We start from the raw sequence: 43,871 nt of genomic DNA, 5'->3' as shown, positions 1-43,871 counted from the left end.
TCCGCGGCGGTCTGACCGGGACGGTTCCCGTCTTCGACGTCGGCTTGGCGGAGCCAGTTCTGCAGGGTCGCTTCGCTGATACCGAAGTCGGTGGCGATCTGTTTGATGGTGACGCCGCTCTCACGGCGACGAGCGACCGCGACGACATCCTCGCGGAACTCTCTGGGATAGGGACCGGGCAGGATGACATCCTCCCCGTCAGCGCCTCCCGACGCTAACGATCAGTTGTCACCGATCCATTCCTCACGCCCGACCTCTGACAAACGAAGCCGCATCCCACGGAAAAAGCGAAGAAAGATTCGAAGTAAGAACCCCGCTTCTCGATCTACGGATCATATATGATCCACCATACATAATCGATCCGGTCGTGCTAGCGTCAGCGCAGAAGGAGAAAACATGTCTCACGCCGCTCCGCAGCCCTCGGCCATGGCGCCGATGTCCCGCACCGCTCACGTGCTCGAGTCCCTCCGCTGGCAGATCCTCAATGGCACGCTGCACGCGGGGCAGGCCCTCGTCGAGGCCGAGCTCGCCCGCGCGTTCGGCGTCTCGAAGACCCCGGTCCGCGAGGCGCTGAAGACGCTCGCCGGCCTCGGGCTCGTGACGATGAGCGAGTACCGCGGGGCCGTCGTTCGCTCCGTCGACTACGAGATGGCCCGCGCCGTGTTCGAGATCCGCCTCCTTCTCGAACCGCAGGCCGTCGCGATGGCCGTCGCCGCCGGCAACACCGACGTCGCCGCGGCGCGAGCCGCCCTCGAACGCGCCGCCGAGACGGACGACGACGCCGAGCGCAGCCTCATCAACCGCGAGTTCCACCGCCTGACCTACTCCGCGTGCGGCAACCCGCTCCTGGTCACGATGCTCGACGACCTGCGCGACCAGACGGCGCTCATCACTGTGAACGCCTGGCGCTACGGCATCACCTGGATCCACGAGGCCCACGAGCACGAGGCGATCCTCGACGCGATCGAGAGCGGCGACGCCGAGCGCGCCCGCGAGCTCGACGAGAACCACATTCGTTCATTCACCGACGACGTCGTCACACGACTGAAGGAGCACGATGAGTAGTCATACGGCCGCGCTGGAGGGGATCGTCGCGATCCCCATCACGCCGTTCAGCGAAGGGCGCGTCGACGACGACGCGTACCGGATCATCCTCGACAGGATCCTCGACGCGGGAGTGACGACGCTCACGCCGAACGGGAACACCGGCGAGTTCTACGCCCTCACCGCTGAGGAGCGCCGCGCCGTCATGGAGGCCTGCGCCGAGCACACCCGCGGCCGGGCCACGCTCGTCGCCGGGGTCGGCTTCGACACCGCGACCGCGATCGCCGACGCGCGGCACGCGGCCGAACACGGTGCCGAGTTCATCATGATCCACCAGCCCGTACACCCCTACGTGTCGCGCGAGGGGTGGATCCAGTACCACGCCGCGATCGCCGACGCGGTGCCCGAGCTCGGCGTCGTCCTGTATGTGAAGACCCCGCGGGTCGACGGATCCATGATCCGCGAACTCGTCGACCGCAGCCCCAACGTCGCGGGCGTGAAGTACGCGCTGCCGGATCCCGTGCTCTTCGCCGCGGTGCGCGAATCGGCGCCCGAGATCGTGTGGATCGCCGGGCTCGCCGAACCCTACGCGCTGTCGTACTTCGCGCACGGCGCGACCGGCTTCACCTCCGGCCTCGTGAACGTCCTGCCCGAGCTGTCGGTCGCGCTGCTCACGGCGCTTCGCGCAGGAGACTTCGCCGTCGCCCGCGAACTTGAGTCGCGCATCGCCGAGTTCGAGCGCCTGCGCGGCGCCGACGGCAGCGCCGACAACGTCAGCATCGTCAAGGAGGCGCTCGCCCAGCTCGGCGTCGTCGCCCGCGACGTGCGCCCCCCGAGCTCGCCCGTTTCCGAGGCCGCGGCCGCGAGGGTCGGCGCGATCCTCGCCGACTGGGCGCGCGATTTCGACCTCGCGGCGGGAGCTGTGGGAACGGCGGGAGCGGCACGATGAAGATCACCGGATTCGAGGGCTTCCTCACCCGCGTCGGCAACCGGCCGCGCGTGCTCGTCCGCGTCGACACCGACGAGGGCATCTCGGGTTGGGGCGAGGCCTACAACCATGGCCCCGACGAGGCGCTGTTCCCCGTGTTCGAGTACATGTTCGCGCAGATCATGGGCGAGGATCCGCGCCGCGTCGAGCACCTGACGCAGAAGATCACGCGGCTCGCGCGATTCCCCCAGGGCGCCATCGGGCTTGCGGCGCTCTCCGCGATCGACCACGCGCTGTGGGAGATCTCGGCGATCGCGCTGAACGTGCCCGTTTACCAGCTGCTCGGCGGCCGGGTGCGCGACCGCGTGCCCGTCTACTGCGGCCTCTACACGGCCCCCGACGCCGAGGTCGCGCGCGACCAGACGGCCGAGCTCAACGAGACCTACGGCCTCATGGCCTTCAAGCTCAGCCCCTGGCGCGTTGACATCCACGCCCAGCGCTGGGGCCTCGTCGTCAGCCAGATCGCCGACTACTTCGGCGAGGTGCGGGCGGCAGCGGATCCGCGATGGGACTTCGCCTTCGACGCGCACGCGCAGGTCTTCGAACCGTATCGCGCGATCGAACTCGGCAACGCGCTCGCGCCGTACCAGCCGATGTTCTTCGAGGAGCCGATGCGCCCCGAGCACATCCCGTCCTGGCAGCATGTGCGCGCACAGTTGCGCGTGCCGCTCGCGACGGGCGAGAGCCTGTATAGCCCGCACGAGTTCCTCGCGCTCCTGACGGCGGGCGGCGTCGACATCGCGCAGCCCGACATCGCCGTCGTCGGCGGGCTCTCGCAGATGCGGCGCATCGCGACCCTCGCCGAGACCCACAACGTAATGATCGCCCCGCACAACCCGATGGGTCCGCTCGCCACCGCCCACAACCTGCACTTCGCGGCGGCCTGCAGCAACTTCTTCAAGCTCGAATACAAGTTCGACGGCACCACCTGGTGCCCGGATCCGTACCTGCCGGTCGACGGCCATCTCGAGCTTCGCGAGGACCGGCCGGGCTGGGGCGTGACGATCGACGAGGAGGCGCTGCGCGCGTCCGACACGATCGTGTGGAACCGCGCCCTGCACGTGCGCCCCGACGGGTCGTGGGCCTGGGCCTAGGCGGGAACGTCCTCCGGGGTATCCAGCGCCCGCACCTCGAGGCCCGCGGCGGTCGCGAGCGCGGCCAGCGCGCCATCGATCAGCTGCAGGTCGCGCAGCGAGAGCTGGCGCGGGCTGAGGGTGCCTGCGTCGTCGAGATCCTTCGCGACGCGCTCGAAACGCGAGGCGGATCGCGTGTATATGCGCTTCGTGGAATGTTCGCCGAGGCCGCGCATGAGCTCGTTCATGGAAGCGATGAGCACCTGCCCGGCCTCGGCGATCTCGTCGGCCTTCGGCCCCGCCACGACCGCCACGTGCGCGCTGTCGATGAGGAGATCGCGGGCGCACGAGTGCGCCGCGTTCGCGGCGAACCACCACTGCTGCTCGACCCCGCCGAGCGAGCCGGGCACGCGGAGCACGGCGCGCTTGGGCTCCGTCGCGGCTGCGAGGGCCTGGAAGCTCGCGTCCAGGTCGCGCGCCGCGGCCCGAAGCGGGGACTCATATGCCGAGTCGCGAATGCGCAGCATCGCGGGTCCGACGAGCTTCGAGAGCGCCTCGACGAGCTCGCGGGTCGCGACGCGCACGACGCGGCCCGTGCGCAGGGGAAGCACGAAGATCACGGTGACGACCGCCGCGCCCGATCCGACGACCGTCTCGAAGAGGCGCAGTCCCAGCAGCTGCTCGGAGTACTCCGCGAGCTGCACGTAGAGCTGGGCGATGAGGATCGTGAGCGCCGCCGTGAAGAACGCATAGCTGACGCGCATCATGTACATGCCCACGAACAGCGCCGCGAGGATGACGGCGATCGCGACGTAAGGGTGCGGGCCGACGAGGTGCGCGAGCAGCGCGCCGATCACCACGCCGATGACGGTGCCGATCACGCGGAACGCGCCCTTGCGCACCTGCTCGGCGGCGTTGTTGGCGCCCATGAAGGTCACGAAGGCGGCGATCACCGCCCAGGAGAAGCGCTCCTGCGAGACGATCGCGCCCACGACGATCGCGATGATGCCGGCGACCGTCATCTGGATCCCGAGCCGCACCGACGGGTGCAGCCGGGCGGACAGTCGCTGGTGCGAGCCCTCCTCCGAGGCGGTCGCGCTGACCTTCGAGGACCCGGGAAGCCACCCGCCCGCCAGCGTGACGGCGGGCAGGAAGTCGTCGTCCACGCGGCGGTCGCGCCGGCCGAAGCGCTGGCCCGCCAGCACCTGGATGACCTCGGCGTAGTCGCTCACGCTCGTCGCAAAGCGGTGCACCACGACGCGCGCGTCGCCCGAGAGCTCGGAGGAACGGATCCACTCGCGCACGCGCTCACCCGCGGCGGCGGTGCCCTGCGGATCCCGCCGCCGGATCGCGAGGAACGGCTCGCGCGCGAGCGCGAGGCCCTCGTCGGGGATCCCGAGCCGCGTCATCGCGCGGGCGAAGCGCGCCGCGTTCGCGAGCGACAATTCGGCGCCGAAGACGAGGCGGTGCAGTTCCTCGGCGGTCGTGTCGAGGGGCAGGCGCGGGGACTCGGCGAGCTGCGCGTCGATCATGAGCGCCGTCTCGTTGAGGCGGATCAGCTGATCGACCTGGCGTTTGCGGCGCGCGGCCGACTCGGGGTGCTCGAGCAGGTCGACGCTCGCGGCCGCGACGACGTCGGCGCGCCGGAGGAAGGATCGCCGCAGGCGCCGCACGGCCGTCGACCGGCTCGGCAGGAACATCGCGAGATACGCGAGGATCGCGACGGCGCACCCGATCGCGAGCGCACCGGCGATCCAGCCGAGCCCGGAGAGATCCGTGAGCCGGCCCAGGAACATGCCGAGGAAGTCGCCCATGAACAGGCCCTGGCCGATCGTGAACCCGTTCGCGCCGAAGCGGCGCAGAAAGCCGGACGCGCCGAGAATCAGCACCATCACGATGAGCCCCGTCGTGCCGTAGGGCGCGAGGCCGAGGCCGATCGCGATGCCCACGAGGAGCGACGCCGGCAGCAGCACGAGCGCGCCGATCGCCTTGAGCGTCGTGGCGTGCATCGGCCCGACGAAGGTCGAGATCATGCACACCATGGCGCCCGCCATCATGCACATCACCCCGGCGGCGCGGTTGATCGCCTCGGCGCCCGGCGTGCCCTCCGGCACCGTGAGCGGGTGGGCGATCTGCACGTAGATCCACTCGGCGAGCAGCGCGATGCCGACGGAGACCACGGCCTGGGCGGCCGTGCGCAGTCGCGTGAGGCCCGGATCCGAGGCGAGGAAGCGGTTCAGCCACTCTCCCGGGGCGAGGCGTGCGGGGCGGGGAGTCGGCGTGTGCATTCTGGATCCAGTTTAGTGACGCCTCGATCCGCAATACATGGGCGGCACGGCGATACCCTGGCCTCGTGAACATCAGGGGGTACGAACCGCGCGACCTCGAGCACCTCGTCGAGGTGGGTGTGCGCACCGCGGATGTCGGCGGAGATGCCACGGGCATGCTCGACGACGACCGGTTGTGGGCCGAGATCTACCTGTTGCCGTACCTCGATCGGCATCCCGATCTCGCCTTCGTCGCCGAGAACGGCGCCGGTCGTGAGGTCGGATACATCATCGGCACGGACGACACCGACGCCTTCGACGCGTGGTTCGCGCGCACCTGGTGGCCGTCGCGCCGCGCGGCGTACTCCGGATCCGCGAACCCGCGACAGCGGGAGCTCGTCGCCTCCGCCGACGCGCGCAGGGCGGGGTCGGCGTTTGCGAACGCGTATCCCGCGCACCTGCACATCGATCTGCTGCCCGAGACGCAGGGGAAAGGCATGGGGCGGATGCTCATCGCCCGTCTCGCCGACGCGCTCGCGGCGAGGGGTGTGCGCGGCCTGCACGCCGTCGCGTCGGCGGACAACGCCGGTGCGGTCGCGTTCTACCCGCGGCTCGGCTTCGTGGAGCTCGACGCGGATCCGGGGGCGCGGGCGTTCGGGCTCGACCTGACGCACTGAGCATCCGGCACATCACAGCCTTCGTTCATCAAACGGCTCGAAACACGCGTAAAGTCGACCGAGGTCAGGCTTACCTAAGTCGACCCTCCCTCGAACGAAAGACCCCGCCATGCGCCGCGCTCCTCTCGCCCTCGCATCCCTCGCCGTCGTCGCGGCACTCGTCCTCTCCGGCTGCACGAGCACCGACAACGAAACCGCCGACAAGGGCGGCCAGGAGCAGGCCGCCGGAGGCGGCGGCGCCGGCGACAACCAGTCGGGCATCGCGACGGGCCAGGAGGGCTTCCAGAACGTCCGCGAGCTGACGAGCCAGCTCGGCACCGACGCCGAGCCGGGCGAGTTCCCCCGCACGATCAAGAACATCACGGCGAACGAGACGATCGGCGAGACCGAGATTCCCGCGAAGCCCGCCCGCGTCGTGGTGCTCGACTCCGGTGAGCTCGACAACATGATCGCGCTCGGCATCCAGCCCATCGCGTATGCGCACTCCGAGTCGATGACGAGCATGCCCGACTACCTCGACGCGGGCGACGCGGTCGATCTCGGCAGCTACGACGCCCTCGACCTCGAGCAGCTCAAGAACCTCGAGCCCGACCTCATCATCGGCACTTCGCTGCGCATCGACGACGACGGCCTCAAGGCCAAGCTGCAGGACATCGCCCCCACCGTGCTCGCGGTGCGCCCCGGCGTGACCTGGAAGGAGAACTTCTCGCTCTTCGCCGCGGCGGTCGGCGAGGAGGAGAAGGCCGCCGAGATCCTCGCCGACTACGAGGAGCACGTCGCCGAGGTCGGCGCCGACGTCGTCGAGGCGAACGGGGGAGAGGCGCCGAGCATCTCGATGCTGCGCTTCATGGCGGGCCGCATCCGCCTCTACGCCAACGACTCCTTCATCGGCGTGATCCTGCAGGATGCGGGCCTGAAGCGCCCCGAGATGGAAGACATCGACGAGCTCGCCGCGGAGATCTCGCCGGAGGAGGTCACCCTGGCCGCCGGAGACTGGCTGTTCTGGGGCACCTACGGCGAGCCCGACTCGACCGACCAGGCGTCGGTCGTCGACGGCCCGCTCTGGGGCGAGATCCCGGCGGTCAAGAACGGCGGCGTCGTCGAGCAGATCTCGGACGACATCTGGTACCTCGGTCTCGGCACGCTCGGCGCCGAGCTCGTGCTCGACCAGCTGGACGAGTTCGCCGACGCCGCCAAGTGACACAGGCCCTCCAGGCGAGCAAGGGGCGCACGTCGATCGCCTTCGCGGCGACGGCGGCGCTCCTTGTCGCGTCCGTGGTCCTGAGCCTCGCTATCGGCTCGCGCGCTCTCTCGCTCGACGAGATCTGGCGCGGGCTCACGGGATCCGATCCCGTCGCGAGCGCCGTGATCTGGCAGCTGCGCTTCCCGCGCACGCTGCTCGGGCTGCTCGTCGGCGCCGCCCTCGGGGCGGCCGGCGTGCTCGCGCAGGCCGTGACGCGCAACCCGCTCGCGGATCCGGGGCTGCTCGGCATCTCCTCGGGTGCGGCCGTGTCGATCGTCGCCGGAACGGCGTTCCTCGGTATCGGCGGCGGCGCGGGCCGCATGGTGCTCGCCGTCGCGGGCGCCGCGCTCGCCACCCTCATCGTCTTCGCGTTCGCCTCGCGCAGCCCGGAGGGGCTCAGCCCCATCAGCATGACCCTCGCGGGCATGGCCATCACCGCCTGCCTCGGTGCCGTCGTCTCCGCCATCGTCCTCCTCGACGCCGAGTCGATGGACCAGTACCGCTTCTGGCAGGTCGGCGCGCTCAGCCTGCCGGATCCGCGCCTGCTCTGGATCGGCGCGGCGGTCGCCCTCGTCGGCGCGATCGTCGCGGCGGCGATCTCCGGATCCCTCGGCGCCCTCGCCCTCGGCGACGACACCGCGAGCGCCCTCGGGGTGAAGGTCGGCCGCACGCGCGTGCTGGCCGGCGCCGCCGTCGTGCTGCTCTCCGGCATGGCCGTCGCGCTCGCCGGCCCCATCGGCTTCATCGGACTCGTCATCCCGCACGCCGCGCGGGTCTTCGTCGGCAACGACGTGCGCCGCACGCTCGCGCTCTCGGCGCTCCTCGGGCCGCTGCTGCTGACGGTCGCCGACATCATCGGGCGCGTGGTCGTGCGGCCCGCCGAGTTGCAGGTCGGCGTCGTCACGGCCGTGATCGGCACGCCCGTCTTCATCTGGCTGACGCGCCGCATGCGCGCGAGGAAGGGGGCGTGATGCGCATCAGGCCCCGCGCCTCCGTCGCCCGCGCGATCGCCGCCGCCGCGCTCGTGCTCCTCGTCGTCGCCGTCGTCGCGATGAGCGTCGGCGACCGCGCGACGAACCCCGCGGAGCTCGTTCGCGCGCTCTTCGGATCCGGTGAGGAGAACGTCGTCTACGCCGTGCGGGAGGTGCGCCTCCCGCGCGTCGTCCTCGCGGTGGTCGTCGGCGCCGCCTTCGGGATCGCGGGCGGCATCAGCCAGGGCGTGCTGCGCAACCCGCTCGCGAGCCCCGACGTGCTCGGCGTCTCGGCCGGCGCCTCCGTCGCCGCGGTCGGCGTCATGGCGATCGGCGCCCTCGGCGGGCCCATCGGCCTCGTGCCGATCCCCGTCGCGGCGCTCGTCGGTGGCTTCGGCGCGGCCGCCCTGATCGCGGCCCTCGGTTTCGGCGCGGGCTTCCGCGGTCGCTCGCTGCTGCTCGTCGGCATCGCGCTGTCGACCGCGCTGACGGGCATCACGCAGTACCTCCTCACCCGCATGGACGTCGCGGGCGCGCAGAGCGCCGCCTCGTGGCTGACGGGTTCCCTCAATGCACGCGGCTGGGACGACGCGGCTCCCGTGCTCATCGGCGTCGCCGTCGTCGTGCCGATCGTGCTGATCCTCGGCCACAGCGCCCGCGCGCTCATCTTCGAGGACGACCTCACGAGGAACTGGGGGATCAACGGATCCGCCGTGCGCGTCGCGCTGCTCGCCTGCTCGGTCTCGCTCGCGGCCCTCGCCACGAGCGCCGGCGGTCCCATTGGCTTCGTCGCGTTGGTCTCGGGGCAGGTGGCGCGGCGCGCGGCCCGCGTCGCCGACATCCCGCCGATCCTCTCCGGCCTCATCGGCGCGATCATCGTGCTCGTCGCCGACACCGCCTCCCGCACCGTGTTCCCGGTGCAGCTGCCCGTGGGTGTGCTGACGGCGATCGTCGGCGCGCCGTATCTTCTCTACCTGCTGCAGCGACCGCGTCGCGGAAGGGGTGCCCTGTGAGCCTTTACCCGGATTCGCGCCTGAACGGCGAGGGACTTCGCCTCTCGTACGGCGAGCGCAACGTCGTCGAGAACCTCTCGGTCGGCTTCCCCGACGGCAAGGTCACCGTCATCGTGGGCGCGAACGCCTGCGGCAAGTCGACCGCACTACGGGCGTTCTCGCGGCTCATGAAGCCCGAGGGAGGCGTCGTGACGCTCGACGGCAAGTCGATCGCCGACCGCCCGTCGCGCGAGGTCGCGAAGACGCTCGGCCTGCTGCCGCAGTCGCCGATCGCGCCCGAGGGGCTGAGCGTGCGCGATCTCGTCGCGCGCGGCCGCCACCCGCACCAGTCGTGGTGGAAGCAGTGGAGCGACGACGACCGGATCGCCGTCGACGCCGCCCTCGAGGCGACCGGCATGATCGAGCTCGCCGAGCGCGACGTCGACGAGCTCTCGGGCGGTCAGCGCCAGCGGGCGTGGATCGCCATGGCGGTCGCGCAGGAGACCGACCTCCTCCTGCTCGACGAGCCCACGACCTACCTCGACATCGCGCACCAGCTCGACGTGCTCGATCTCGTGGCGCGCCTGAACCGCCAGCACGGCCGCACGATCGTGATGGTGCTGCACGACCTGAACCTCGCGATCCGCTACGCCGACCACATCGTGGCGATGCGCGGCGGCAGGCTCATCGTCGAGGGCCCGCCGAAGGAGATCATCACGCGCGAGTTCCTCGCCGAGGTGTTCGGCGTCGCGGGCGAGGTCGTGATGGATCCGATCATGGGCCACCCCGTCGTGCTCCCGCACTCGACGATCGCGCGCTAGTCCGGCCCGAACCGCGGGGATGGCCCCGAACGGCGGAGAAGCTCGGGGGTTTGCTCCGAAGTTCGGGGCCAGTTCCGCGGCACCGGATCCTCACGGCCGATCCGGGAAGCCCTCCGCGCGAGCCGTCCAGCCCGCCGGGAGCTCGGGCTCGTGGCGGGTGCCGTCGGCGTCGGTCCAGCCGCCGAAGAGCAGCGCCACCGCCATCAGCAGCCCGCCGTTGCCCGGCAGGTAGAGCGGCATGCGGTTGGGCACCTGCAGGTTGTGCCCGTTGGCCAGGTAGACGTTCTTCTGCGCCTCCCGCAGTAGCAGGTCGATCGCGTCGTCCGTGCGGCCCAGGCGCGTCGCGCACATGGACAGCATCGGGAAGTCCCAGCCCCACGCGCTGATCCAGGTCCAGCGCGTCAGGGCGCGCTCGAGCGTCTCCCACATCACGGCGTGGTCGATCAGGCCCGTGTCCGGCACGACGCCGAGCGCCGCGACCATCGAGGGGTGATCGGTGTACGCGGTGCGCGCGGGGCGCTGCACCGCGTCGTACCAGGATCCGTCGTCGTCGCTCGAGACGGTCGCGCGGATCCCGTCCGCGATCTCGTCCCAGAGCGGCACCGGATCCGCACCGCGCCGCAGCCGCCAGGCCTGCGCCGTGCGCAGGGCCCAGCGGACGTAGGCGAGCTCGAACAGCGGATCCCAGGTCTGCTCGGCGCCGTAGATCTCCTGCGCCGGCATGAGCGGCGGCGCGAGGTGCCAGCCGTCGTCCTCCCGCCACGCGAAGGAGGCGAGGAAGGCGGCGGTCTCGTGCACGATCTCGGCGTATTCCTCGAGCACGCGCTCGGGGTCGGGCGCGGTGCGCCACAGCAGCTCGGCGAAGTGGATCGGATGCGGCTGCTGCCAGACGAGCAGCGGGCCGATCTCGTTGGGGCTCTCGATTGCCTCGGGCCCGACGTGCTTCGGCCAGCGCGCGCCTTCGAAGCCCTGGGAGGCTGCGATCTCGCGGGCCACCGGCAGCGCGCGGTGGTACCAGCGGAAGCTGTTCTCGAGCATCTCGGGCCGTCCCCAGGCGGCGAAGTGCGCCGCATGCCACCAGTGCATCTCGAGGTGGAAGGTGCCGCCCCAGCTGTTGCAGACGAGGCCCGTCTCCTGCGGGGGAGTGCTGCCCGACGAATTGATGATGGTCTGATACTGCGAGAGCACGACGCGGCGCTCGAGCTCGGCGGCCCGCGGGTCGGAGCTGCCGGAGAGGTCGAGGGCGGCGCCCGACCGCCAGGTGCGCTCCCACCCCTCCGCGGCGCGCTCCAGGATCCGCGCGGCCGGTAGCGGCGCCGCATCGAAGGCGTCGGGCGCGAACTCGACCGCGAGGGCGATCTCGGATCCGTCGGCGCGCGCGATCCACGCGTGCGGCCCGGAGCGCTCGATCCGGGGCGCCCCCGTGAGGCGGGCGCGGTAGCGGGTCTCGTCGAGGGTGCGGGCGATCTCGACGCCGCCAGGGATGTCCGCCGGATCCGAGGAGTGCGCGTCGTCGGCGTCCCAGACGGGCGGCGCCTCGAAGCTCTCCTCGACGGTGGGGAAGGCGACCTCGATGCCGAGGCGCCCCTCGGCGAGGAGGGGCGAGGACGCGACGACGCCGAGGGCGTCGCGGCGCGGATCCACGCTCGTGGCGACCGTGACCTCGGCACCGCGCAGCCGGAAGCGCGACCGGACGGTACCCGCCCACAGGTCGAGCCGCTGGTCGATGGCCTCGATCTCGTCGAGTGCGAGCGCCGGTTCCTCGCCCAGCGCGACGAACGCGATGCGGGCGAGGTGCACGCGTTGCGGGTTGGCCCAGTAGTAGTAGCCCGCGGCGCGTCCGGCGGCGCGCGACTGCTCGCGATCCTCCCGGAAGTCGTACGCGGTCGGGTAGAGGGTGGTGCCGCGCGGACCGCTCGCCGGTTCCAGGGTGTCGTCGAGGCTCAGGCCCTCGGGGTTCGGCGCCCAGTGGTAGCACCACTGCGCCTGCGTGCCGAGCGGCATGGCGGCGATCTCGTCGCGGCGCCCCGCCGCGCGCTCGTACTCCTCGGCGAAGGTCTGCAGGCCTGTGACGTCGACCGTGACGGCGAACTCCCCGTTGCCGACGCTGGGCGGGGCCTCGCGGTGGAACTCGCGATAGCGCACCGCGTGCCGGTCGACGAGCCCTCTGCGATCGATCATTCTTCCCTCACCTCATCGTCGAAATGGAAAATCGATTGTTTTTACCTTAGCGGAGCGGCAGAAGAGCTTGCACTCGCCCGCAACATCGCTATTGTGGTCATACCGAGGTGGACGACGCGGTCACCTCCGAGAGCAAAGGTTTGTTCACAATGGACGCTTTCCGCGACGCCACCCGCTCGTCGGTGGGCTTCGGCGCGGCCTACTACGCCGAGTATCAGCCCCACGATCGCCTGGACGAGGACATGCGGCTCATGCGGGAGGCGGGGTTCTCGATCATCCGGGTGGGTGAATCGACCTGGAGCACGTGGGAGCCCGACGACGGCGAGTTCGAGAGCGCGTGGATGCGCCGCGTGCTCGACGCCGCCGCGGAGCACGGCATCGGCGTGATCCTCGGCACCCCGACCTACGCCGCGCCGCCGTGGCTGTTCACCGAGCACCCGGAGATCGCCGCAGAGGGCGCGCGCGGCCAGCGCTTCAGCTGGGGGGCGCGCCAGGAGATCGACCTCGCGAGCCCCGTCTTCCGGGGCTACGCCGAGCGGATCATCCGCCGCATCGTCTCCGAGTTCCGCGACCACCCGGCCGTCGTCGGCTACCAGGTCGACAACGAGCCCGGGCTGATCCTGCTACACAACGATGAGGTCTTCGAGGGCTTCCGGGCCTGGCTCGGCGCCCACTTCGACTCAGCCGCCGAGGCGAACGAGAGGTGGGGCCTCGCCTACTGGTCGCACCGCCTGCGCGATTGGGGCGACCTGTGGCGCCCCGACGGCAACGCCCAGCCGCAGTACGACCTCGCCTGGCGTAGGTATCAGGCAGAGCTCGTCGCCGAGTTCATCGGCTGGCAGGCGGGCATCGTCCGCGAGCTCGCGCGCGAGGACCAGTGGGTCACGACCTGCATCGCCTATGACCGGCCCGCCGCCGACGACCGGCGCATCGGCGAGGCGCTCGACATCGTCTCGGGCAACGCGTACTACCGCATGCAGGACGGCCTCGACCACCCGGCGCCGAGCCGCCCCCAGGGGTGGATGACCGACGGCGTGTGGAGCGTGTTCCTCAGCGCCGACCGCATGTACTCCTCGCACCGCGCCCCCTTCCTCGTCACCGAGACGAACGCCGGCGCCATCAACGCCTCGAACGTGTCGGAACCCGGCTGGGACGGCCAGTGGCGCCAGGCGGCGTGGGCGATGATCTCGCGCGGCGCGCGGCTCATCGAGTACTGGCACTGGCACACGGCCCACTTCGGCACGGAGACCCACTGGGTCGGCGTGCTGCCGCACGACCAGCGACCCGGCCGCGTCTACGACAACATCGCCGCCCTCGGCGCCGAGCTGCGCGAGCTCGGCCCGCGCGTGGCCGCGACCCGGCCCGACGCCCAGGTGGGCTTCCTCTTCTCGACGGACTCGAAGTACGCCCTCGCCTTCGAGCCCGTCTTCCCCGACGAGCCGAAGTCGCCCGCTTCGCGGGGCTACCAGCGGATCCTCGAGGCGTTCTACCGCGGATCCTTCGCGGCGGGCCTGCAGGCGCACGCGCTGCACGACCGCGGCCTGCCGGGCGGCGAGGAGCTCGCCCGCGACTACCCGATGCTCGTCGTCGCGGGCCAGTACGTGATGCCGGACGCGCTCACGGAGACGCTGCTCGCGTACGTCGCGGCGGGCGGCCACCTCGTGATCGGACCGCGCACGGCCTACGGCGACGAGTGGGCCGTGGCCCGCACCGCACCCCAGCCGGCGGGCCTCGCGGATCTCGCGGGCGCGGGCTACCAGGAGTTCTCGACCCTCCGCTCGCCCGTCGGTGTCGCGGGCGACGGGCCGCTGGGCCGCGCCGAGGGGTGGGCGGAATGGCTCGTCGCCGACGATGCCGAGGTGCTCGCCCGCTACGAGCACCCGCACCTGTCGCGCTTCGCCGCCGAGACGACCGCGGCGCGCGGGGCGGGGCGCGTCAGCCTGATCGGCTTCGTGCCCGACGACGAGGCGGCCGCCGCGATCTTCTCGCGCCTGGCCGAGCTCACGGGCCTCGACCGCTTCTCGAGCGAGGCGCCCTCGGTGACCCATGCCTCCAGCACGGGCGAGACCGAGCGGCTGCACGCCTACTTCAACTGGTCGGACGACACCGTGACGCTGCCCTGGCCCGCCGGCCAGGTCGACGCCCGCGGCGCCGCCCGCGCCGAGCTGACGCTGACCGGCCGCGACGTCGCCCTGCTGTGGGAGCCGCTGGCCGCCGACATCGATTCCTGGGAGGAAACGCGATGACGCAGATCAAACCGCTCGAGGGCATGCTCGTCCTCGACTTCAGCCAGTTCCTGGCCGGGCCCGTCGCGGCCACGCGCCTGGCCGACCTGGGGGCGCGGGTGATCAAGATCGAGCGTCCCGGCGAGGGCGACATCGGCCGCACGCTCGCGTTCGCGGGCAGCCGCGCGGGCAGCGACACCGTCTCCTTCCACGCGATGAACCGCGGGAAGGAGAGCGTCGTCGCCGACATGAAGGATCCCGCCGACCGCGCCTTCGTGATGCGGCTCGTCGCGCGGGCCGACGTCGTCATCGAGAACTTCCGCCCCGGCGTCAGCGAGCGTCTCGGCCTCGACTACGCCTCGCTGCGCGAGGTCAACCCGCGCATCGTGCACGGATCCATCACCGGCTACGGCCGCAGCGGGCCGTGGGCGAAACGGCCGGGGCAGGACCTACTGGCGCAGTCGATCGCGGGCCTGCCGTGGCTGAGCCCCGGCGACGCCCCGCAGGCCGTCGGCCTCTCGGTCGCCGACCACCTGGCCTCGTGCCACCTGGCGCACGGCGTGACGGCGATGCTCCTGCGCCGCGAGCGCACGGGCGAGGGCGGCACGGTCGAGACCTCGCTGCTCGAGTCGCTGCTCGACCTCGAGTTCGAGCTGCTCTCGGTCAAGCTCACCGACCCCGCGGCGCTCGGCGAGGGCTTCGGCTCAGATACTGGCGGCGAGCACGGCGCCCATCGTTTCCTCTCGGCCCCTTACGGCATCTACCCGACCGCCGACGGCAACCTGTCGATCGCGATGAACCCAGTCCCGAAGATCGGCGAGCTGCTCGGCATCGCCGAGCTCGCCGAGTACGCGGATCCGCAGAGCTGGTGGGATCACCAGGGCGAGATCGAGGAGCTCATCGCGGCGCGGCTCGCGACGCGGCCCACCGCGGAGTGGCTCGAGATCCTCGACGCGGCCGACGTCTGGTGCGCGCCCGTGCACACGATCGACGAGCTCGTGCGCCACGAGGGTTTCGTCGAGATCGGCATGGTGCAGCGGGTGAGCCGCACGGAGGCTGACGGATCGCGCGTCGAGGTCGACACGATGATGTCGCCGCTGCGGATCGACGGCGCGCGGATCGCCCCCGCGAACGCGCTCGCCGCGCCCCTCCTCGGCGCCGATAGCGCGGCCGTGCGCGCCGAGCTGGGGGAGGGTGTCGCCCGTGTCGCGTGAGCTGAGGGGCATGACCTGGCGGCACGACCGCGGCGAGCGCTCCATCGTCGAGGCCTCGCGCGAGTGGTCGCGCGAGCATCCGGGGGTGACGTTCGCCTGGGAGTCGCGCTCGCTGCTCGACTTCGGCGATCAGCCGCTGGCCGAGCTGGCGGGCGAATACGACCTGCTCGTCATCGATCACCCGCACGTTGCCGAGGCCGCCGCGCAGGGGTTGCTCGCGGCCTTCGAGGCGGCGCCGGATCCGTCCGCCTTCGTGGGGCGCTCGCAGCCCAGCTACGTCTGGGGCGGCGCGTGCTGGGGGCTGGCGATCGACGCGGCGACGCAGGTGAGCCTCCACAGACCCGAGCTGCTGCCGGACGCGCCGAGCGATTGGGAGGGCGCGATCGCGCTCGCCCGCGAGGGCCGCGCGATCTGGGCTGGGAAGCCCGTCGACGCCTTCGCGTCGCTGTTCACGCTCGTCGCGGGCATCTCCGGATCCGATCCCGCCCGCGGCGGCCGGTTCTGCGACGACGGGGTCTTCGAGGAGGCGTGGTCGGTGCTGCGAGACCTCGCGGACGCGGTGCCGGAGCGCTGCTTCGACGCGAACCCCATCGACGTCGCCGAGGAGCTCGCGACGGGCGACGAGTTCTCCTACTGCCCGCTCGCGTACGGGTACACGAACTACTCGCGGGCGGGGTACCGGCCGCACCGGGTCCGCTATCGCGACATCCCGTTCGCTCCGGGCACGCGCGAGCCCCGCGGATCCATGCTGGGCGGCGCGGGCATCACCGTGTCGGCCGGCTCGGCGCACCTCGCCACCGCGCAGGAGTTCGCGCTGTGGGCGGCGCGGCCGGAGGTGCAGACCGGCGTGTATTTCGACGCGGGTGGGCAGCCCGGGCACGCCGCGGCGTGGTCGGATCCGCGCCTCGACGCGCTCACCGACGGCTTCTTCTCGGGCACCGGCGAGTCGATGCGGCAGGCGAGCTTGCGCCCGGGACACCCCGCGTACATGCGCCTGCAGAACGAGGGATCCCGCGAGATCTGGGCCGGGCTGCGGGACAAGAGCGACGGCCAAAGCGTGCGCGCCCGCCTCGATGAGCTGACGGCGCAGATGGAGGAGAGCGCATGAGGGTGCAGAGCCGCTACTTCGAGGACTTCCGGGTGGGGGAGGCGCGCACCTTCCTCGGACGCACTATCACCGAGTCCGACATCGTCATGCACGCGGGCCAGACGGGCGACTTCTTTCCGCACCACATGGACGCCGAGTGGTGCCGCACGCAGAGCTTCGGCCGGCGCATCGCGCACGGCACGCTCATCATCTCGATCGGGGTCGGCATGACGGCCGACGACGTCAACCCGGAGGCCACGAGCTACGGCTACGACCGCATCCGCTTCGTGCGCCCCGTGTTCATCGGCGATACCATCACGGTGCGCGCCGAGGTGACCGCGATGAGCGATCACGCGAAGCGCCCGGGTGAGCTGGGGCGGCTCGACGAGACCGTCACGGTCACGAACCAGCACGGCGAGGTCGTGCTCTCGCTCGTGCACCTGTACGTGATCAACAAGAAGGGCGCCGCATGAGCCTCGACGCGCACCTGCACATCTGGGACCGCACCCGGTCGAGCTACGCCTGGCTCGAGAACGCGCCCGCGGAAATCGCGGGCAGCTTCTCCGTCGACGACGCCTTCGCGGCGCTCGCCCCGCACGGCGTCGAGCGGGCGATCCTCGTCCAGGCCGACGAGACCCTCGACGAGACCGCCTTCCTCCTCGAGACGGCGGCGGCGGATCCGCGGATCGCGGGCGTCGTCGCCTACCTGCCGCTGCACGATCCGGGCGAGTTCGAGCGCGGCTGGGACCTGTTCGGCGGGCACCCCTGCCTCGCCGGCATCCGCAACCTCACGCACGACCGCGACGACGAGGACTGGAACGCCCGGCCCGAGGTGCTCGCCGGCATCGCGGCCGTCGCCGAACGCGGCCTTCCGCTCGATTACGTGGCCGTCACACCCCGCCACCTCGCGCACGTGCCCGCGATCGCGGAGCGCCACCCCGAGCTCACGATCGTCGTCGATCACCTCGCGAAGCCGCCCGTCGGATCCGCGGACGCGTGGGCCGCGTGGCGCGCGGGGGTCGAGCGCGCCGCGCGCCACGAGAACGTCGTCGCCAAGGTGTCGGGGGTGTACGGCGAGGACGCGCCCGGCGCGACGGTCACCGACGCCGTGCGCCTCGCCGTCGACGCCTTCGGCGCCGGGCGCCTCATGTTCGGAAGCGACTGGCCCGTCATCGTGACGGCGGGCGGGCCGGACCGGGCACTGCCGCCCATGCTCGACGCCATCGCGGCGCTCGGCGCGGCGGAGCGCGACGCGATCCTCGGCGGCACCGCCCGGCGCGTGTACGGGGTGGGCGCATGAGCCGCCCGGAGTTCGCCCCGCACGAGGCGTACGCCGTGCCGCTACCCGCCGCGCCGCTGCCGATCGTCATCGTCGGCGCCGGCGGCATCGTGCGCGACGCGCACCTGCCCGCCTACCGCAAGGCGGGCTTCCCGGTCGCGGCGCTCGTCGACCGGATCCCCGGGAAGGCCGAGACGCTCGCCGCGGACTTCGACGTACCCCTCGTCCTCGACAGCCTGGACGATGCCGTCGCCCGCTTCGGCACCGGCGCGGTCTACGACGTGGCGCTGATGTCGGATCAGTTTCCCGCCGCGCTCCGCGCGCTGCCGGAGGGCGCGGCCGTGCTGCTGCAGAAGCCCCTCGGGCTCACGCTCGCCGGGACGGCGGAGCTGCAGCGGATCGTTCGCGAGCGCCGGCTGATCGCCGCCGTCAACACCCAGCTGCGCTTCGCCCCCTACGTCGCCGAGGCCCGCCGGCTGATCGCGGTCGGCGAGATCGGCGAGCTGATCGACATCGAGATCCGCGTGATCGTCGAGACGCACTGGGAACTGTTCCCGTACGTCTTCGCGCTCGAGCGCATGGAGATGCCGCTGCACAGCGTGCACTACGTAGACCTCGTGCGCTCCTTCGTCGGCGACCCGAGCTCGGTCAGCGCCGTGACCGTGCCGCACCCCGGAAAGCCGCTCGCGAGCACCCGCAGCGTGTACATCCTGCACTACGAGGGGCGGCCGCTGCGCGTCACGGTGCTGACGAACCACGACCACGACTTCGGCCCCGAGCACCAGTCGAGCAGCATCGTCTGGCAGGGAACGACGGGTGCGATCCGCGCCCAGATGGGCCTGCTGCTCGACTACCCGCGCGGGGGAACGGACCGCCTGCAGCGGGCCGCACCCGGCGGGCCCTGGGTGGACGTTCCCTTCGCGGGCACCTGGTTCCCGGACGCCTTCATCGGATCCATGGCGACGGTGCAGCGCCGCGCCACCGGCGAGGCCGACAGCATGCCGACCTCGGTCGACGACGTGGCGCGCACGATGGCGGTGCTCGAGGCCGCGCACGAGGCCCAGGCCCGCGGCGGCGTGCCGCTGCCGCGCACCGAACGCTCAACGCCCTGCGAGAGGATCGAGTCATGACCACGCTGAAGGACGTCGCCGAGCACAGCGGGGTGTCGATCTCGATCGCCTCCCGGATCCTCAACGGCGACGCGAGCGTGCGGGCGCGGCAGGAGACGAAGGACCGCGTCGTGCGCTCCGCCGAGCTGCTGCGCTACGTGCCGAACTCCGCGGGCCGCAACCTCCGCCGCTCGCGCACGAACCTCATCGCCCTGGTCGTGCCGGACGTGACGAACGCGACCTTCGCGGGGCTCGCGAGCGCCATCGAGTCCGAGGCGGTCGGGCGCGGCTACCTCATGCTGCTCGGATCCTCGCAGGAGGCGCAGCCCGGCGCCCCCGGTTTCGCGCGCGTGCTCGAGGAGCGCCGCGTCGACGGCGTGATCCTGCAGAAGCACGACGGCGCCGATGCCGAACTCGTCGCGCGCAGCCTGTCGGATCCGCGCCGCGTCGTCTTCGTCAACAGCGGCCCGGTCACCGAGGTCAGCTCCGTCGCCCTGCCCGATCGCGCCGCCGCACGGCTGGCGACCGAGTACCTGCAGCGGCACGGCCACGAATGCATCGGGTTCGTCGGCGGCCTCGCAGGCACGGGCACCGAACGCGAGGAGGGCGTGCGCGAGGCGCTCGCCGCCGCCGGATCCGCGCTCGAGTTCGCGACGCACCTCGGATACACGCTCGCGGCGGGACGCGACGCCGCGCGGATCCTCCTGACCCGCCCGAACCGGCCCACCGCTCTCGTCGTCGCGAACGTCAACGCCGCCTTCGGCGTGCTCCTCGAGGCGCGCGAGCTCGGGATCCGCGTGCCGGACGAGCTGTCGATCATCGCGATCCACGACGTCGAGCACGCGGCGCTCACGGATCCGGGTCTCACGACCGTGCGGATGCCGATGGAGCAGCTGGGGCGCGCCGCCGTCGCCGCACTCGTGCGCCGCATCGACGGCGGCGAGGTCGAGCACCTGACCGTCGAGGGCGACGTCGAGGTCATCGAACGGGGGTCGGTGCGTGAACTTTGACCCCGAGCGGATCCGGACCCCGCACAAGCACCCCGAGCTCGTGATCGCGCCCTCGTTCCGCGAGGGCGACTTCTTCTCGCACGGCGTCGACTGCCCCTTCGTCTTCCACCACGAGGGCCGGCTCGGCATGACGATGATCGGCTGGGACGGCATCGGCTACCAGACCGGGCTGTCGTGGTTCGACGGCGAGGCGTGGTCGTCGCCCGAGCTGGTGTTCGGACGCGACGCGGGTTCGGAGCACCGCCGCTACAACGCCGCCCTCACGAGCATCCTGCGCGACGACGAGCTGAGCGGATCCGGCGAGCTCCTGCCGATCGACGGCTGGTTCTACGGCACCTATCACGCCTATCCCGCCCCGGGATACGAGGCCGGGCCCGGCATCGTCGGCATCGCGCGTAGCCGCAACCTGCGCTCCTGGGAGGAGTACGGCACCCCGCTCATCGCCGGCGAGGGGGCCGCGTGGGAGCGCGGCGGGCTCTACAAGTCGTGGCTCATGCGAGACGGCGAGCGCTTCCTGCTCTTCTACAACGCGAAGGACGACCGCCCGCGCGGCTGGCAGGAGCAGACGGGCGCCGCGGAGTCGGCGGACCTCCTCGCCTGGCGGCGGATCCCCGAGAGCCCCCTCCTGCGCAACGGCGCGGAGGGCGCGATCGACGACCGCTTCGCGAGCGACCCGTGCGTGCTGCGCGACGGCGACACGTGGGTGATGTTCTACTTCGGGCTGTCGAGCGACGGCCGGGCCCGCGAGACCTACGCGACCTCGGACGACCTCGTCACGTGGCGGCGCAGCGAAGAGGTGCTGATCGACGTGGGCGGGCCCGGCAGCATCGACAGCGCCTACGCGCACAAGCCCGCCGTCATCACCCACGACGGCCGCCTTGAGCACTACTACTGCGCCGTCGCCGCCCTGCCGGATCCGGTCGAGATCGGCGAGTTCCGCCAGCGCGAGCGCCGCGGCATCGCCGTCGCGCGCGCCTAGCCCGCGCGGGCGGATCCCTTCTTCTTGTAGTGCCAAACTGCGGAGGTGGCCCCGTACTGCGGAGGGTCTGGGGGTTTTACTCCGCACTTGGGGGTCATCTCCGCACTTGCCGCACCCGGGCCCCTCTTCCTGCCTCGGCCCCGAACTGCGGATCTGGTCCTCTACTGCGGAGCAGTTGGGGGTTTCCCTCCGCACTTGGGGGTCGTTTCCGCACTTGCCGCACCCGGGGCACCTCCTCCCCCTCCCGCAACCCACAACTTCGGAGGTGGCCCTGCATTGCGGAGGGCCTCGCTATCTTCCTCCGGAGCTCGGGGTCATCTCCGCAGTACTGCACCTGCGGGCGGAGCTCTCCCTTTCGCGGCCCTCAACTGCGGAGATAATCCTGCATTGCGGAGCACCTGGGGGTTTTCCTCCGCACGTATCGGTCATCTCCGCCGTTGCCGCACTCGGGGTGCGCCCTCGTCCTCCCTCGGCCCCGAACTGCGGCGCTGGTCCACTATCGCGGAGCACCTGAGGATCTTGATCCGCAGTTCGGGGCCAATTCCGTCGCACCGCACCTGCGGGCGGATCTCTCCCTTTCGCGGCCCCAAACTGCGGATGTGGTCCTCTACTGCGGAGGGTCTGAGGGATTTACGCCGCAGTTGGGGGTCATCTCCGCACTTGCCGCGCCCGGGGCACCTCCCCCCTCCCGCAACCCACAACTGCGGAAGTGGCCCCTTACTGCGGAGCACCTCGGCGCATTCCTCCGCAGTTCGGGGCCAACTCCGCGGCACCGCGCCTCCCACCGGGCCGTGGTTCGATAGACACATGGATCAGGCGGGCCGGATGTGGCAGGAGATGCGAGCGCTGCTGGTCACGATCGGGTGCTTCGTGCTCGGCACCGCCGCCGGGTGCCTCGTGCTGTGGGGGGATCCGCGCCCGCTCGCGGGCGACGGTTCGCTCGGCATGCCTGCGGCCCTCGTGGCCGGGGGTGTCGCCGCCGCGGCGTTCATCGTCAGCACCCTCCTGTACCGGCGCGGAGAGACCTCGCCGATGCCCCGCTGGCAGTCGCTCGTCTCGAACGCCTCGGCCGTCGCGCTGACGATCGTCTTCGCGGGCGTGACCTCCCTCGGGGTGCTTCTCGGCGGCGAGGTCCTGGCGCTCGGGCTGCAGGGCGCGAACATTCCCCCTCTCGGCGGCGGGCTGATCGCGGGCGTGGCGGCGGCGATCGGCGGGCGCTTCGCGTTTGCGGCTGGCGTCGGCATCACCACCGAGGATCTCGCGGCGCTGCTGTTCGGCTACCTCGTGGTCGGCACGCTGTTCGCGATGCTCACGGCGGCCGACGCGCGGTGGTGGGAGCTGAACTTCTCGCAGCTGGGATCCGGCGCGCGAGGCTGGGCGTTCAACGGGACGCTGGTCGTCGCGGGGCTCCTCGTCGCGACGGTCGGATCCTTCGTCGGGCGCGACATCCACCGCCTCCGCGGCGACGCAGTCCTCGGCCGCATCGCGGCGCTCGTCGGGCTCTGGGTGCTGACGGGCGCCGCCCTCGCCTGCGTCGGCCTGTTCCCCCTGGCGAACACGCCGACCGCGCACCACGTATCCGCGCTCGCGACGCTCGTGCTCTTCGCCGCGTCGTCGGCGATGACGACGCTCGCGATCCCGGGGTGGCCCGCCCCGCTCGTCCTCGTGACGGTCGGCGTCGGCGCCCTGCTCGCGGGCGCCGTCGTGCTCTGGAAGCCGGTGGGGCTGTACTCCCTGACGGTGCTCGAGGTCGTCGTGGTCACGGTGGGGCTGCTGTGGATGACGACGCTCGTCCGGGTTCTCGCCGCCCTCACCCCGTCCGACTCGCGCCCCTCGGGCCGCCGGCACCTCCTTCATCCCGCGCACGAGTCCGCGGCCATGGATCCGCGACGCCCCGCGGCCGCCGCGAACCCGTCAGCGTGAGATCGCGAAGCGCAGCGCCAGGTGCGCCTCGCGCGGGTGCAGCCGGTGCTGTTCGAGCACGCCCGGGCCGCACGCCGCCGTGCCGACGCCGTGCACGTGCGCGTTGATCGAGAGGATCAACCGGCCCGTGTCCGCGGCGAGCTCGTGCGGATGGTTCGCCGCGTCGAGCTCGGCGTCGGTCCACGGGCGCAGCGAGAAGGAGAACGGCTCGCCGCTGATCACGAGGCGTCGCCCGCCCAGCTCGATCTCGAGCACGCTCACCTCCGCGCGCACGCCGTTGTCCTGCGGGCGGAGGTAGTGCTCCTGCAGTTCGGCGACGGATCCCTCGAACCAGCCGAGGCGCGCGCCCGCCCCGGTGTCGGGGTAGCTCTGCCGGAAGCCGCGACCGAACCAGCGCACCCGCGTCCGGGGACCGGCGCCCGGAATGACCCAGTCGTGACCGATGCGGGCGAGCGTCTGGCCCTCGGGCCAGGGGCCGCGCGGCGTCAGGCGGGCGTCGAGGGCGAGCCCGCCGTCCACGGGCTCGAGCGCGAGGCGCTCGTCGAAGCCGACGTCGCGTCCCGCGAAACCCCAGCGGCGCTCGCCGGTGTCCGGATCCGTCCACACCGCGGGCGCGTGCAGGTTGAGCTTCTTCCAGGATCCGGCGTCGGAGACCCCGCCGCGCAGCTCGACCATGCGCGTCGCGCGGTCGTTGTCGGTCGGCGCGCGCCAGGCGCCGAGCGTCGGCCCCTCGAGTCGCACGACGCCCGCGGAGATGCCGCGGGGATCCACCGCCCAGACGGCGTCCGCGCCGGCCGGCGGATCCGGGAGCCGCACGAGCCGCTGGCCCCACGCGAGCTCGTGGCCGGCGGGCGCCCAGGCGCTCGCCGCCGCGAGGCGAGCGGACACGGTCACGAGGAGCGCGTCGGGGCGCGTGAGGAGCGGCGCCGTCACGGTCTCGCGCGCCCGCGCGACCGGGATCTCGATCGGCTCGTCGACCTCGCCGCCGTCGGCGAGGAGGGTCGTCACCGTGTACGCGATCCCCTCGGTGCTCGAGCGCTCGAAGCGGTTCTCGACCTCGATCCGGTTCTCGCCCACGCGGATGTCGACGGGGCGGAACACCTGCGCCAGGTCGGTCAGCGCGGGGCGGCCGACCCGCTCGGGCGAGACGAGGCCGTCGGCGACGAAGTTGCCGTCGTGCACGGTCTCGCCGAAGTCACCGCCGTAGCCGTGGACGCGCGCGCCGCCGGCGTCGTAGGCGATGCCGTGCTCGAACCACTCCCACACGAATCCGCCCTGCACGCGGGGATAGTGCCGGAACAGCTCCTGGTATTCCTCGAGCCCGCCCGGCCCCGTGCCCATGGCGTGCGCGTACTCGCAGAGGATGAACGGCTTCGCGTCGAGCCCCGACAGCTCGCCCTCGTCGGCGAGGATCACGGCGTGCCGGGGCAGGGTCACGGTCTCGAAGCGCCCGATCTTCTCGACGGCCTCGTGCGTCGGGTACATCAGGGAGAACACGTCGGAGTAGCGGAAGCTGTAGTCGCGCTCGTAGTGGATCGGGCGCGAATCGTCGAGCTCGAGGGCCGCGGCGCGCATATCGGCCAGGTTCCGTCCCGCCCCGGATTCGTTGCCGAGCGACCACATAATGACGCTCGGGTGGTTGCGGTCGCGCGCGACCATGCGCCGCATGCGGTCGACGAGCGCGTCCCGCCAGGCGGGGTCGTCGACGGGGTTGCGGCGCTCGCCGAGCTCCGAGAAGCCGTGCGACTCGAAGTCGGCCTCGTCGATGACCCAGAAGCCGAGCTCGTCGGCGAGCTCCAGGAGTTCGGGGCGCGGCGGGTAGTGGCTCGTGCGGATCGCGTTGACGTTGCTCCGCTTCATCAGCAGCAGGTCCTCGCGGATGTCGTCCACGGTCACGGCGCGTCCGCGATCGGGGTGGTGGTCGTGCCGGTTCACGCCGCGGAACAGCACGGGGATCCCGTTCACGAGGATCTGCGCGTCCCTGATCTCGATGCGGCGGAACCCGATCCGCAGGCGCGCGCTCTCGTGCGCGCCCGCGACGACGAGCTCGTACAGCGCCGGATCCTCCGGAGACCAGGCGCGCACGCCCGGGATCCGGATCTCCTCGCCCGCGCGGGCGTCGACGCCGAGCGCCGCGATGCGGACGCTCGCGTCCGCGTCCGCGTCGACCCGCAGGATCCCCTCGCCCGTCGCCGGGTCGACGTCGGCGCGGACGCGCAGGTCGCCGAGGGATTCCTCGGGGAGGAGTAGCACCGTGACGGGGCGGAAGATGCCCGACATCCACCACATGTCCTGGTCTTCGAGATAGCTCGTCGCACTGAACTGCACGACGCGCACGCGGAGGTCGTTGACGCCCGGCCGGGCGTGCTGCGTGACGTCGAACTCGTGCGTGTTGCGGCTGCCCTTCGTCGTGCCCACCTCGCGCCCGTTGAACCAGATCTGCGCCGCGTTGTCGACACCGTCGAAGCGCAGGATGACGCGGCGGCCGTCGAGATCCGGCAGCTCGACGTCGCGCTGGTAGTCGCCCGCGGGGTTCGCGTCGGGGACGTGGGGCGGGTCGACGGGGAAGGGGAAGACGACGTTCGTGTACGCGGGCGCCCCGTGGCCCTGCAGCTGCCAGTGTCCGGGAACCTGGATCTCGGCGTCGCCGCGCGCGGGCTCCTCGGGCGCGTCGAGTGCCCGCTCGTAGGGGGCGAAGCGCCATCGGCCGCCGAGGTCGATCTCGGCGGCGTCGGAGCGGTATCGGGCCCGGGGCTGAAGGGCGCCTTCGCCCGGTCCGAGTCCGTCGATGAGTGCGCGCGTATCCATAGAGGGCAAACCTTTGCTCAGCGTCGTTGCGGAGGACACCCCCACTCTGCCACACGCGCGCGCCGCGCCCTAGGCTCCCCAGGTCACCGGCACCGAGAGTCGCACGCGGTTCGGGTCGCCCGCTGGATCTTGGATCCGCTGCGAGAGCAGTCGCGCGGCGACGTCGCCGAGGACGCGGCCGTCGACGTCGATCGCGGGCACGTCCGTGAGCCCGAGCGCCTCGACGATCGCGCGCTCGGAGCTGACGGCGGGCGGGGTCTCGCCCGCGACGAGGGAGACGTGCTGGATCCCGAGCCCCAGGGCGGTGGCGTAGGGGATCACGGCGTCGGGCCGCAGCTCGCGTACCCGCCGCGCGGCCTCCGCGCCCGCCGCGAAGGTGGGGGGATAGGGGCCGACGACCTCCAGCGACGCGCCCACGCGCGCGGCCGCCGCGCGCACGGCGGCGGTGCGTTGCGCGTCCTGCCACGAGCCTCCGGGTCCGCCCACGTAGACCAGCCGGCGGCGCCCCGTGCGGGCGAAGTGCTCGACGACGAGGGTGAAGGCCGCCGCGGTGTCGGCGACGGCCGACGACATGCCGTCGATCTCGCGGTCGACGAGCACGGCCGGCTTCGTCGCCGCGGCCCGCACGATGTCGTCGCTGCCGCCGGGGGCGACGATGATGAACCCGTCGACCTGGCGCGCGAGGCGACCGAAGGTGGTGAGGCTGTCGCCCGCCGCGAAGGAGTGCACGGCGACGGTGACCTGGCGGCCCTCGGCATCGGCTCGCGCCTGGGCTCCGCCGATGATGGGGGCGAAGAAGCTGTTGTCGAGGGTCGGGACGACGAGAGCCACGACCCCGGTGCGGCCGCCCGCGAGGAAGCGCGCGGCGCTGTTGGCGACATAGCCGAGTTTCTCGGCGGCCTCGTGGACCGTCGCGACCGTCTCGGGCAGGAGCATCTCGGGCCGGGACAGGGCGCGGGAGACCGTCGACTTCGAGACGCCCGCGAGGCGTGCGACGTCGGCGATGGTGGCCATGGGGCTCCTCGGATGGTCGATCGCGTGTGCAACGAACCGGTTGCATGGATCAGACTATCGTCTCGCGTCTTTTTTTGAAACAAAAAGCGAGTATCATCGCTCGTGTGTATGCAACCGTTTGCACGCTCAGACGCTCGAAAGGTGAGAGATGAGAAGCCGGGTCACCACCGCGCTCCTGCTGTTGCCGGGGCTCGCGTTCCTGCTCATCGGCTTCCTCGTGCCGGCGCTCGCGATGCTCTTCGCACCCCCAGGCACGGAGACGTCCGAGATATTCGTGCGTCTCGGCGAGATGCTCGTCGATCCCTTCTTCCTCGCGACCATCGGCCGCACGCTCCTGCTCGCCCTCATCGTCACGCTCATCTGCGTGGTGCTGGGGTTCCCGATCGCGTACCTGCTCGCCCGCACCTCCTCGCGGTGGTCGGGTGTGCTGCTCGCGCTCGCGATCTTTCCGCTCATGCTGAGCAACGTCGTGCGCACCTTCGGCTGGCTCGTCATCCTCGGATCCAACGGTGCGATCGGCAAGCTCCTGACCGGCCTCGGCCTCGTCGACCAGGCGCCGCAGCTGCTCTACACCCCGCTCGCCATCGTGCTGGGCATGACGCAGCTGTTCCTGCCGCTGGCGATCGTCACGTGCTATTCGGCGGTGACCCAGGTCAACCCCGGTCTCGACGACGCCGCCCGCGGCCTCGGCGCGAGCCGCGGCCGCACCTTCCGCGACATCGTGCTGCCGCTGTCGCTGCCGGGCATCGTCGTCGCCGCGACGCTCGTCTTCGCCGGATCCGTCACGGCGTACACGACCCCGTACCTGCTCGGCGGATCAGGGAACCGCATGCTCGCGACGCAGCTGTTCACCTACTCGAGCGTCACGATCGACTGGGCCGGCGCGAGCGCGACGGCCATCATCATGACGGTTCTCGTGTTCGTCGTGTCCGGCGTCTCGAGCCTCGTCGGCCGGAAGGGAGCGACCGCGTGAACACCCGCCACCCCGTCGCCGCGACGCTCGCGGTCGCCGGCTACATCATCATGATCGTGCCGATCCTCTTCGTCGTCGCCACGGCCTTCACGGACGGCGAGACCCTGAGCTTCCCGCCGCAGGGGTTCTCGATGCGCTGGTTCGGCGAGGCGCTGAGCTACCAGCCGTTCGTCGGATCCCTCGTCACGAGCCTCGAGATCGCGCTTCTCGCGACGCTCATCGCCCTCGCGGTCGGCGTGCCCGTCACGCTCGCGATCCACCGCGGCGCCCTGCCCGGTAAGGGAATCGTCGAGAACCTCTTCCTCTCGCCGCTGATCGTGCCCGAGCTCGTCGTCGGCCTCGCGCTGTTCCAGCAGCTCATCGTCACCTTCCGCATCGACAACTGGCCCGTGCTGCTCATCGGCCACACGGCCCTGCTCCTGCCCTATGCTGTGCGCGTGACGGGGGCGACGCTCGCCGGCACCGACGCCTCGCTCGAAGAGGCCGCCCGCGGCCTCGGCGCGAGCCCCATGCGGACGTTCTGGACCATCACGATGCCGATGCTCCGCCCGGGCATCTTCTCCGCGGCACTGCTGAGCTTCATCACCTCGTTCAACAACGTGCCGCTGTCGCTGCTGCTGCAGAGCCGGCAGACGCAGACCCTTCCCGTGACGATGCTCGACTACGTGCAGCAGAGCTACGACCCCATGGTGGCCGCGATCTCGACCATCATCCTCGCCGCCACCATCGTCATCGCCGTCATCGCCGAGCGCACGGTCGGCTTCGCCAAGATCTTCGGAGGCATCAACGGATGAACAACGCCGCCCAGTTCGAAAACGTCACGCAGGTCTTCGGCGACTTCACCGCCGTCGACGGCATCGACATGACCATCCCCGCCGGGAAGCTCACGACCCTGCTCGGCCCCTCCGGGTGCGGCAAGACGACGTCGCTGCGCATGCTCGCCGGCTACACGCGCCCCACCTCCGGCCGGATCCTCATCGACGGAAACGACGTGACCCGCACGCCGCCCGAGAAGCGCGGGCTCGGCATGGTCTTCCAGTCCTACGCGCTGTTCCCGCACATGACGGTCGCCGAGAACGTCGCCTACGGCCTGAAGCTCCGCCGCACGCCGCGGCCCGAGCGCGACGCCCGCGTCGCCGAGTCGCTCGAGCTCGTCGGTCTCGGCCACCTCGCGGGCCGCAAGCCGCGCGCCCTCTCGGGCGGCCAGCAGCAGCGCGTCGCGCTGGCTCGCGCGATCGCGATCCGCCCCCGGCTGCTCCTCCTCGACGAGCCGCTGTCGAACCTCGACGCCCGCCTGCGCGTGCAGATGCGTTCCGAGATCCGCCGGATCCAGGCCGAGACGGGCCTCACCGTCGTGCTCGTCACGCACGACCAGGACGAGGCGCTCGAGATGAGCGACGAGATGATCCTCATGCGCGCGGGCAAGATCATGCAGCAGGGCGCGCCCGCCGAGGTGTTCGGGTCGCCGAAGAACCGCTTCGTCGCCGACTTCCTCGGCTACGAGAACTTCATCCAGACGGCGGGCGGCCTCGTGACGGTGCGCCCGGAGCACCTCGAGATCGTGCCCGGCACCGTCTCGCCCGCCGGGGGCCTCGCGCTGCCCGCCGTCGTCACCGACGTCGCCTACCGCGGGGTGGACCAGATCATCACGGTCACCTCACGCGACGACAACGGCCAGGTCACCCTGATGTCCGACGTGCGCGCCGACGCCGCGCCCCGCGTCGCGATCGGCGACGACGTGGTCGTCACCGCCCCCGAATCCCGCCTCCTCCCCATCGAGAACTGAAAGGTTCCGCGCATGTCCCGCACCACGCCCCTTCGCCTCATCGGCCTGTCGACGCTCGCCGTCGGTACGATCGCCCTCGCCGGCTGCTCCGCGGCCGGATCCGGATCCGATGACGACGTGCTCGTCGTGAGCACCTTCCCCTTCGGCGTCGAGCAGCTGCAGGAGGCCGTCATCGACCCCTTCACCGAGGCGACCGGCATCGAGGTCGAGGTCGCGACCGGATCGAACGCCGACCGCCTCTCGCAGCTCGAGCTCGCCAACGGCGTCAACCCGGACGTCGACGTCATGCTCATCAGCGACTACTACGCCGCTCTCGGCCAGGACAAGGGCCTGTTCCAGCAGCTCGACACGTCGAAGGTGCCGAACCTCGACGCGATCGCCGACTTCGCCAAGGAAGACGCCTACGCGGGCCCCGCCTACAGCTACCAGCTCAATGGCACGCTCTACCGTACCGACGAGATCACGGCCGAGCAGGCCGCCGATTGGAACCTCTACGGCGACAGCGCCTTCGTCGGTCGCCTCGCGATGCCCGACATCTCGGTCACGGCGGGCCAGCTCACCGTCAGCGGCATCGCCGCGACGCTCGGATCCGGCCCCTACGACGTCGACACGGCCTTCGACACCCTGGGATCCTGGGCCCCCGGGATCCTCCAGTTCTACAGCTCCTCGACCGAGGTCACGAACCTCATCTCGCAGGGCGAGATCGCCGCGGCCGTGTCGCTTAACGGCTTCGCGACCGACCTCGTCGCCGCCGGCGACGACGTCGCCTGGGCCGCGCCGAGCACGGGGGCCTACATGGCCACCAACCGCGCCATGATCCCCGAGGGCGCCGCGAACGTCGCCGCCGCCGAGCAGTTCATCGACTACCTGCTGGGCGCCGAGGCGCAGGGCGCGTCGGCCGACCTCGTGGGCGACCTCCCGGTGAACCCCGACGCCGAGATCCCCGCCGAGCTGACCGCCGTCGTCGGCGACATCGCGACGGATCCGGTCGCCGCCGGCTACGCCACGCTCGACCCCGCGGAGCTCGTCCCCACGCGCGACGAGTGGGTCGACCGCTTCGCCCGCGAGGTGACGAGCAAGTGAGCCTCCCCGAGGGCTGGATCCAGCGCCTGCCGAAGGTCGACCTGCACTGCCACCTCATCGGCACGGTGCGGGCGACGACCTTCGCCGAGCTCGCGCGCCGCGAGAAGCTCGAGCTGCCCGCGGATCCCGAGCGCATCTTCGCCGACATCAACTCGCTGCCGCCGGACCCGGCGCTGTACCGCAACACGGTCATCCCCGTGCCGCAGGGGCGCTCGGCCGACGAACCCGAGGTGTCGTACTCGCTGTTCCAGGCGTCGAAGTGGGTCATCGAGACCCTGCGCAGCGCCGACGACCTCACCCGCATCGTCTACGAGGCCTTCGAGGACGCGCACCGCTTCAGCAACACGCGCCACCTCGAGCTGTTCTTCGACGACGTGCCCGAGCACCTCGCGGGCCTCGGCTACGCGGGCAGCGTCGAGGCCTACGCCGAGGGCATCCGCATGGCCGAGCGCGACTTCGGCATGACGGGCCGCATGATCAAGGGCATCGACCGCTCCAAGAGCGGGGAGGAGGCGCTCGCGCGCGTGCGCGAGGTCGTCGACAACCCGCACGAGTACGTCGCCGGCATCGGCCTCGACAACCTCGAGACCGCGGGTCCGCCCGAGCGCTTCGCCGACGCCTACCGCCTCGCGGGTGAGGCGGGCCTCGGCCGCACCGCCCACTCGTCCGAGCACGCCCCGACGGCGCAGAACACGATCACGTGCCTCGACCTGCTCGGCTGCGACCGCATCGACCACGGTTATTACGTGCTCGAGGATCCCGAGGTCGTGGCGCGCATGCGCGAGGAGCAGGTGACCTTCACGGTCGGATCCACCACCTCGCGCCGCTCGTGGCGGCCGTGGCGCCGCGCGTCGATCCGTGCGATGCTCGACGCGGGCCTCAACGTGATCCCCTGCTCGGACGACCCCGGCATGTTCCCGACGACGCTCGAGAACGAGTACCGGATCCTCGACGAGCAGATCGGCGCGACGCACGAGCAGCTGAGCCACATGGCGCTCGCGGCCGTCGACGCGAGCTGGCTGCCGGACGCGGAGCGCTCCGCGCTGCGCACCCAGGTCGCCGCCGAGATCGCGGCCCTCGACGCGGAGTTCGGCCTGGCCTGAGCGCGGTCATCAAGAATCCGGGTGTGGGGATCTCACACCCGGATTCTTTCGTGGCCGACGTGGCGCGCTGCTCGCGCGGAGATGAGCCGTAACTGCGGAGCCGTCCTCGAGAAGTCTCCGCGTGAAGGGGTCATCTCCGTAGATACGGCTCGACCCCGCGGCGAGGATCCGCACCGCGTTCGCGCGGAAGTGACCCCCTACTGCGGAGTGATCCGTAAGGAGGATCCGCAGTACGGGGGCATCTCCGCAGGTACGGTGTCAGCCCCGTCGCGATGGATCGGGCACGCTCGCCAGCAGCTCGCGCGTGTAGGCCTCTTCGGGCTCGCCGAGCACCTGCGCCACCGGGCCGTGCTCGACGAGCGTGCCGCGGCGCAGCACGGCGACGTGGTCGCTCAGCAGGCTCACCACGGCGAGGTCGTGGCTGATGAACATCGCCGCGAGGCCCGTGTCGGCGACGGTTTCTCGCATGATCTCGAGCACGCGCGCCTGGATCGTCACGTCGAGCGCGCTCGTGGGCTCGTCGGCGATCAGCAGCACGGGATCCGAGATCAGCCCGCGGGCGATCGACACGCGCTGGCGCTGGCCGCCGGAGAGCTCGTGGGGGAAGCGCTGCGCAAACGCGGCGGGCAGCTTCACGCGCTCGAGCGCGTCGCGCACCGCGCGGTCGGTGTCGGCCTGCGAGCGGCCCGCGAGGCGCAGCGGCTCGCCGATCGACCAGCCCACCGAGCGGCGCGGGTTCAGCGAGGAGGCGGGATCCTGGAACACGATCCCGACCTTCGCGTACAGCGCCCGGCGCTCGCGTGCGGGCAACTGGGCCGGATCCTTCCCGCCGAGCAGAACGGATCCGCCGGACGGGGTGACGAGGCCGGCGATCGCGCGGCCGAGGGTCGACTTGCCGGATCCGGATTCGCCGACGACACCGAGCACCTCGCCGCGGCGGATGTCGAGGCTGACGCCGTCGAGCGCGAGGCGCCCGTGGCCGTAGGAGACCGTGAGGTCCTGCACCGAGACGAGCGTCTCGTCGGAGTCAGAGGCGAAAGCGGAGACGCGCGCCGCGCGGGCCCGTCCCTCCGCGAGGCTCGGCACCGCCGCGAGGAGCTCCTGCGTGTAGGGCTCCTGCGGACGGGCGATGACCGAGGCGACGGGGCCCTGTTCCACGGGCCGGCCGCCGTTCAGCACGACGACCTTATCGGCGATCTCGCCGACGACGCCCATGTCGTGAGTGATGAGCAGCACGCCCAGATCGAGCTCGCGCACCAGGCGAGCGAGCAGGTCGAGGATGCCGCGCTGCACCGTGACGTCGAGCGCCGTCGTGGGCTCGTCGGCGATGAGCAGACGCGGGGACCCGCTGAGGGCCATCGCGATCAGCACGCGCTGCAACTCGCCGCCCGACACCTCGTGCGGGTGGGAGGCGAGGATCCGCTCGGGGTCGCGCAGCTCCGCCTGCGAGAGCAGTTCGGCGGCGCGGGCGGCCGCGGCCGCACGCGCGCGGATCCCCTCGCGCACGCGCAGGAGGTCGCGGAAGACGCGGCCGATCTTGGCGGTCGGGGTGAGGGAGCGCATGGGCTCCTGGAACACGACGCCGACGCGGTGCGCGCGAATCTCGCGCAGCCGCGCCGCCGTCGCGCCGACGAGCTCCTCGCCCTCGAGGCGCGCGCTGCCGGCGACGGTCGCGCCGTCCGGCGCCATCCCGATCGCGGAGAGCGAGGTGACGCTCTTGCCGGATCCGGATTCGCCGACGAGCGCGGTCACGCGCCCGGGGCGCACCGACAGGCTGACGCCGCGCACGACCTCGCGGCCGCCGAAGGCGACCCTGAGGTTCTCGAGGGTGAGGAGGTCGTTCGTCATTCGCCGAGCGTCACCGTGAGGTAGTTCGGGTAGGCGGGGAACTCGCCGATCACGAAGTTCGCGACGCCGGACCCGTGCAGGAAGGAGTTGCGCGAGTAGATCAGCGGCACGACGGGGGCGTCGGCCATGATCTGCTTGTCGATCTCGACCCAGGCGGCGTTGGCCTCGTCGGTGTCGGTGATCGAGAGGGCCTCCTCGATCGCGGCGTCGACGTCGGGGTTGCTGTAACGGGCGAGGTTGTAGTTGCCGTTACCGATCTGGTCCGACGCGAACAGCGGCTGGATGTTGGCGCTGGCCGCGGGGATGTCGGGCTGCCAGCTCGACAGCGTCATGTCGTAGCCGCTGCCGTCGCCGGCGGGGATCTCGGCCGACCAGGCGGCCGAGTCGAGGGTCTGGATCGTCACGTCGATGTCGGCCTTCGCGAGACCCTGCTGGATGGCCTCCGCGGCCGCGACCTGGTCGTCGCGGATGACGAGGCGCAGGTCGAGGTCGGTCGCGTTCGCCTCGGCGAGCAGCTCCTTGGCCTTCTCGACGTCGCCCGCGGGGTCGTCGCCGTAGAGGCTGAACTCCTCGCGGCCGGCGATGCCCGGCGTGATGAGCGTGGTCGCGTAGTCGCCCGAGATCTCGCCGCCCTTCGCGGTGAGGTACGCGGTCTTGTCGACGGCGTACTCGATGGCCTCGCGCACCTTCGGGTCGCTGAGCTGCTCCGACTCGGTGTTGAGCGCGAGGTACTCGAGGGCGCCGGGGCCGCTCGTCACGAGCCGGTCGCCGACCTTCGGGTCGTTCTGCGCCTGCACGAGCTGCGCCGGGGGAACGAAGGTCGCCAGGAACGAGTTCTTCGAGTCCTCGCGGTCGGCGATGAGCGACTGCGCGACGACCGAGGAGTCCTGCGCGAGCTTGAAGACGATCTCGTCGGGGCCGCCCGCGCGCGCCTCGTCGGTCTCGGGATCCCACTCGGGGTTCTTCTTCATGACGATCTCGTTGCCGGCCTTGTACGACTCGACGGCGTACGGTCCGCTCGCGACGGGCGCCTGCGCGTAGGAGGCGGGATCGCCGGACTCGAGCGGCACGGGGGCGAAGGCCGGGGTCGAGGCGACCCACGGGAAGTCGCCGTAGGCGCGGTTCAGGTGGAAGACGATGGTCTTGTCGTCGGGCGTCTCGATCGAGTCGAGGTGCTGGCCGTCGAACGGGCCGGTGTAGTCCTCCGCGCCGTCGAGCACCGCCTTGTGGTAGCTCAGGCCGCCGGAGAGCTCCGTGGCGAAGGAGCGCTCGAGACCGTACTTGACGGCCTCCGAGGTGATCGGGGTGCCGTCCTCGAAGGTCAGGCCGTCCTTGAGCGTGAAGGTCCAGGTCTTGCCGTCGTCGGACGGGGTGCCCGTGTCGGTAGCGAGGTCGGGGATGACCTCCGTCGTGGCGTCGGGGCTGACCTTCCACGCGGTGAGGCGGCGCGCGTTGAGGCCGAGCGAGGTGATGGCGAGGCTCTGGCTCGTCGCCGGGTCGAAGCTCATGTCCTCGGCGGTCGTGTAGATCGTGAGCGTGCCGCCCTCGACGGGGGCGGGCTCGCCGTTCGTGGATCCGTTGCCGCCGTTGTCCGCCGAGCACGCGGTGAACGCCAGGGCGCTGGCGGCGAGGATCGCGGGCGCGATGAGCAGGCGACTGGTCCGTGTGCGGGTCATGAGTTCTTCACTTTCTGTCGTGGGGTGCGAAGAGCGGACCGCGGCGCCGCGAGGCGGCGGTCGAGGAGTGGGCCGAGCAGGTCGGCCACGAGGTTGGCGATCACGATGAGGGCGGCGCTGAACAGCGTCGTGCCCACGATGATCGGCAGGTCGACGGTGCCGGTGGCACTGATGAGGAGAAGGCCCATGCCGGGCAGGCCGAAGACGCGCTCGGTGATGACGGTGCCGCCGAGCAGGGCGCCCACGTCGAGCGCCGTGAGCGTCATCACGGGCAGGGCGAGGTTGCGCAACGCATAGCCGTCGATGCGGCGCTCGCCGAGGCCGGCCGCGCGGGAGGTGCGGGCGTAGTCGAGGCCGAGCTGCTCGATCATCGACGAGCGCACGAGGCGCGCGTAGACGGCGCCGTTGAGGATCGCGAGCGTGATCCAGGGCAGCACGAGGTGCGTCGCCCAACCGATCGGGTTGTCGGTGAAGGCGACGTAATCGCCGGAGGGCATGATGCCCCACGTGAACGCGAAGACGAGCAGCAGGAGCAGGCCCACCACGTAGGAGGGCGCGGAGGCGGCGAAGACCGCGCCGCCCGTGATCGCGCGGTCGAGAACCGTGCCCTGCTTGCGCGCCGCGAGAGCGCCGAGGCCCACGCCGACGATCGTCTGCAGCACGATCGCGCCGAGTGCGACCGAGACCGAGACCGGGAAGCGCTCGATGATGAGCGAGGTCACCGACTGGTGCATCTGGAACGAGTAGCCGAGGCACGGCGCGGCACATTCGATCACCACGCCCGCGGATCCGAAGGAGCGCCCCGTGAAGATCCCGCCGATGAAGGTCAGCATCTGCTGCCACCACGGGTCGGAGAAACCCATGAACTCGCGCGCGGCCTCGAGGTTCTCGGGGCTGCACGGTTTTCCGCACATGGCGAGGGCCGGATCCGCCGGGCCCAGGTAGAAGATCGCGTAGGTGAGCGCGACGACGACGAAGAGGACGGCGAGGCCGCGGATCGCGCGGAGGAGGCCGCTCATCGTCCTGCCTTCCGGGGGTCGAGGGCGTCGCGGATCGCGTCGCCGAGGATGTTGAACGCGAAGGTCACGATGAACAGCGCGCCCGCGGGGAAGATGAGGAACATCGGGTCGACCGTGACCCAGTTGATCGCGTCGCCGATCGAGCGCCCCCAGCTGGGAGTCGGGGGCAGCACGCCGACGCCGAGGAACGACAGCGTCGCCTCCGCGCTGATCCGTCCCGGTAGCGAAATGCAGGAGTAGATGATGATCGTCGGCGTCACGTTCGGCAGCACCTGGTGCCGGAAGATGTGGCCGAAGCGCGCGCCCATGACGCGCGACGCGGTCACGTACGGCTGGCGTGCGACGACGCGCGTCTCGGCCGCGACGACCCGCGCGATCGACGGCCAACCGAACAGACCGAGCACGCCGATCAGCATGAGCTCGCGCGGTGCGTCGACCGGGAAGATCGCCGAGAGGGCGATCGCGAAGATCAGGAAGGGGAAGCCGAGCGTGACGTCGGTCGCGAAGCCGACGACCTTCTCGGCCCAGCCGCCGCGGGCGCCGGCGACGATGCCGAGCACGACGCCGATGATCGTCGCGATCACCGTCGACCCGAGCCCGATGAGCAGCGAGGTGCGCGCCCCGTAGACCACGAGCGAGAACAGGTCGCGGCCCGTGCCCGGCTCGACGCCGAACCAGTGCTCGGCGCTGACTCCGCCGAGGATGCCGGCGGGGGCGGTCGTCGGTGACAGCGCCTCCGGGTGATAGGTGAAGGGGTCGTTGCCAGACAGGCCCGCGACGAACGGCGCGGCGGCGGCGGCGATGACGCTCACGACGATGACGACGAGCGCCGCGAGCGGCACCGGCCGTCGCAGGCGATGCCAGAGCTCGGAGCGTCGCGCGGGCTCCTCAGGCGCGGCGGGCTCGCCGAGACCTGCGGCCTCCTGGGTCGTCATCCGAGGCGTTCTCCTTCGTGGTGCATCGCTTCATCTTGCGATCGCCGGGCGCTCAGGCCAAAAATTCGGCGTAACACCCGTCATACAACGCTGTCTTCCCGAGCGTATTCCCGCGCGGCCCGGAAAAGGTCGTGGCGCCGCCGTAGAATCGGTCGGTGCCCGACCTCGACCTGCTCACCCTCGCACTCCTCGTGCTGGCGGGTTTCGCGGCGGGCTGGGTCGACGCCGTCGTGGGCGGCGGCGGGCTTATCCAGCTGCCGGCGATGATGCTCGTGCCGGGCATCGCGCCGCTCCAGGCCCTCGCGACGAACAAGGTCGCGAGCATCATGGGCACCTCGGTCGCCGCGGTCACCTTCGCCCGCCGGTTGAAGCCGGATCCGCGCACGGCCGTGCCTCTCGCCGTCTCGGCGCTCGCGGGCGCGGTTGTCGGCGCGGTCATCGCCACCTATATTCCCGAAGAGGCATTCACCCCGATCATTCTCGTTGTTCTCATTGCCGTCGGGGCATTCACGATCCTGAAGCCCCAGATGGGGATCCAGGCGACGCAGCGCTGGCACGGCGTGAAGCACGCCATCGGGGCATCCGCGATCGGCCTGGCGGTGGGCGCGTACGACGGCGCGCTCGGTCCCGGCACCGGCTCGTTCTTCGTGATCCTGCTCGTCAGCGTGCTCGGCTACGCCTTCATGCCCGCCTCGGCGCTCGGCAAGGTCGCGAACTTCTGCACCAACCTCGGCGCCCTGATCTTCTTCGTCCCGACGGGGCACGTCATCTGGCACCTCGGCCTCATCGTCGGCGCCGCGAACCTGATCGGCGGGTACATCGGGGCTCGCACGGCCCTCTCCCGGGGCAACCGCTTCGTGCGCATCGTGTTCATCGTCGTCATCGCCGCCCTCATCGTGAAGCTGACGTACGACCTTCTCAGCTGAAACGCTCGGGCCGCGTGATTACGCTCGGAGCATGAATGCGGATCGGGCGGCACGGAACGTCTTCGGCGGGCTGAAGCGGGCGCTGTGGAACGACCCCACGAAGCGCAGGATGACCGAACAGATGCCGATCATCGACGATCGCGTCGCGCAGAAGATCCTCGACCTCGCCATGCGCGTCGCCGAGATCATGCTGTCAATCGGTGCGAGCGCGAAGGAGGTCACGCTCGCGGCGCTGCGCATCACGCACGCCTACGGGCTCAAGAGCGTGCACGTCGACGTGACCTTCAACTCGGTCGTGCTCTCGGACCATCGCGGCGGCACCGGCGACCCCATCACCCTGATGAGGGTCGTCCGCTCGGCCGCGCCCGATCACGCGAAGCTACAGCGCATGCAGGCGCTCGTCAACGACATCGAGGCGGGCATGCCGCTCGCCGACGCGACGACGGAGTTCCACACCATCCGGCGGATCCCCTTCCGATATCGGCCGACCGTCGTGGTGCTCGCCCAGGCGATGCTGGGCCTCGCCGTCGCGTTGATGTACGGCGCCAGCTGGTTCACGACGCTCCTCGCCCTCGTCGCGTCGCTCGCCGTCGCCCTGACGCAGCAGGGCCTCGCGAAGCTGCGGATCCCCCTGTTCTTCAACCAGGCCGCCGGCGCCCTCGTGCTCGTCGCCTTCGTCGTGCTCGTCACCTGGATCGGCTGGCAGGGGGTGCCGCTGTTCGACAGCGTGCGGCCGACCGTGCTGATGGCCTCGGGGATCGTGCTCATGCTCGCCGGTCTCGCCGTCGTCGGCGCCACGCAGGACGCCATCGACGGCTTCGCCCTCACGGCCGGAGGGCGCCTGCTCGACCTCGCCGTCATGACGATGGGTCTCGTGGTCGGGATCCTTGTGGGGCTCGAGGCGGCGCGGCGCCTGGGTCTCGGCCTGCCGCTGCCGAGCGACATCGTTGCCTTCGGCGGCCCGCTCGGCCACGCCGTCGGATCCCTGCTCATCGCGATCGCCGTCGCCCTGATCAACGGCGCGAGCACCAGCATCATCCTCGTGAGCGGCGCCCTCGGCGTGCTCGGCTGGGGCGGTTGGTACGTGCTCGCGACGCTGCTCGGCATGCCCAGCTTCGCGGGCGTCTTCGGTGGCGCGCTCATCGCGAGCTTCGTCGGATCCGTCGTCGCCGACCGCCTCGCGGTGCCGTCCATCGCGGTCACGACCGCGGCGATGGTGCCCATGGTACCCGGCACCGCGGTGTTCCGCGGTCTGCTGGGGCTCGTGAGCGTCGACGGCCAGATGGAGGCATTCATGCACGCCTTCGACTCGCTCTTCACCGCCGCCATGACGGGCATCGCCCTCGCGTCCGGGGCGACGCTCGGACTCATGGTCGGCGCCCCGCTGCGCCTGCGCCTCGGTGATCACACGGTCGCGATGCGCTCGAAGGCCCGCCCCGCGACCGCCGCGGGCGGCACGGCCGCGTTCGAGGTGGTCCGCACCGAACCCGTCGAGCACGAGCTCGAGGAGACCCCCGTCGCCGACACCGCGGATCCCCACCCCCTGACGAAGCCCTACGAGGCAGGGGAGTAGGGCCGGAGCCCCGCCCCGCCGCCGACCGCGTCATCCCTTTCGCCACGACTCATCATGTCTCCGACGAATCATCCCGCGACGACGGATGATTCGTCGGAGACATGATGACCGGTCGGGAAAGTGATGACGCGCACCCCGGATCCCCGAGGCCGGAGCGGCCGGGCGCGGGCGACGCGAGGATGGCCCGCGCGATACGCTGACCTCATGACGCGGATCCTCGTGGTGAACGGCCCCAACCTCAACCTGCTCGGCACGCGCAAGCCCGAGATCTACGGATCCGCGACCCTCGACGACGTCGTGCGGGTCGCGCGGGAGGCGGCCGAGCTGCACGGGCTCGAGATCCGCGACGTGCAGTCGAACTCCGAGGGCGCCCTGATCGATGCGATCCACGAGGCGCGCCACGACTGCGACGGCATCGTCATCAACGCGGGTGCCTACACGCACACGTCCGTCGCGATCCGCGACGCCCTCGAGGCGGTCGCGCTGCCATTCGTCGAGGTGCACATCTCGAACGTGCACGCGCGCGAGGAGTTCCGGCACCGCTCGTACCTCAGCGACATCGCGAGCTGCGTGATCGCGGGGGCGGGGATCCAGGGGTACGCCTTCGGGGTGCATCACCTCGCGCGGATCCTCGCGTAACAGCCAGAAGCGGGGCGAGATCCGTGATGGATCCCGCCCCGCTTGAGTACGACGGCTTACGCGTCGGGCGTCGAGACAGCCTCGTCGGCGACCCACAGCTCGTCCTCCGAGCTGAGTGTCTTCCACGCGACGACGAAGATGCCGACGGCCGCGGCGATTCCGATGACGGCGGCGATCACGGCGCCCGCCGAGGACTTCTTCTTCGGCGGGGCCACGACGAGCTGCTTCTTGCCGAGCTTGGCCGCGGTCGCGTCGTAGGCGCCGATCGCACGGCCGACGACGTTGCCAGCGACGGGAATCACGGCGCCGTCGAAGAACCGCTTGCCGCGCCCATAGCCCTCGCGGACGTAGGGTGCCGCGCGGTCGACGTACGGCTCGACGTACTCGTGGTACTTCTTCTTGGCCTCCGGGGTGATCACCTCGCGGTTGATCTCGCGGAGCTGGCGGCCGGCGGCGCGTGCCACTTCGGCGGCCTCCGCCGCGACTTCCCGCTGCGCCGCGAGCACGCTATTCGCGGTGCCCTGCAGCTTGCGGAGTTCCTTCTTGCGCTTCTTGCTGAGGCTGACGCTCACTTGGTGTGCCCTTCCGCATCGGTGACGTGCTTTCTCTCATCCTGCCACGGACATCGATGACTCGGCGATGTCTTGACACATCTCTGAAAGAATGGTTGGCATGACTCAGCACACCGCCGTCGCCACGGTTCACACCAACCACGGTGACATCACCATCAACCTGTTCGGCGACCACGCCCCGGCGACGGTCGACAACTTCATCGGCCTCTCGACGGGCGAGAAGGAGTGGACCGACCCGCGCACGGGCGCCAAGGGCGACGGTCCCCTCTACAAGGACGTCATCTTCCACCGCATCATCCCGGGCTTCATGATCCAGGGCGGCGACCCGCTCGGTCAGGGCATCGGCGGCCCGGGCTACAACTTCGACGACGAGATCCACCCCGAGCTCAACTTCAACGAGCCGTACATCCTGGCGATGGCGAACGCGGGCAAGCGCCCGAACTCGTTCGGCGGCATGAGCGGCACGAACGGCTCGCAGTTCTTCATCACGACCGACCCGACGCCGTGGCTCATGGGCAAGCACACGATCTTCGGTGCCGTCGCCGACGATGACTCGAAGCGCGTCGTCGACGCGATCGCCGGCGTGCAGACCGGCGCGAACGACCGCCCCACCGAGGACGTCGTCATCTCGTCGATCGACATCGAGAAGCTCTAAGCACATCTCCTCCCACGAAGCTCTGCCGGACAGGACCGCAACGCAGTGACCGACACCCCAGGGGCATCGCTCCGCGAGAACCCGGACAACTACTGCTATCGGCACCCCGACCGGCAGAGCTTCGTGCTGTGCCAGCGGTGCACCCGCACGATCTGCCCCGAGTGCATGACGCCGGCGTCCGTTGGATACATCTGCCCCGAGTGCATGAAGGAGCAGAAGAAGAACCGCACGCCCGCGCAGAAGCGCGCCCAGCGGCGCTGGGGGTCCGGACCGCGGGCGGGCGCGGTGTCATCGGGTTCGTCATCGAGCCGCGGGACGACGGCCATCTTCATCGTGACCGCGGTCGTCTACCTGCTTCAGATGCTGGGCTCGGTGGTGCCGGGGCTCGAGGTGCAGCGCTGGCTGCTGTTCTGGGAGCCCTTCCTGATCCCGAGCATCTCGGGCACCTTCGAACCGTGGCGCGTCCTGACCGCCGCGTTCGTGCACGGCGGGCTCTGGCACGTCGCCCTCAACATGCTGACGCTCTGGATGGTGGGGCGGGCGCTCGAGCCCGCGCTCGGCACCTGGCGCTTCGTCGCGACATACCTCCTGAGCGCGGCGGGCGGATCGGCCGGCGTCGCCCTGCTGGGCTTCGCGACCCCGGTCGTGGGGGCATCGGGTGCGCTCTTCGGCCTCTTCGGTGCCCTGCTCGTCATCGGGCGCGCCGTCGGAGCCAACCTCACGGGCCTGTACATCACGCTCGGCATCAACCTGGTGCTGGGCTTCCTGCCGGGCTTGAACATCGCGTGGCAGGCGCACGTCGGCGGCCTCGCCGTCGGCGCCCTCGTCGGTTATATCTTCACGAAGACGCGCCGCCCCGCCCGGAAATCGCTGCAGATCGGCCTGCTGATCCTCGTCGGCGTCGCGATCGCCGCGGCGCTCGCCCTGCCGGCCTTCGGCATCTACGCCCAGCTGGGCTGAGCTCGGCGCCCAGCCCAGCCGACCGGCAGGGATCCGCGGGCCGCGCTTACCCGGCCGCGGCGGCCAGCCGCGCGCGGAGCGCGGCGAGCTGGGCGCGGAGCTCCTCAGGGATCCGCTCGCCGAAGGTGTCGTAGAACTCCTCGGTCAGCTCGGCCTCGGCGAGCCAGCCGTCCCCGTCGACGGCGAAGAGCGCGTCGAGATCCGGTTGCGGAGCGTCGAGCCCCGCGAGGTTCAGCTCGACGGGGAGGCGGCCGATCGCGCTGTCGACGGCCGGGGCGGCGCCCTCGATCCGCCGGATCACCCACTCGATGACGCGCGCGTTCTCGCCGAAGCCGGGCCACAGGAAGCGACCGTCGCGCCCCTTGCGGAACCAGTTGACCTGGAAGATCGCGGGCGGTGCGGTCACCTCGCCCATCGAGACCCAGTGGGCGAAGTAGTCGGCCATGTTGTACCCGCAGAAGGGCATCATGGCGAAGGGATCGCGGCGCAGCTCGCCGACGGTTCCCTCCGCGGCGGCGGTGCGCTCGGACGAGATCGTGGAGCCCATGAAGACGCCGTGGTTCCAGTCGAAGGCCTCGACGACGAGGGGCACGTTGCTCGCCCGGCGGCCGCCGAAGAGGATCGCGTCGAGCGGCACGGCCTCCTCCCAGTCGGGCGCGATCGACGGCGCCTGCGCGGCTGAGACGGTGAAGCGCGAGTTGGGGTGCGCGGCCGGTCGGCCCGAGTCCGGGGTCCAGTCGTCGCCGCGCCAGTCGATGAGGTGCGCGGGCGCCTCATCCGTGAGCCCCTCCCACCACACGTCGCCGTCGTCGGTCAGCGCGACGTTCGTGAACAGCACGTCGCGGCGCAGCGTGTCGACCGCCGTCACGTTCGTCGCGGGGCCCGTGCCCGGGGCGACGCCGAAGAAGCCCGCCTCGGGGTTGATGGCGTAGAGGCGGCCGTCGGCGCCGGGGCGGATCCAGGCGATGTCGTCGCCGATCGTCTGCACCGTCCACCCGGGCAGCGTCGGCCGCAGCATGGCGAGATTCGTCTTGCCGCACGCCGATGGGAAGGCCGCCGCGACGTGCAACGCCCGCCCCTCGGGCGAGATCACACGGATGAGGAGCATGTGCTCGGCCATCCACCCCTCGTCGCGCCCGAGGACCGACGCGATCCGCAGCGCGAAGCACTTCTTCGCGAGAATCGCGTTGCCGCCGTACCCCGAGCCGAAGGAGGCGA

General features: G+C 71.2%; 38 protein-coding genes (1 of these 38 cut by a window edge). 27 read left to right on the top strand and 11 right to left on the bottom strand.

What is annotated here, in order from left to right:
* Window positions 1-182 (bottom strand): transposase (locus IEX05_RS08895; RefSeq protein WP_229661232.1); only part of this gene is annotated, 182 nt, incomplete at its 3' end.
* A 214-nt stretch (window positions 183-396) separates the two neighbouring features.
* Here IEX05_RS08895 and IEX05_RS08890 point away from each other — a divergent pair.
* From IEX05_RS08890 to IEX05_RS08880, 3 genes are read left to right on the top strand one after another with little or no spacing between them, the layout of a single operon-like run.
* Window positions 397-1,065: a GntR family transcriptional regulator gene (locus tag IEX05_RS08890; protein ID WP_188701009.1), complete on the top strand. Its 669-nt coding sequence runs from the start codon at window positions 397-399 to the stop codon at window positions 1,063-1,065.
* On the top strand, window positions 1,058-1,993 hold the full coding sequence (locus IEX05_RS08885) for a dihydrodipicolinate synthase family protein (RefSeq protein ID WP_188701008.1): 936 nt from the start codon (window positions 1,058-1,060) through the stop codon (window positions 1,991-1,993). The genes IEX05_RS08890 and IEX05_RS08885 overlap by 8 nt, the downstream gene beginning before the upstream one ends.
* A complete protein-coding gene (locus tag IEX05_RS08880; RefSeq protein ID WP_188701007.1) occupies window positions 1,990-3,126 on the top strand; it encodes a mandelate racemase/muconate lactonizing enzyme family protein in 1,137 nt (378 codons plus the stop codon). Before IEX05_RS08885 ends, IEX05_RS08880 begins: the two co-directional genes overlap by 4 nt.
* Here the strand turns inward: IEX05_RS08880 and IEX05_RS08875 are convergent.
* Window positions 3,123-5,393, bottom strand: a complete 2,271-nt coding sequence (locus IEX05_RS08875) for an FUSC family protein (protein WP_188701006.1) — start codon at window positions 5,391-5,393, stop codon at window positions 3,123-3,125. The genes IEX05_RS08880 and IEX05_RS08875 overlap by 4 nt on opposite strands.
* Before the next feature lie 65 nt (window positions 5,394-5,458).
* Here IEX05_RS08875 and IEX05_RS08870 point away from each other — a divergent pair, with 65 nt between their 5' ends.
* The 5 genes from IEX05_RS08870 to IEX05_RS08850 all read left to right on the top strand — a co-directional run bounded on the left by IEX05_RS08870 (window position 5,459) and on the right by IEX05_RS08850 (window position 10,076).
* Entirely contained in the window at window positions 5,459-6,049 is a 591-nt protein-coding gene (locus tag IEX05_RS08870) for a GNAT family N-acetyltransferase (RefSeq protein ID WP_229661225.1), read from the top strand.
* A 109-nt stretch (window positions 6,050-6,158) separates the two neighbouring features.
* Window positions 6,159-7,250, top strand: a complete 1,092-nt coding sequence (locus tag IEX05_RS08865; RefSeq protein ID WP_188701005.1) for an ABC transporter substrate-binding protein — start codon at window positions 6,159-6,161, stop codon at window positions 7,248-7,250.
* The gene (locus tag IEX05_RS08860; protein ID WP_229661224.1) at window positions 7,247-8,263 is read left to right on the top strand and encodes a FecCD family ABC transporter permease; all 1,017 of its coding nucleotides are present in this window, start codon (window positions 7,247-7,249) and stop codon (window positions 8,261-8,263) included. Before IEX05_RS08865 ends, IEX05_RS08860 begins: the two co-directional genes overlap by 4 nt.
* Complete coding sequence (locus IEX05_RS08855) at window positions 8,263-9,276, top strand: FecCD family ABC transporter permease (RefSeq protein ID WP_188701039.1); 1,014 nt, start codon at window positions 8,263-8,265, stop codon at window positions 9,274-9,276. Before IEX05_RS08860 ends, IEX05_RS08855 begins: the two co-directional genes overlap by 1 nt.
* On the top strand, window positions 9,273-10,076 hold the full coding sequence (locus tag IEX05_RS08850; protein WP_188701004.1) for an ABC transporter ATP-binding protein: 804 nt from the start codon (window positions 9,273-9,275) through the stop codon (window positions 10,074-10,076). The genes IEX05_RS08855 and IEX05_RS08850 overlap by 4 nt, the downstream gene beginning before the upstream one ends.
* A gap of 90 nt (window positions 10,077-10,166) precedes the next feature.
* On the opposite strand, the gene IEX05_RS08845 is transcribed toward IEX05_RS08850, so the two are convergent.
* Window positions 10,167-12,257 (bottom strand): hypothetical protein, encoded by a 2,091-nt coding sequence (locus IEX05_RS08845; RefSeq protein ID WP_188701003.1) that lies wholly within the window; start codon window positions 12,255-12,257, stop codon window positions 10,167-10,169.
* Between the two features lie 149 nt (window positions 12,258-12,406).
* Here IEX05_RS08845 and IEX05_RS08840 point away from each other — a divergent pair, with 149 nt between their 5' ends.
* The 9 genes from IEX05_RS08840 to IEX05_RS08800 all read left to right on the top strand — a co-directional run bounded on the left by IEX05_RS08840 (window position 12,407) and on the right by IEX05_RS08800 (window position 23,083).
* Window positions 12,407-14,503 (top strand): beta-galactosidase, encoded by a 2,097-nt coding sequence (locus tag IEX05_RS08840; protein WP_188701002.1) that lies wholly within the window; start codon window positions 12,407-12,409, stop codon window positions 14,501-14,503.
* Window positions 14,500-15,696, top strand: coding sequence for a CaiB/BaiF CoA transferase family protein (locus IEX05_RS08835; RefSeq protein ID WP_188701001.1), 1,197 nt, complete (start codon window positions 14,500-14,502; stop codon window positions 15,694-15,696). The genes IEX05_RS08840 and IEX05_RS08835 overlap by 4 nt, the downstream gene beginning before the upstream one ends.
* Window positions 15,686-16,804, top strand: coding sequence for an extracellular solute-binding protein (locus IEX05_RS08830; protein ID WP_188701000.1), 1,119 nt, complete (start codon window positions 15,686-15,688; stop codon window positions 16,802-16,804). Before IEX05_RS08835 ends, IEX05_RS08830 begins: the two co-directional genes overlap by 11 nt.
* Window positions 16,801-17,256, top strand: coding sequence for a MaoC family dehydratase (locus IEX05_RS08825; protein ID WP_188700999.1), 456 nt, complete (start codon window positions 16,801-16,803; stop codon window positions 17,254-17,256). Before IEX05_RS08830 ends, IEX05_RS08825 begins: the two co-directional genes overlap by 4 nt.
* Window positions 17,253-18,083: an amidohydrolase family protein gene (locus IEX05_RS08820; RefSeq protein ID WP_188700998.1), complete on the top strand. Its 831-nt coding sequence runs from the start codon at window positions 17,253-17,255 to the stop codon at window positions 18,081-18,083. The genes IEX05_RS08825 and IEX05_RS08820 overlap by 4 nt, the downstream gene beginning before the upstream one ends.
* Window positions 18,080-19,192 carry a Gfo/Idh/MocA family protein gene (locus IEX05_RS08815; RefSeq protein ID WP_188700997.1) on the top strand — a complete coding sequence of 371 codons (1,113 nt, stop codon included), beginning with the start codon at window positions 18,080-18,082 and terminating at the stop codon, window positions 19,190-19,192. The genes IEX05_RS08820 and IEX05_RS08815 overlap by 4 nt, the downstream gene beginning before the upstream one ends.
* Window positions 19,189-20,181, top strand: a complete 993-nt coding sequence (locus IEX05_RS08810; RefSeq protein WP_188700996.1) for a LacI family DNA-binding transcriptional regulator — start codon at window positions 19,189-19,191, stop codon at window positions 20,179-20,181. The genes IEX05_RS08815 and IEX05_RS08810 overlap by 4 nt, the downstream gene beginning before the upstream one ends.
* Entirely contained in the window at window positions 20,171-21,160 is a 990-nt protein-coding gene (locus tag IEX05_RS08805) for a glycoside hydrolase family protein (protein ID WP_188700995.1), read from the top strand. Before IEX05_RS08810 ends, IEX05_RS08805 begins: the two co-directional genes overlap by 11 nt.
* An 807-nt stretch (window positions 21,161-21,967) precedes the next feature.
* On the top strand, window positions 21,968-23,083 hold the full coding sequence (locus tag IEX05_RS08800; RefSeq protein ID WP_229661223.1) for a DUF998 domain-containing protein: 1,116 nt from the start codon (window positions 21,968-21,970) through the stop codon (window positions 23,081-23,083).
* Here IEX05_RS08800 and IEX05_RS08795 read toward each other — a convergent pair.
* Entirely contained in the window at window positions 23,075-25,891 is a 2,817-nt protein-coding gene (locus tag IEX05_RS08795; protein WP_229661222.1) for a glycoside hydrolase family 2 TIM barrel-domain containing protein, read from the bottom strand. The genes IEX05_RS08800 and IEX05_RS08795 overlap by 9 nt on opposite strands.
* A gap of 69 nt (window positions 25,892-25,960) precedes the next feature.
* Window positions 25,961-26,905 (bottom strand): LacI family DNA-binding transcriptional regulator, encoded by a 945-nt coding sequence (locus tag IEX05_RS08790; RefSeq protein WP_188700993.1) that lies wholly within the window; start codon window positions 26,903-26,905, stop codon window positions 25,961-25,963.
* Between the two features lie 148 nt (window positions 26,906-27,053).
* Between IEX05_RS08790 and IEX05_RS08785 the strand changes: the two genes are divergently transcribed.
* The 5 genes from IEX05_RS08785 to IEX05_RS08765 are packed head-to-tail and all read left to right on the top strand — an operon-like array spanning window position 27,054 to window position 31,850.
* A complete protein-coding gene (locus IEX05_RS08785) occupies window positions 27,054-27,878 on the top strand; it encodes an ABC transporter permease (RefSeq protein ID WP_188700992.1) in 825 nt (274 codons plus the stop codon).
* Complete coding sequence (locus IEX05_RS08780) at window positions 27,875-28,672, top strand: ABC transporter permease (protein WP_229661221.1); 798 nt, start codon at window positions 27,875-27,877, stop codon at window positions 28,670-28,672. The genes IEX05_RS08785 and IEX05_RS08780 overlap by 4 nt, the downstream gene beginning before the upstream one ends.
* Window positions 28,669-29,664 (top strand): ABC transporter ATP-binding protein, encoded by a 996-nt coding sequence (locus IEX05_RS08775; RefSeq protein WP_188700991.1) that lies wholly within the window; start codon window positions 28,669-28,671, stop codon window positions 29,662-29,664. Before IEX05_RS08780 ends, IEX05_RS08775 begins: the two co-directional genes overlap by 4 nt.
* A 12-nt stretch (window positions 29,665-29,676) precedes the next feature.
* Entirely contained in the window at window positions 29,677-30,747 is a 1,071-nt protein-coding gene (locus IEX05_RS08770; protein ID WP_188700990.1) for an ABC transporter substrate-binding protein, read from the top strand.
* A complete protein-coding gene (locus IEX05_RS08765; RefSeq protein ID WP_229661220.1) occupies window positions 30,744-31,850 on the top strand; it encodes an adenosine deaminase family protein in 1,107 nt (368 codons plus the stop codon). Before IEX05_RS08770 ends, IEX05_RS08765 begins: the two co-directional genes overlap by 4 nt.
* Window positions 31,851-32,108: 258 nt before the next feature.
* Here IEX05_RS08765 and IEX05_RS08760 read toward each other — a convergent pair whose 3' ends face one another.
* The 4 genes from IEX05_RS08760 to IEX05_RS08745 are packed head-to-tail and all read right to left on the bottom strand — an operon-like array spanning window position 32,109 to window position 37,328.
* On the bottom strand, window positions 32,109-33,698 hold the full coding sequence (locus IEX05_RS08760) for a dipeptide ABC transporter ATP-binding protein (protein ID WP_188700989.1): 1,590 nt from the start codon (window positions 33,696-33,698) through the stop codon (window positions 32,109-32,111).
* The gene (locus tag IEX05_RS08755) at window positions 33,695-35,374 is read right to left on the bottom strand and encodes an ABC transporter substrate-binding protein (RefSeq protein ID WP_188700988.1); all 1,680 of its coding nucleotides are present in this window, start codon (window positions 35,372-35,374) and stop codon (window positions 33,695-33,697) included. Before IEX05_RS08755 ends, IEX05_RS08760 begins: the two co-directional genes overlap by 4 nt.
* On the bottom strand, window positions 35,371-36,393 hold the full coding sequence (locus IEX05_RS08750; RefSeq protein WP_188700987.1) for an ABC transporter permease: 1,023 nt from the start codon (window positions 36,391-36,393) through the stop codon (window positions 35,371-35,373). Before IEX05_RS08750 ends, IEX05_RS08755 begins: the two co-directional genes overlap by 4 nt.
* Complete coding sequence (locus IEX05_RS08745) at window positions 36,390-37,328, bottom strand: ABC transporter permease (protein ID WP_188700986.1); 939 nt, start codon at window positions 37,326-37,328, stop codon at window positions 36,390-36,392. The genes IEX05_RS08750 and IEX05_RS08745 overlap by 4 nt, the downstream gene beginning before the upstream one ends.
* Window positions 37,329-37,483: 155 nt before the next feature.
* Here IEX05_RS08745 and IEX05_RS08740 point away from each other — a divergent pair, with 155 nt between their 5' ends.
* The 3 genes from IEX05_RS08740 to aroQ all read left to right on the top strand — a co-directional run bounded on the left by IEX05_RS08740 (window position 37,484) and on the right by aroQ (window position 40,466).
* Window positions 37,484-38,254, top strand: coding sequence for a sulfite exporter TauE/SafE family protein (locus IEX05_RS08740; RefSeq protein ID WP_188700985.1), 771 nt, complete (start codon window positions 37,484-37,486; stop codon window positions 38,252-38,254).
* A gap of 31 nt (window positions 38,255-38,285) precedes the next feature.
* Entirely contained in the window at window positions 38,286-39,827 is a 1,542-nt protein-coding gene (locus IEX05_RS08735) for a threonine/serine exporter family protein (RefSeq protein ID WP_188700984.1), read from the top strand.
* Between the two features lie 204 nt (window positions 39,828-40,031).
* Window positions 40,032-40,466, top strand: coding sequence for a type II 3-dehydroquinate dehydratase (gene aroQ, locus IEX05_RS08730; protein WP_188700983.1), 435 nt, complete (start codon window positions 40,032-40,034; stop codon window positions 40,464-40,466).
* Window positions 40,467-40,522: 56 nt separating this feature from the next.
* Here aroQ and IEX05_RS08725 read toward each other — a convergent pair whose 3' ends face one another.
* Window positions 40,523-41,038, bottom strand: a complete 516-nt coding sequence (locus tag IEX05_RS08725) for a DNA helicase (RefSeq protein ID WP_188700982.1) — start codon at window positions 41,036-41,038, stop codon at window positions 40,523-40,525.
* Window positions 41,039-41,138: 100 nt separating this feature from the next.
* Here IEX05_RS08725 and IEX05_RS08720 point away from each other — a divergent pair, with 100 nt between their 5' ends.
* Together IEX05_RS08720 and IEX05_RS08715 are read left to right on the top strand one after the other, a co-directional pair.
* Window positions 41,139-41,693 (top strand): peptidylprolyl isomerase, encoded by a 555-nt coding sequence (locus IEX05_RS08720; protein ID WP_188700981.1) that lies wholly within the window; start codon window positions 41,139-41,141, stop codon window positions 41,691-41,693.
* A gap of 45 nt (window positions 41,694-41,738) precedes the next feature.
* Complete coding sequence (locus IEX05_RS08715) at window positions 41,739-42,653, top strand: rhomboid family intramembrane serine protease (RefSeq protein WP_229661219.1); 915 nt, start codon at window positions 41,739-41,741, stop codon at window positions 42,651-42,653.
* 46 nt (window positions 42,654-42,699) lie between these two features.
* Here IEX05_RS08715 and IEX05_RS08710 read toward each other — a convergent pair whose 3' ends face one another.
* Window positions 42,700-43,871: the 3' portion of a phosphoenolpyruvate carboxykinase (GTP) gene (locus IEX05_RS08710; RefSeq protein ID WP_373286297.1), read on the bottom strand. It continues 670 nt past the right edge of the window; 1,172 of the gene's 1,842 nt are visible here — the last part of the coding sequence; its start codon lies off the right edge, out of view; it ends in the stop codon at window positions 42,700-42,702.

Source organism: Microbacterium nanhaiense, assembly GCF_014646015.1.
GTDB classification, from domain to species: Bacteria; Actinomycetota; Actinomycetes; order Actinomycetales; family Microbacteriaceae; genus Microbacterium; species Microbacterium nanhaiense.
The sequence above is the reverse complement of the archived record's forward strand: the minus strand, read 5'-3'. Positions and strand labels throughout refer to the sequence as shown.

Excerpts from the sequence above, each read along its gene's own strand:
- IEX05_RS08880 (WP_188701007.1), top strand. The coding sequence starts at position 1,990 with ATGAAGATCACCGGATTCGAGGGCTTCCTCACCCGCGTCGGCAACCGG.
- IEX05_RS08735 (WP_188700984.1), top strand. The coding sequence starts at position 38,286 with ATGAATGCGGATCGGGCGGCACGGAACGTCTTCGGCGGGCTGAAGCGG.
- IEX05_RS08885 (WP_188701008.1), top strand. The coding sequence starts at position 1,058 with ATGAGTAGTCATACGGCCGCGCTGGAGGGGATCGTCGCGATCCCCATC.
- IEX05_RS08755 (WP_188700988.1), bottom strand. The coding sequence starts at position 35,374 with ATGACCCGCACACGGACCAGTCGCCTGCTCATCGCGCCCGCGATCCTC.
- IEX05_RS08865 (WP_188701005.1), top strand. The coding sequence starts at position 6,159 with ATGCGCCGCGCTCCTCTCGCCCTCGCATCCCTCGCCGTCGTCGCGGCA.
- IEX05_RS08750 (WP_188700987.1), bottom strand. The coding sequence starts at position 36,393 with ATGAGCGGCCTCCTCCGCGCGATCCGCGGCCTCGCCGTCCTCTTCGTC.
- IEX05_RS08785 (WP_188700992.1), top strand. The coding sequence starts at position 27,054 with ATGAGAAGCCGGGTCACCACCGCGCTCCTGCTGTTGCCGGGGCTCGCG.
- IEX05_RS08745 (WP_188700986.1), bottom strand. The coding sequence starts at position 37,328 with ATGACGACCCAGGAGGCCGCAGGTCTCGGCGAGCCCGCCGCGCCTGAG.
- IEX05_RS08845 (WP_188701003.1), bottom strand. The coding sequence starts at position 12,257 with ATGATCGATCGCAGAGGGCTCGTCGACCGGCACGCGGTGCGCTATCGC.
- IEX05_RS08825 (WP_188700999.1), top strand. The coding sequence starts at position 16,801 with ATGAGGGTGCAGAGCCGCTACTTCGAGGACTTCCGGGTGGGGGAGGCG.
- IEX05_RS08840 (WP_188701002.1), top strand. The coding sequence starts at position 12,407 with ATGGACGCTTTCCGCGACGCCACCCGCTCGTCGGTGGGCTTCGGCGCG.
- IEX05_RS08760 (WP_188700989.1), bottom strand. The coding sequence starts at position 33,698 with ATGACGAACGACCTCCTCACCCTCGAGAACCTCAGGGTCGCCTTCGGC.
- IEX05_RS08775 (WP_188700991.1), top strand. The coding sequence starts at position 28,669 with ATGAACAACGCCGCCCAGTTCGAAAACGTCACGCAGGTCTTCGGCGAC.
- IEX05_RS08795 (WP_229661222.1), bottom strand. The coding sequence starts at position 25,891 with ATGGATACGCGCGCACTCATCGACGGACTCGGACCGGGCGAAGGCGCC.
- IEX05_RS08890 (WP_188701009.1), top strand. The coding sequence starts at position 397 with ATGTCTCACGCCGCTCCGCAGCCCTCGGCCATGGCGCCGATGTCCCGC.
- IEX05_RS08875 (WP_188701006.1), bottom strand. The coding sequence starts at position 5,393 with ATGCACACGCCGACTCCCCGCCCCGCACGCCTCGCCCCGGGAGAGTGG.
- IEX05_RS08790 (WP_188700993.1), bottom strand. The coding sequence starts at position 26,905 with ATGGCCACCATCGCCGACGTCGCACGCCTCGCGGGCGTCTCGAAGTCG.
- IEX05_RS08835 (WP_188701001.1), top strand. The coding sequence starts at position 14,500 with ATGACGCAGATCAAACCGCTCGAGGGCATGCTCGTCCTCGACTTCAGC.
- IEX05_RS08855 (WP_188701039.1), top strand. The coding sequence starts at position 8,263 with ATGCGCATCAGGCCCCGCGCCTCCGTCGCCCGCGCGATCGCCGCCGCC.
- aroQ (WP_188700983.1), top strand. The coding sequence starts at position 40,032 with ATGACGCGGATCCTCGTGGTGAACGGCCCCAACCTCAACCTGCTCGGC.
- IEX05_RS08810 (WP_188700996.1), top strand. The coding sequence starts at position 19,189 with ATGACCACGCTGAAGGACGTCGCCGAGCACAGCGGGGTGTCGATCTCG.
- IEX05_RS08820 (WP_188700998.1), top strand. The coding sequence starts at position 17,253 with ATGAGCCTCGACGCGCACCTGCACATCTGGGACCGCACCCGGTCGAGC.
- IEX05_RS08800 (WP_229661223.1), top strand. The coding sequence starts at position 21,968 with ATGGATCAGGCGGGCCGGATGTGGCAGGAGATGCGAGCGCTGCTGGTC.
- IEX05_RS08815 (WP_188700997.1), top strand. The coding sequence starts at position 18,080 with ATGAGCCGCCCGGAGTTCGCCCCGCACGAGGCGTACGCCGTGCCGCTA.
- IEX05_RS08720 (WP_188700981.1), top strand. The coding sequence starts at position 41,139 with ATGACTCAGCACACCGCCGTCGCCACGGTTCACACCAACCACGGTGAC.
- IEX05_RS08770 (WP_188700990.1), top strand. The coding sequence starts at position 29,677 with ATGTCCCGCACCACGCCCCTTCGCCTCATCGGCCTGTCGACGCTCGCC.